Annotated in this window: 47 protein-coding genes, 3 pseudogenes and 2 riboswitches (2 of these 52 cut by a window edge); of the genes and pseudogenes, 20 read left to right on the forward strand and 30 right to left on the reverse strand. The window is 49.9% G+C overall.

All coding sequences use genetic code 11. From position 1 onward, the window contains the following. Positions 1-540, forward strand: partial view of a linear amide C-N hydrolase gene (locus RIF25_RS08800; protein WP_322878175.1) — the 3' portion only. The gene continues 531 nt to the left of window position 1, outside the view; the window shows 540 of its 1,071 coding nt (coding positions 532-1,071); its start codon lies off the left edge, out of view; it ends in the stop codon at positions 538-540. Between the two features lie 24 nt (positions 541-564). On the opposite strand, the gene tatC is transcribed toward RIF25_RS08800, so the two are convergent. Genes tatC through RIF25_RS08815 form a run of 3 tightly spaced genes read right to left on the reverse strand, consistent with a single transcriptional unit; the run spans position 565 to position 2,494 of the window. Then, a complete protein-coding gene (tatC, locus tag RIF25_RS08805) occupies positions 565-1,398 on the reverse strand; it encodes a twin-arginine translocase subunit TatC (RefSeq protein ID WP_322878176.1) in 834 nt (277 codons plus the stop codon). Between the two features lie 32 nt (positions 1,399-1,430). Continuing rightward, positions 1,431-2,024 (reverse strand): hypothetical protein, encoded by a 594-nt coding sequence (locus RIF25_RS08810; protein WP_322878177.1) that lies wholly within the window; start codon positions 2,022-2,024, stop codon positions 1,431-1,433. Next, on the reverse strand, positions 2,021-2,494 hold the full coding sequence (locus RIF25_RS08815; protein ID WP_322878178.1) for an EVE domain-containing protein: 474 nt from the start codon (positions 2,492-2,494) through the stop codon (positions 2,021-2,023). Before RIF25_RS08815 ends, RIF25_RS08810 begins: the two co-directional genes overlap by 4 nt. A 104-nt stretch (positions 2,495-2,598) precedes the next feature. Between RIF25_RS08815 and RIF25_RS08820 the strand changes: the two genes are divergently transcribed. Together RIF25_RS08820 and RIF25_RS08825 are read left to right on the forward strand one after the other, a co-directional pair. After that, positions 2,599-3,522, forward strand: a complete 924-nt coding sequence (locus RIF25_RS08820) for a carbohydrate ABC transporter permease (RefSeq protein ID WP_407682373.1) — start codon at positions 2,599-2,601, stop codon at positions 3,520-3,522. Between the two features lie 471 nt (positions 3,523-3,993). Next, positions 3,994-5,013: an o-succinylbenzoate synthase gene (locus tag RIF25_RS08825; protein WP_322878180.1), complete on the forward strand. Its 1,020-nt coding sequence runs from the start codon at positions 3,994-3,996 to the stop codon at positions 5,011-5,013. A 29-nt stretch (positions 5,014-5,042) separates the two neighbouring features. On the opposite strand, the gene recN is transcribed toward RIF25_RS08825, so the two are convergent. The 5 genes from recN to RIF25_RS08850 all read right to left on the reverse strand — a co-directional run bounded on the left by recN (position 5,043) and on the right by RIF25_RS08850 (position 10,968). Next, positions 5,043-6,821 (reverse strand): DNA repair protein RecN, encoded by a 1,779-nt coding sequence (gene recN / locus RIF25_RS08830; RefSeq protein WP_322878181.1) that lies wholly within the window; start codon positions 6,819-6,821, stop codon positions 5,043-5,045. After that, the gene (locus RIF25_RS08835) at positions 6,799-7,143 is read right to left on the reverse strand and encodes a hypothetical protein (RefSeq protein WP_322878182.1); all 345 of its coding nucleotides are present in this window, start codon (positions 7,141-7,143) and stop codon (positions 6,799-6,801) included. Before RIF25_RS08835 ends, recN begins: the two co-directional genes overlap by 23 nt. 105 nt (positions 7,144-7,248) lie before the next feature. After that, the gene (locus RIF25_RS08840; protein ID WP_322878183.1) at positions 7,249-8,433 is read right to left on the reverse strand and encodes an Era-like GTP-binding protein; all 1,185 of its coding nucleotides are present in this window, start codon (positions 8,431-8,433) and stop codon (positions 7,249-7,251) included. A gap of 12 nt (positions 8,434-8,445) precedes the next feature. Further along, positions 8,446-9,702 (reverse strand): DUF697 domain-containing protein, encoded by a 1,257-nt coding sequence (locus RIF25_RS08845; protein WP_322878184.1) that lies wholly within the window; start codon positions 9,700-9,702, stop codon positions 8,446-8,448. 207 nt (positions 9,703-9,909) lie between these two features. Further along, positions 9,910-10,968 (reverse strand): tetratricopeptide repeat protein, encoded by a 1,059-nt coding sequence (locus RIF25_RS08850; RefSeq protein WP_322878185.1) that lies wholly within the window; start codon positions 10,966-10,968, stop codon positions 9,910-9,912. Between the two features lie 345 nt (positions 10,969-11,313). On the opposite strand from RIF25_RS08850, the gene RIF25_RS08855 reads away from it, so the two are divergent. Both RIF25_RS08855 and RIF25_RS08860 read left to right on the forward strand, forming a co-directional pair. After that, positions 11,314-11,601, forward strand: coding sequence for a hypothetical protein (locus RIF25_RS08855; RefSeq protein WP_322878186.1), 288 nt, complete (start codon positions 11,314-11,316; stop codon positions 11,599-11,601). Between the two features lie 313 nt (positions 11,602-11,914). Beyond that, a complete protein-coding gene (locus RIF25_RS08860; protein WP_322878187.1) occupies positions 11,915-13,846 on the forward strand; it encodes a caspase family protein in 1,932 nt (643 codons plus the stop codon). A gap of 5 nt (positions 13,847-13,851) precedes the next feature. Here RIF25_RS08860 and RIF25_RS08865 read toward each other — a convergent pair whose 3' ends face one another. Both RIF25_RS08865 and RIF25_RS08870 read right to left on the reverse strand, forming a co-directional pair. Continuing rightward, positions 13,852-14,322: a DUF2127 domain-containing protein gene (locus tag RIF25_RS08865; protein ID WP_322878188.1), complete on the reverse strand. Its 471-nt coding sequence runs from the start codon at positions 14,320-14,322 to the stop codon at positions 13,852-13,854. A gap of 176 nt (positions 14,323-14,498) precedes the next feature. Further along, positions 14,499-14,948 (reverse strand): DUF4278 domain-containing protein, encoded by a 450-nt coding sequence (locus RIF25_RS08870; RefSeq protein ID WP_322878189.1) that lies wholly within the window; start codon positions 14,946-14,948, stop codon positions 14,499-14,501. Between the two features lie 65 nt (positions 14,949-15,013). Beyond that, a riboswitch (Glutamine riboswitch) is annotated at positions 15,014-15,148 on the reverse strand. 247 nt (positions 15,149-15,395) lie between these two features. On the opposite strand from RIF25_RS08870, the gene RIF25_RS08875 reads away from it, so the two are divergent. Then, positions 15,396-16,988 carry a bifunctional aminoglycoside phosphotransferase/ATP-binding protein gene (locus RIF25_RS08875; RefSeq protein ID WP_322878190.1) on the forward strand — a complete coding sequence of 531 codons (1,593 nt, stop codon included), beginning with the start codon at positions 15,396-15,398 and terminating at the stop codon, positions 16,986-16,988. Positions 16,989-16,990: 2 nt separating this feature from the next. Here RIF25_RS08875 and psb34 read toward each other — a convergent pair whose 3' ends face one another. From psb34 to RIF25_RS08905, 7 genes and pseudogenes are all read right to left on the reverse strand, one after another. Next, positions 16,991-17,161: a photosystem II assembly protein Psb34 gene (psb34, locus tag RIF25_RS08880; RefSeq protein WP_322878191.1), complete on the reverse strand. Its 171-nt coding sequence runs from the start codon at positions 17,159-17,161 to the stop codon at positions 16,991-16,993. Positions 17,162-17,264: 103 nt separating this feature from the next. Next, positions 17,265-17,759, reverse strand: coding sequence for a hypothetical protein (locus tag RIF25_RS08885; RefSeq protein WP_322878192.1), 495 nt, complete (start codon positions 17,757-17,759; stop codon positions 17,265-17,267). After that, positions 17,756-18,244 carry a DUF6887 family protein gene (locus tag RIF25_RS08890; protein WP_322878193.1) on the reverse strand — a complete coding sequence of 163 codons (489 nt, stop codon included), beginning with the start codon at positions 18,242-18,244 and terminating at the stop codon, positions 17,756-17,758. The genes RIF25_RS08885 and RIF25_RS08890 overlap by 4 nt, the downstream gene beginning before the upstream one ends. Next, a pseudogene (locus RIF25_RS17250) lies at positions 18,241-18,366 on the reverse strand (DUF6888 family protein); the annotation flags it as partial. The gene RIF25_RS08890 and the pseudogene RIF25_RS17250, both read right to left, overlap by 4 nt. A 211-nt stretch (positions 18,367-18,577) precedes the next feature. Continuing rightward, positions 18,578-19,975, reverse strand: coding sequence for an argininosuccinate lyase (gene argH, locus RIF25_RS08895; protein ID WP_322878194.1), 1,398 nt, complete (start codon positions 19,973-19,975; stop codon positions 18,578-18,580). A 55-nt stretch (positions 19,976-20,030) separates the two neighbouring features. Beyond that, positions 20,031-20,597, reverse strand: a complete 567-nt coding sequence (locus RIF25_RS08900; RefSeq protein WP_322878195.1) for a hypothetical protein — start codon at positions 20,595-20,597, stop codon at positions 20,031-20,033. Positions 20,598-20,771: 174 nt separating this feature from the next. Next, positions 20,772-22,115, reverse strand: a complete 1,344-nt coding sequence (locus RIF25_RS08905; protein ID WP_322878196.1) for an ArsB/NhaD family transporter — start codon at positions 22,113-22,115, stop codon at positions 20,772-20,774. 110 nt (positions 22,116-22,225) lie between these two features. Beyond that, positions 22,226-22,352, reverse strand: a riboswitch (cyclic di-AMP (ydaO/yuaA leader). Positions 22,353-22,700: 348 nt separating this feature from the next. Between RIF25_RS08905 and psaK the strand changes: the two genes are divergently transcribed. After that, entirely contained in the window at positions 22,701-22,961 is a 261-nt protein-coding gene (gene psaK / locus RIF25_RS08910) for a photosystem I reaction center subunit PsaK (RefSeq protein ID WP_322878197.1), read from the forward strand. Between the two features lie 128 nt (positions 22,962-23,089). Here the strand turns inward: psaK and RIF25_RS08915 are convergent, their stop codons facing one another. Then, positions 23,090-24,037 (reverse strand): serine hydrolase, encoded by a 948-nt coding sequence (locus tag RIF25_RS08915; RefSeq protein ID WP_322878198.1) that lies wholly within the window; start codon positions 24,035-24,037, stop codon positions 23,090-23,092. Positions 24,038-24,337: 300 nt separating this feature from the next. On the opposite strand from RIF25_RS08915, the gene RIF25_RS08920 reads away from it, so the two are divergent. Next, entirely contained in the window at positions 24,338-25,183 is an 846-nt protein-coding gene (locus RIF25_RS08920) for a Tab2/Atab2 family RNA-binding protein (protein WP_322878199.1), read from the forward strand. Here RIF25_RS08920 and RIF25_RS08925 read toward each other — a convergent pair. Next, the gene (locus RIF25_RS08925) at positions 25,173-27,719 is read right to left on the reverse strand and encodes an O-antigen ligase family protein (protein ID WP_322878200.1); all 2,547 of its coding nucleotides are present in this window, start codon (positions 27,717-27,719) and stop codon (positions 25,173-25,175) included. The two genes, RIF25_RS08920 and RIF25_RS08925, sit on opposite strands and share 11 nt — an antisense overlap. 12 nt (positions 27,720-27,731) lie before the next feature. After that, positions 27,732-28,082 carry a hypothetical protein gene (locus RIF25_RS08930; RefSeq protein ID WP_322878201.1) on the reverse strand — a complete coding sequence of 117 codons (351 nt, stop codon included), beginning with the start codon at positions 28,080-28,082 and terminating at the stop codon, positions 27,732-27,734. Positions 28,083-28,430: 348 nt separating this feature from the next. On the opposite strand from RIF25_RS08930, the gene purQ reads away from it, so the two are divergent. Next, on the forward strand, positions 28,431-29,138 hold the full coding sequence (gene purQ, locus RIF25_RS08935; RefSeq protein WP_322878202.1) for a phosphoribosylformylglycinamidine synthase subunit PurQ: 708 nt from the start codon (positions 28,431-28,433) through the stop codon (positions 29,136-29,138). On the opposite strand, the gene RIF25_RS08940 is transcribed toward purQ, so the two are convergent. Further along, complete coding sequence (locus tag RIF25_RS08940) at positions 29,135-30,532, reverse strand: BCD family MFS transporter (RefSeq protein WP_322878203.1); 1,398 nt, start codon at positions 30,530-30,532, stop codon at positions 29,135-29,137. The genes purQ and RIF25_RS08940 overlap by 4 nt on opposite strands. A 225-nt stretch (positions 30,533-30,757) precedes the next feature. Between RIF25_RS08940 and msrB the strand changes: the two genes are divergently transcribed. Continuing rightward, a complete protein-coding gene (gene msrB / locus RIF25_RS08945; protein ID WP_322878204.1) occupies positions 30,758-31,255 on the forward strand; it encodes a peptide-methionine (R)-S-oxide reductase MsrB in 498 nt (165 codons plus the stop codon). Positions 31,256-31,434: 179 nt separating this feature from the next. Next, entirely contained in the window at positions 31,435-33,009 is a 1,575-nt protein-coding gene (locus tag RIF25_RS08950) for an alpha/beta hydrolase (RefSeq protein WP_322878228.1), read from the forward strand. Between the two features lie 7 nt (positions 33,010-33,016). Here the strand turns inward: RIF25_RS08950 and RIF25_RS08955 are convergent, their stop codons facing one another. Further along, entirely contained in the window at positions 33,017-33,934 is a 918-nt protein-coding gene (locus tag RIF25_RS08955; protein WP_322878205.1) for an alpha/beta fold hydrolase, read from the reverse strand. 92 nt (positions 33,935-34,026) lie between these two features. Next, positions 34,027-34,362, reverse strand: coding sequence for a DUF1815 family protein (locus tag RIF25_RS08960; protein WP_322878206.1), 336 nt, complete (start codon positions 34,360-34,362; stop codon positions 34,027-34,029). 392 nt (positions 34,363-34,754) lie between these two features. Between RIF25_RS08960 and RIF25_RS08965 the strand changes: the two genes are divergently transcribed. Further along, positions 34,755-35,201: an NUDIX hydrolase gene (locus tag RIF25_RS08965; protein WP_322878207.1), complete on the forward strand. Its 447-nt coding sequence runs from the start codon at positions 34,755-34,757 to the stop codon at positions 35,199-35,201. Here the strand turns inward: RIF25_RS08965 and RIF25_RS08970 are convergent. The 4 genes from RIF25_RS08970 to RIF25_RS08985 form a co-directional block, all read right to left on the reverse strand. After that, positions 35,198-36,355 carry a PP2C family protein-serine/threonine phosphatase gene (locus RIF25_RS08970; RefSeq protein ID WP_407682374.1) on the reverse strand — a complete coding sequence of 386 codons (1,158 nt, stop codon included), beginning with the start codon at positions 36,353-36,355 and terminating at the stop codon, positions 35,198-35,200. The two genes, RIF25_RS08965 and RIF25_RS08970, sit on opposite strands and share 4 nt — an antisense overlap. 222 nt (positions 36,356-36,577) lie before the next feature. Next, entirely contained in the window at positions 36,578-37,855 is a 1,278-nt protein-coding gene (gene ahcY / locus RIF25_RS08975; RefSeq protein ID WP_322878209.1) for an adenosylhomocysteinase, read from the reverse strand. 168 nt (positions 37,856-38,023) lie between these two features. Further along, positions 38,024-38,272, reverse strand: a complete 249-nt coding sequence (locus tag RIF25_RS08980; protein ID WP_322878210.1) for a type II toxin-antitoxin system HicB family antitoxin — start codon at positions 38,270-38,272, stop codon at positions 38,024-38,026. A gap of 60 nt (positions 38,273-38,332) precedes the next feature. Then, the gene (locus tag RIF25_RS08985) at positions 38,333-38,692 is read right to left on the reverse strand and encodes a hypothetical protein (RefSeq protein WP_322878211.1); all 360 of its coding nucleotides are present in this window, start codon (positions 38,690-38,692) and stop codon (positions 38,333-38,335) included. Here RIF25_RS08985 and RIF25_RS08990 point away from each other — a divergent pair. The 3 genes from RIF25_RS08990 to RIF25_RS09000 are packed head-to-tail and all read left to right on the forward strand — an operon-like array spanning position 38,691 to position 40,094. Next, positions 38,691-38,912, forward strand: coding sequence for a hypothetical protein (locus RIF25_RS08990; protein WP_322878212.1), 222 nt, complete (start codon positions 38,691-38,693; stop codon positions 38,910-38,912). The two genes, RIF25_RS08985 and RIF25_RS08990, sit on opposite strands and share 2 nt — an antisense overlap. After that, on the forward strand, positions 38,903-39,193 hold the full coding sequence (locus RIF25_RS08995) for a DUF3288 family protein (RefSeq protein ID WP_322878213.1): 291 nt from the start codon (positions 38,903-38,905) through the stop codon (positions 39,191-39,193). Before RIF25_RS08990 ends, RIF25_RS08995 begins: the two co-directional genes overlap by 10 nt. Before the next feature lie 28 nt (positions 39,194-39,221). Further along, positions 39,222-40,094, forward strand: a complete 873-nt coding sequence (locus tag RIF25_RS09000) for a M23 family metallopeptidase (RefSeq protein ID WP_322878214.1) — start codon at positions 39,222-39,224, stop codon at positions 40,092-40,094. A 34-nt stretch (positions 40,095-40,128) separates the two neighbouring features. Here the strand turns inward: RIF25_RS09000 and RIF25_RS17255 are convergent. Next, positions 40,129-40,601 (reverse strand): annotated as a pseudogene (locus RIF25_RS17255) (RNA-guided endonuclease InsQ/TnpB family protein); the annotation flags it as partial. An 88-nt stretch (positions 40,602-40,689) separates the two neighbouring features. On the opposite strand from RIF25_RS17255, the gene RIF25_RS09010 reads away from it, so the two are divergent. Next, a complete protein-coding gene (locus RIF25_RS09010; RefSeq protein WP_322878216.1) occupies positions 40,690-41,685 on the forward strand; it encodes an alpha/beta hydrolase in 996 nt (331 codons plus the stop codon). Positions 41,686-41,764: 79 nt separating this feature from the next. On the opposite strand, the pseudogene RIF25_RS17260 reads toward RIF25_RS09010, so the two are convergent. Both RIF25_RS17260 and gyrA read right to left on the reverse strand, forming a co-directional pair. Further along, a pseudogene (locus tag RIF25_RS17260) lies at positions 41,765-42,076 on the reverse strand (transposase); the annotation flags it as partial. A 142-nt stretch (positions 42,077-42,218) separates the two neighbouring features. Further along, complete coding sequence (gyrA, locus tag RIF25_RS09015; protein ID WP_322878217.1) at positions 42,219-44,795, reverse strand: DNA gyrase subunit A; 2,577 nt, start codon at positions 44,793-44,795, stop codon at positions 42,219-42,221. A 454-nt stretch (positions 44,796-45,249) separates the two neighbouring features. Between gyrA and RIF25_RS09020 the strand changes: the two genes are divergently transcribed. From RIF25_RS09020 to RIF25_RS09035, 4 genes are all read left to right on the forward strand, one after another. Next, entirely contained in the window at positions 45,250-47,226 is a 1,977-nt protein-coding gene (locus RIF25_RS09020; protein ID WP_322878218.1) for a TolC family protein, read from the forward strand. Between the two features lie 398 nt (positions 47,227-47,624). After that, the gene (locus RIF25_RS09025; RefSeq protein WP_322878219.1) at positions 47,625-55,232 is read left to right on the forward strand and encodes a beta strand repeat-containing protein; all 7,608 of its coding nucleotides are present in this window, start codon (positions 47,625-47,627) and stop codon (positions 55,230-55,232) included. 61 nt (positions 55,233-55,293) lie between these two features. Beyond that, the gene (locus RIF25_RS09030) at positions 55,294-56,139 is read left to right on the forward strand and encodes an Rpn family recombination-promoting nuclease/putative transposase (RefSeq protein WP_322878220.1); all 846 of its coding nucleotides are present in this window, start codon (positions 55,294-55,296) and stop codon (positions 56,137-56,139) included. A gap of 120 nt (positions 56,140-56,259) precedes the next feature. Continuing rightward, positions 56,260-57,671, forward strand: the beginning of a protein-coding gene (locus RIF25_RS09035) for a beta strand repeat-containing protein (RefSeq protein ID WP_322878221.1). It continues 3,772 nt past the right edge of the window; the window shows 1,412 of its 5,184 coding nt (coding positions 1-1,412); it begins with the start codon at positions 56,260-56,262; its stop codon lies off the right edge, out of view.

Below are 57,671 nucleotides of genomic sequence, written 5' to 3' on the forward strand. Positions count from 1 at the left end.
GCCATTGAGGATGCCAGCGGGGATTCAGCAATTTTGGAATATATCAACGGCAACCTAGTGATCCACCACGGCCCAGAATATCGGGTCATGACCAATGATCCCCCCTATGACCAGCAGTTAGCATTTCTGAAAACCTGGGACTTTACCAATGCAACTCGGCAAACACCCCTCCCTGGCAATGTGGATCCCCAAGATCGCTTTGTCCGGGCCACCTATTACCAAATGATGCTGCCAGAGCCGAAAACCCAACAGGAAGCCATTGCTGGGATCTTAGCCATTGCCCGAAATGTTTCCGTTCCCTTTGGGGCCCCGAATAATATCCCTGGCTCTCTTTACAACACGGAATATCGCACCGCCATTGACCTGACTAATCGGCGTTACTTTTTTGAGTTGAGTCATAGCCCAAATGTGATTTGGGTTGATCTCGATAAGCTCGATTTAAGAGATGAGGCCCCGGTCTTAATTCTTGACCCGGATAATCTGGAGCTATCGGGAAATGTGACGACAAAGTTTCAACAGGCGGATAAAATTCCCTTCTGAAGCCATTTAATTCTTGGAAAATTTTTAATTGGGGGACTGGGAGAAGCCAGTGGAGCGTTGAAATAAAATCCCCAGGCCAATGCCGGTGAAATATAAAAATACTAAGGCTCCCCCAAACAGCCCTTGGGTAATCGGATCAATGGAAGGGGTCAAAACTGCGCCCAGAATCACGGCTGCCACAATCACAAATCGCCAACCCGATAACATTTGCGGCACGGAAACAATCCCCAAGGCAATGAGGAGTAGCTGTAAAACCGGAATTTGAAAGGCTAACCCCGTAGCAAATAAGAGCAACAAGACAAAATCAAAGTATTTATCAATAGACCAAATTTGCTCCACCACATCTGCCCCGTAACTAATGAAAAAGCGCAAGGCAGCCGGAATCAGTAAGCCATAGGCAAAGGCCAGGCCAGTGACAAAGAGGGCCGCTGAACCAAACACCGCCGGGCCCAATAACCGCTGTTCACGGCGAGTTAAACCGGGTAAAACAAAGCGAATCACCTGATAGATAATCACCGGACTGGCGACTAGAATCCCGCAATAGGCCGCCACCTTACAGGAGACAAAAAAGTATTCTCCAGGCCCCAACTGTAAGAACTTGGCTCCTTGGGCGGGCACTTGCAGGAGTTGAACAATTGGCCGGACTTGGGTAAAGCAGCCAATGATACCAGCCGCAACGGCAATAAACCCATAGAAAATCCGCTGGCGGAGTTCTTCCAGATGGTCAAATAAACCCATTTCCACTTCAAAGGGCCGCTCATCATTGGGATCAGTGGGTTCATCCTCTAAATCTGAATCAGAGGTGAGGGTTAGATTTTGCTCAACAACTGGCGTTTCGGTATCGAGGGTAGAACTCATTGGCCCCTGGGGAATCAGAACTAAAAAATTGCTTAGAAGACACTCACGGGAATCGCCGGATTAACCCAAACCTGACATTGCAAGGGAACGGGCTGCGCGCCACTGACAAAATCCGGTACGGGTTGGCCTTGGAAGTCTCGCATTCCTGGAATTAGGGGGGTTGGCCAGGCCTGGAAATTACAGGTGTAGGCCCCTAGGATGGTGCGTAAGTTGTCCATAACTAATAGGTTATAGCCAAAATCACTGGCTGCGGTACCGATCCGCTTAGATAGGGCATAGCGATTTAAGTAGTCTAACTGCCCCCAGGCCTGGCCAGAGACATAGACTTCAACCCGTCCACCGATCCGATTTGCGGCTGGATAGGCGGCCCAATTACGCACTAGGTTTTGCCCAAACTGCCGGACTGCCCACCACAAACTAGGTACAGTCAAGCCAAATTCAGAAGGTGCATGACTCTCAATCACCCGTCCTTGAGTTTCTGTCCCGAGGACAAAAATGACATTTTCCGGCAAGATAGTCACGGGTGCAGCCAAGCTCCGATGATTTCCAGTAATGACTCCACCGCCTAAACCAAGAGCCAAGACCATCACCGGCCAAGGGGACAGAAATGACCGATTCTCCCTCATGTCTGGCCTCCGGGGCGCAATTGCTGAATAATTTCCCAGGCCTGGGGGGTAACGGGCTGCACCGAGAGCCGACTGCCTTTTTGCAATAACATCATGGACTCCAGGCCTGGCACAGTTCTTAACTCTGGTAATCCAATCGGGGGGATAATGTCGCGCTCGTATTGAATGTCCACCATCAGCCAAATCGGTTTTTCAGGGGTACTTTTGGGGTCGTAGTAGCGACTGCTGGGGTCAAAGGCAAAATGATCGGCATAGGCTTCTCGGACAACTTTGGCAATCCCCATAATTGCGGGCGGGTTGGCATTACTGTGATAGAAAAAGACCTGATCCCCTTGTTTCATCGCATCACGCATTAAATTCCGGGCCTGGTAATTTCGCACCCCTTCCCAACAGGTAATCTGGCCTGGAGCGGCTTTTAGGTCTGCCCAAGAAAACGTATTTGGCTCAGATTTCATTAACCAGTACTGCATAAATTCCAGGGAAAATGAATAGACCAAGGAGCATTAAGCAAAGCTAGGACTATTGTAAAGGGCAGCATGATAAACTGTGTTCAAAGAATTTACTGATCTGATCCATGCCTGTATCTAAGGTGTCTTCGCCTCAACGCTCAGGGCTGTTCCGGCAATACTTCCAGCGGGGAACGCCTTATTTTTTCTTGGTACCAGCCTTACTCCTGATGAGTTTGACGGTGTTTTGGCCAGCGATTCAGGCGTTTTACTTAAGCTTTACCCGCTTTGAATACGATCTCACCCAGGCCCCGGAATGGGTTGGTTTAGCAAATTTTCAACAATTGGCCCAGGATCGGGTCTTTTGGCAAACTTTGGGCAATTCCCTGGTGTATTTGGTGGGGGTTGTGCCGATTCTAGTCTTCATGCCCCTAGTCTTAGCGATTCTAGTCAATCAAAAACTGCCGGGAATGCACTGGTTTCGGACAGCCTATTATACGCCTGTCATTATTTCGATGGTGGTGGCGGGAATTGCCTGGCGCTGGCTCTATGCCCAAGAGGGCCTGTTCAATCAACTCCTACAGGAATTAGGGTGGGTACAAACGGCGATCCCCTGGTTAACTAGTCCGCAACTGGCCCTATTTAGCGTCATGGCAGTAACAATTTGGAAAGGCCTGGGCTATTATATGGTGATTTATTTGGCCGGCTTACAGGGTATTTCCGAGGATCTTTATGAAGCGGCGGCCCTGGACGGCTCCGATGGTTGGCGAAAACATTGGGATATTACCTTGCCCTTAATGCGGCCCTATTTGCTGCTGGTGGGGGTAATTTCAGCCATTTCGGCTACCAAGGTCTTTGAAGAAGTCTATGTGATGACCCAAGGCGGCCCCTTAAATAGCTCGAAAACGATTGTTTATTACCTCTATGAAAAGGCGTTCATGGATTTAGAAGTTAGTTATGCCTGTACAATTGGATTAGTCCTATTTTTAGTAATTTTCATTCTGTCTTTAATTAATTTGAAATTAAGTCAGGGGAGAGCATTAATTTCTTGATTGTTTTCAGATTCTTTCATTATGCCAATTGATAAGCTTCTGACAAAATCTCATAAATAACGGAATGTGTTGATTTATGATCGGGAATTGCTAAACCGATTGGATTAGCTCCTGCATTATATTTTTAAGTCCAAGTTGGAGTATCTAAGCTAATAGATTCGACTCTATTCTTAACATGGTTAAAAAATCTGAGAGAGAATCTTCACTACCGTTATCGCCCCCAGGAATATAAACATAAACGCCAATTGTTCTTGGCCAGATGGGAAGCCAGCATCTACGGCTTTTTTTCAAGGAAATATAACTTTGAGCCGAATAGTCCACACGAGATCGGCCAACATTTTCAATATACAAAAATTACAAGCCTTGAACCCTATCTCGAACTGAATCGAACGCAATTTAAGTAGAACTGTCTGTAAAACTGATAGTTTTCTATCATTTTCGATAAGATCATACAAGGTCATTCAGTCTGCTGTGTACGCTTACCCTCGCTTTTTCCTTTACCAGGAACCCTTTCGTCAGCCCCTAAAAACCCATCATGGGACTTGGCGGATTCGGGAAGGGATTTATGTCCGCTTAGAGTCGGAATCCGGGGAAGTGGGGTTTGGCGAAATTGCCCCCTTGCCAGCTTTTGGATCCGAATCCATCGGGACTGCCTGGACATTTTGTGCCACACTCCCCAACACCATCATCGCAGAAACAATTGCCGCGATTCCTGACACCTTACCCGCCTGTCAATTTGGACTATCCCAGGCCTGGACTCAACTGACGGAATTTCCTCACCTACAGCCCGAAACCTTTCTCTACTGTGGTCTATTGCCAGCCGGCCGGGATCTACTGACTGTCCCCCAGTTAGCCAAACCCTCCTATGGGGCCTGGAAGTGGAAAATTGCCGTGCTGCCCCATGCCAGAGAGTTAGAGATTTTCCAGGCCTGGTTGGGAAGCCTGAACCCTGAAACTCCCGTCAAAATTCGCTTAGATGCCAATGGCGGTCTCAATTTAAGGACGGCTCGGGCCTGGCTTACCCTTTGTGATCGGCTCAATAGTCAATTTCAACAAGAGCAACGCTACATCGCCATTGAATTTCTCGAGCAACCCCTCCCGCCCCAGGATTGGGTTAATCTCCAAGCCTTGTCCAACGACTTTCAAACCCCCATTGCCTTAGATGAAACCGTTGATAGTCTAACCGCCCTGGAAAATGTCATGGGTTTGGGCTGGCGGGGGCCGGTGGTGATTAAGCCCGTGTTAATGGGGGCCTGGTCGCGCTTAAACACGGTTTTGCCGCAATATCGGTCGCAAATTGTCCTGTCTTCAGCCTTAGAAGGGGCCATTGGTCGCTGGGGAATTTTGGCCTTGGCCCAGGAGTTAAACCTGACCCGCTATGCCTTGGGCCTGGGGGTAGATCCCTGGCGGCCAGTCCCGGTTTTGAACACGAAGGCTGAATTGGCAGATTTTTGGAAATTGGCCATTCAGGTGTTTCGCCACACGTCCTAATTCCTGATACTCAGAACTCCCAGAAGCGATCAGGCCGGTGTCGGTTTGCGGGTTCGTTTGGGCTTGGGGGTGGTTTGGTTAGTCCCCAGGGATTGACGAAGCTCTTGGGCCTGCTTCAGGAGTGCCGTTGCAAAATCTAAGGCGGGTTGTTCGTTGACACCTCCAGCAATTTGGGCCAGTTCGGCAGCCCGTTGGTCGGGGTTGAGGATCAAGAGTTGGACAATGGTTTGCTGTTCCGGTTCCAGAACCTTTTTTTGCACCCGTAGGTGGGTATCGGCCAGGGCGGCAACAATTGGTTGATGGGTGACACAGAGAACCTGTTGATGTTGGGACAAGTGATAGAGTTTTTCACCAATGGCCTGGGCCACGCGTCCAGAAACCCCCACATCAATTTCATCAAAGATTAAGGTATTGACCGTTTCTACTGTCGCAAAACAGGCCCGCAAGGCTAATAAAAACCGACTCATTTCCCCACCCGATGCGGTTTCACTCAGGGGTTGCAAAGGTTGACCAGGGTTGGGACTAAACATAAATGTGACCTGATCTGCACCGTGGCTGGTGGGGGGAATGGCTCGAAATTGGACTTCAAACCGCACCCGTTCCATCGCGAGGGGCTGGAGTTGGCTAATGAGTTGTTGGCTGAGATGGTTGGCGGCCTGCTGCCGGAGGTGGTGGAGTTCCTGACAGGCCTGGTCTAGTTGGGTTTCGGCGGCTTGGAGTTGGGCCGTTAGTTGATCTTGGCTCATGCTGGTGGCCTGGAGAAGTTGCCATTCCTGCTCAATTTTGGCCTGGTAGTGGATGGCATCCTGGAGGGTCGGCCCATATTTACGGGTAATTTGCTTGAGATGGCCCATGCGATCCGTGATCTCGGTTAAACGTTGCGGTTCCCCTTCCAGGGCATCGGTATAGTTGCGGAGTTGGCGGCTGGCGGTTTCGATTTGCAGCAGGGCAGATTCCACGAGTTCTTGGATCGGGGCCACCCCAGGATCAAAGGCCTGCATCTCCTGAAGTAAACTGGCGGCTTCCCCCATCAAGTCCACACTGGCCTGGCCCCGCTCCTGCTCACAAAGGCATTGATAGGCCCGAAAACCTTGGGACTGGAGTTGCTCGATATGGTTGAGGCGGCGAAATTCTTCTTCTAAATGTTGTAGTTCATCGGCATCTTCCAGGTTAGCTAGGCGCAGTTCTTGGAGTTGAAACTTATACAGATCAAGCTGTTGGAGGCGTTGCTGCTCTCCCTGTAAATAGGACTCCTGGGCCTGGCAGAGATGTTGATAGGCAGCATAGGCGGTGGCGACTTGTTTGCGGGCAACGAGGAGTTCACGGCCTCCAAAGCTATCTAACCAATCTCGTTGCTGCCCGGCCTGGAGAAGTTGGTTCGCTTGTCCTTGGGCCGTAATTGCCACGAGTAGATCTCGGAGGCTCTGGAGTTGTTGACGATTAACTAAGACCCCATTGACCCGTGAACGACTGCGGAATGCTCCCCCGACTAAAGACAATTCGCGACTGCAAATGATTGTTTCATCCAGAGGATCAATCTCTGCTGCCGTGAGCCAAGTTTGCAGGGCCGGTGTGAGGGAAAAAGTGGCTTCAATTAAGGTACGCGGCGGAATCTGGTTGGGCTGAGTTTCTGGAACTGTCCGAATTACTCGGCTCGACATTTTCCCCCCCAGTACCCCATCAATGGCATCCAGGATAATGGACTTGCCGGCTCCGGTTTCCCCAGTCAGGACATTCAGACCAGGCCCAAAAGTCACATCCAACTGGTCAATCAGAGCAAAGTTTTCAATCCGTAAGCCAATTAACATCGCAACGTGACAAAGGACTCAGGCCTGCTCTGTCAGGATAACTTAGCTGTTCTCTAAAGTAATCCCCTGGGCTTGTAGCTGTGCTCTGAGATGGGCTAGTTCTTGCTCGGCCTGGTGGGCGCGCTGTTCGGCTTCGGGAATAGTAGAAAAACTGATTACTCAGGACAATCCCAGTTTCTCCCAGGTAGAGCCGCAACGTTGTGACAATATCAACAATGGCATCAAAATGAACAGAGGTTTCCGCCAAGGGTTTCCCGTCCTCACTGGGGTAAAAAATATCCGGTTCAGCAGTGGCGGTAATTGCAGAAAGAGTCGTTGTCATAGATCAGACCGTCAAAAATGAGTTCACAGGCCTGGGGGCATAGCTAGTTGCATTCTAAAGTTTTTGCTGGTCTCTCAGGCAGAGCGTTGGGTCATAAAATCCCCATTAGTTCAGGATCGTTTCTAATGCTTTTAGTAGTACCCCAGGCCCCTGACTGCCGCCGCTATAGCCCTGTTGGACATGGGTTCGGATAATCTGCCGCAGCCGCGATAAGCCCCAAGCCCAGGCCATGATTTGAGTCCCAATTCCAGCAATCCACACCGTTAGATTTCCCTCCGCTTCTCCCAACAGCGCAGCCCAGCTATCTTGTCCCAATAAACCAATACCCAATGTGGAAATTAAAATAATTTGCCAGGCCTGGCCACTGGCCGGTGGGGTTAAGGGGAGACCATAAAACCGACAAAACCAGCGCAGCAGACCAAAACTGCTCCCTAGGCCCAAGACCATATCCCCCAGGCCCCACGGGCAGACCACAAGTCCCAACCCCGCCAGCGGCATAAACCAGAGGGATGTCAGAGGGGGCTGAGGTTGCTCTAGGAGGGCAGTGCCTAAATGCTGTTCAATGCTGAGGGTTTGCCTAAGAACCTGTTGGGCCCGAGATTTGGGGGCGGTTGCGGTCAGCCAAGTGGTTAAGGCCGTGGATAAGGGTTGGATATTGGGGGGCAAGAGTTCCCGCCCAGTTTCTGCTACCGGGGCCGCACTGACTAATAAAATTTGCTCTAGGGTGATCAGTTGCCCCAGGCCGGCCTGTTGGAGTTGTAAATCAATATCCACTTTTGACCAGGCCAAGTACAAATCCTGTTTATTGGCAACGAACAAGAGTGAAACTTGCAACTCCTGGAGTTTCTTGAGGGCGTTAATTTCGACTGGATTCAACGGCCCGGCGGTGACAAATAACACTAAATCGGCCTGTTGGGCCACCTCCCAGGCCATAGCTGCCCGTTGTTCCCCTGCTAATTCATCCAGGCCAGGGGTATCGGTTAAATCTATGGCCAAGGTTTGTCCCCCTAATTCCAGTTGCCAGCGAACCGAGTGGGGCCAGAGGGTGATGCCGTGGGTGGGGCCAGTGGGAAATTGGGGTTGACCCAGCAGAGCATTGATCAGGGCCGATTTACCGCGACTGACCTGGCCCAACACCGCAATTTGCCAAACGGGATAGGTGAGCTTTTCTTGCAGGGGGACTAATTCACCCCAAATCTGTTCCTGATCTGGATGATGGTGGCGATGCCAGGCGATTAAATGCTGTAAACAAGCCTGAACCTTGGCTAAACCATCCAATGGTGCTGTCACAGTTCCCTTTCCCTAGACCTGAGGCTGGAAATTACGGAAAAAGGCGGATCGGGGAAGCTGAGCCATGGTTTTTTGCAGGCTGGCCTGGAGTTGTGAGCCTAAATTTACCTTAGATTCTGGCTGGGCAGCGACGGTTTGCCAATAGTCAATTAAGCTCAGTCCTCCCACGCGCAAGAGATAGGCCACACTGGCTCCCTGCAAGCAGCTTCCGGCCAAGTAGGTGAGGCTATTTCCTTTTAACCAGTGGCTGAGGGTTTGGGTTGTCACTTCCACCGCGCCAAATTGCACCATCACGCGTAGGAGGGTTTCGGCTAGGGGGCGGGCCTGGGTTAGGTTGAAATTGCGTTGATAGAGCTTGCCCATCTCCAAGGTTAACTGCACCAATAGCCCCCCCGTCACGACTAAATCTAAAATTGGCACAGGGTTGACAGCGGCTGCACCGGCTCCGAGCCATTGATAGCGGTTAATAATCGGCAGAGCTAACTCTTTCCGGGCCTGGTTTATTTGGTTTTGGGTTTGTTGACAAAGGCGAATCGAGGCTTGTAAGGTATGCTGCCAAATTAGAGTCTGTTTTTCGGTTGCTAGAATTTCACTCAGACGAGATTGTAAAGGCTCCAGGCCTGGATCATGAGCTTTAATTTTGAGCCAATCTCGAGGGGCAACAAACTCAGCTAATTTAGGAGTTAAGGCCTGTTCCAGAATTCCCAATTCCCCTAAGTGGGGCCGCGCTGGTTCCTGCCAAATCACTAAGAATCGTTGCTGCTGGTCTTTAAGGGTTTGTAAGGCCTGATGCTCACTACCCGTTAAGTCCCCAGAAATCACAAATAAGATTAAGTCGCTGTTGGGCATTACCCTTAAATCTTCGGATACCTGAATTTGCCAGTTTCCATTCCCCAGACGCGCTAATTCTGCCCCTAAACTAGCCAAATGGTTGCCGACATTACCCCATAAGAAAAGACTCAGATGTTGCCGTTGGAGATTTTGGCGGATACTGAACAGTTGGGTTTCTAGGTTATGAGTGGTGTTGTATTGGTTGAGGGTGGTGATCAGGGCCTGGGTGGCCTGGAGTTGGGTCTCAATCTGGCCTGGGGTAATGGCCTGAGCTTGAATGGCGGGTAGGGGACTGGCAGAACTGATCAAAAACCCGCGCCCCCACCAGGCCCCGGCAGCGACCAACAGACTCAAGCTCAGCCCCCAGGCCGGATGTGACCATAACCAGGTGAGACTCCAAAAAACAGTAATTAAACCCGCAGCAAACCAAAGAGGCATGGGACAAAACAAGGGACGCGCAAGACATCACCTAAAAGCCTACCAACTCCCTGACCCCTAAAACTGGGATCTGCAAATGTCCGGAACCGAGCCTCAAAAATCAATCCCCAGGCCAAGGAAATGTCTTACCTATTCATCCCAACGAGAAAGAGGTTTTTTAACAGCCCCCGCTTTAATTCTAAAGGGGTAACACCCTATCCAGCGGGCTTAATTCTTCATGGCATTTTTGACCTTTTGGATACCTTCTTTATTCCCTTGGGCCTTATAAAGGGATTCAGAAACCTTTAAGGCCTCCCGCGACTCCCGTTTACGCCCACTAGCCTTCAAAGCCACGCCCAAGTTGTAGAAGGCCTCTGGGTTATTGGGGGTTAAGCGGGTAACAGTTTGATAGGGAAGAACAGCTTCATGGGGTTGTTTGAGCATCATCCAGGTTTCTCCCAGGCCAATATAAGCCAGGGTGGAATTGGGTAACAATTGGGTCGCCCGTTGAAACGCCCGAATTGCCCCTTGATAGTCATTCTGAAGCAGGAAAACTTTGCCCACTGTTAATTGGATATTTCCATCCCCTTGCCCAAGAGAGGCCGCTTGTTCGAGGGCTGCGAGTCCTTGCGTTTTATCCCCGCTTTGGAGGAGTACTTGCCCTAAATTGAGTTGGACATTGGGGTTATCCGGGACAAATTGGCTGGCCTGGCGGAGGGCGGTGAGGGCCTGGTTCATATCCCCTTGGTTGAGATACAAAATTCCCAAGGACTGAAAGGCTTCCCAATTGCGCGGCTCCATGACAATAATTTGCCGATAGGTCTGAATTGCAGTTTGGGTATCCCCCAGTCGAGCCAGAATCACCGCTAACCCTTGATAGGCCTGGACATAACGGGGATTGAGGCGAATGGCTTGGCGGTAGGCAGCGGCAGCTCCATGATTTTCCCCCGTCATCCCCAAGTTAAAACCAAGGGCATAGAAAAAGTCAGGATTTTGTTGGTCTAGGGCAATCGCCTGTTGATAGGCTTGGGCGGCTGGGCCGTATTGCTTTTGTTGTGCATAAATAAACCCAATGGCCGAATAAATCCGGGGATTGCGGGCATCTAGCTGGGCGGCTTGTTGATAGAGTTGCAGGGCTTGGTCAAAGTTACCCGCGCTGACTAGTTCTCGCCCTTGCCGGAGTAGATCAGAAAGTTGCTGACTCTGACCTTGGGCAACCGTTAAATTGGAGCTGAGGGCCAGACAAAGTCCAGCTAAGAGGGCTGAAATCGTGATTCGCAAAGACATCGCAAGTACCAAATCTCATAATCAAATGCAGCATCAACAGGGCACAAGGTCTAATTTTGGTCAATTCTAGCTAACTTGGCAAACCTCTCCCGGCAAACTCCTGATTTCTACTCCCCCAATAGCTTCTGGAAAAGACATCAACTGTCTTGTGTATTCGGGACGTATTCCCCTCCCCTATTCTGGAAATCAGTCATGTCTGAAGTCACGACTCAAACGGAATTAAGCCAGGTCTTAACCATTCTCCAGGCCATGTAAACCACCCTCAACACAGTTCAAACCGATCTCCAAGCCCTCACCCTTAAAGTCAAAGTTAACCAGGCCAAAACCGATCAACGGTTCAAAAGTATGGCAGAAAAGATTGATCTTAGATTTCACGCCATGGAGGAAAGAATTGATCTCAGGTTTCAGGCTCTAGAGAAAAAATCTATCGGCATTCAAAAGGAAGTTTCTGACCTGCTCATTCAACAACGGAGCACCGACACTCGTATTCTCACCGTTCTGTTTACCGCTTTTATTACCGCCGTGGGCCTGTTAACGAAAGTCATTTTTTTGATGTCCAAGGCTAGGGCTTATCATCCTCGGATTACACGGACTGTTCTAGCGCCAGCAAAATCTCAGAGACATTGCCCATGAAGCACTTCCTAACTTGTTTTGATCAGCACACTAAATCGGTAGCACCATACTAGGATGTGTTGACATTTACTAGGCCAACCCTAATTGTTTTCGGAAATAGAGCGTTTTTTTGCTAGGGTTACAGCCTCCCATGATTTTTGCCTCAAGTGGGATTGGGATAGTTTGAACGAAGCCATTATCGGCAAGGGGATATAATCTGGAAGGTCAAGCAAGACGGCCCGACAAATAGGTTATGGAATTAAAGCGGCGGGATTTTCTACAGGCGACTGGGGTCTGGTTGGCAGGAGTAAGCAGCAGTGAATTCATTCTTCAATTGGCAAATTCTCCAGGCCTGGCCACAACAACCCCACCCCGCAGACGAGCTTTACTGATTGGCATTAACCACCATGGGCCTGGGGAGGTTTTACCGCCATTGCAGGGATGTCTCACTGATGTAGAGCTACAAAAGCAGTTATTGCGCTATCGCTTGGCCTGGGGGGCTGGGGATATTCAGGTTTTAACCAATCAAGAGGCAACAGGGGCGGCCATTGAGACGGGGATTCAGGATTTTTTACTATCAGGGGCATCCACTGGGGATCTACTATTCCTTCATTTCAGTGGCTATGGCCGGCAGGTGTCTGATCGGGGGGCGACCTTAATCCCCTACGATGCCCAGGCCGATGGGAGTAGTGATATTTCCTTGAGGTGGTTGAGTCAACTACCCCTACCCCCTGGGGTAACATTTTGGTGTTGTTTTGATGCGGGGTTTCAAACCCATCCAGGCCTTGTGGAACGATCCCGTCCGTCCATCGGCACTGCTCCCCCTCCCCCAGCCCCCTCCCCAAGCATGATTTGGCTGCAACCGACCATCGCCAGAGAAATTCAACTCCAAGGGACCCAGGCCGGGGCCTTTACCCAGAGCATCACGAAACAGCTTTGGAGTCATGCCTCAACCAGCTCCCTTAGTGGATATTGGGCGGCCCAGGACTTAGAACGGCAAACCGGCGAACTAATCCATCTCCACTGGCAGGCCGAGGCGGGGGCGCGCATTCCCGGAACCCTTAACCTGACTGGGGGGCTAACCTTGTCAGTGCCAGGGGCCGATGCGGCGATCATCACCTCTGCTCAGGACAGTCAGACGGCCCAAATTTGGCTAGGCGGAATGGCCAGTCCCCTACTGACCCAGGCCGGTTGGCAAAGCTATTTTCAGCCCGTCATGCCAGAATTCTCCCCAACCACCGCAGCTTTTTGGGTGCAAAATCCAGTCGGACTAACGGCCACAGCCCCAATTGCCGACTTAAGCGGCCTCAGGAGAGGGACATTATTGCAAGAGCGGTTGCGGCTATTGCCCCATCATTTAACCTTGACCATCGGCCTGGCCGAAACCCTGGATAAGGTAACGCGCATTGATGCAGTCAGTGGCTTAGATGGGTTGACGGATTGGGTCAGTGCTACAACGGAGGGGACAGGGGATTATCGTGTCATTGCCCAGTCGGAAGCTGAACATTGTCTTTATGGATTGGCTTGGCCCGGTGGGACTGTTTTACCCCAAACCCTGGGCAATCCGGGAGAAGCGATTAAAGGGGCGATCCGGCGGCTGGGGACTATGTTTCCAGTGTTGCTAGCTAATAAATGGTTGGGCCTCACCTTAAATGGCGAAACCTCCGGCCTGGGTGTGACCGTGGCCTGGCAAAAATTACTACCTCAACCAGAATTATTGCTCCGGGTCCAAACAGAACGGGCATTGGGGGCCGCCCCAGAAACAGCCATCGGGAATTTTTCAGCCCAGGCCTGGGAGCGAGGGGTTACCTTCCAAGTGGGGGAGCAATTTTGTTATCGGCTCACAAATTATAGTCCGGCCCCCGTTTATGCCCTTTGGTTGGCCTGGGATAGTGCTGCGGGCCTGTTGGTTTTACCAACATTGATGGATTCTCCCCAACTCACCTGGCAGCTAACCCTCGCCCCCCAATTAACAACTACTTTACCCGTGCGAGAACTGCACTATACCAGCCCTTGTGTCAATAGCTATCTCCTCCTGAGCCGTACCCCGTTCACCCAGGCCCTCGATTATTTAGCTCATCTACCCACCAGTGGAGACCCCCCTCGTCTCGTTCCCCCCAAGGAAGCTTTGGTTCTAGTCCAGGCCATTCTTCAGGATCTCCATCAAAATAATCCAGAGTCACCCCTCAAGCCAGCTACTACCAGTGCATACACCCTTGATCTCCAGGCCTGGGCTACGTTTTGCTTCACGTTTCGAGTTGTGTAATCGCCTTAGGGGTTTGTTTTTTTCTGATGGCCGAGATGCCACGCTTCCCAGGCAAAGTAAGCAAAAATCACTAAGTTCAGCCCAAAAAGGAGTCCTGTTTCCCACTTGGGATCATGCTGCAATTCCCAAATTTCCACTGGTAGTAATATCCCCACCAGGCCAGCAAAGAGATAATAGCCCCAAATCTTTCCTTCCCAGACCGCCCAGGCCGCCACCGCAATCATCAGGCCATAGACCCCTGTGCCGCGAGAAATTAGTTTCAGTTCATTCACCGGAGTCTGGCTCAGAAAGCTCAACGTGGACTGGACAGCTCGAAACTCTGCTTGGAGAATATGGGACTGAATCCAGAGGGCAAAGGTATCATTAAACCGCCATGTCACCCCGGTCACAAAAGAGGTCAACAGAAGCAACAGAGCAAAAATTCCCTTCTTGACCACTGCAACCTTAACAATCCATGAGCGTGATCGCCCTGCCATATTCTTTATCCTTTCCGCAATTTAGAGAATTAACCACATAGACCCCGAAAAAAGGGCTATCCCAAAAGCAGGATAACCCTAATTCAAGCAATCAAGTTTTTCTTAATCTAAGTCAAGGAAGAGGTGAGACAAGAAACAAAGGCGGAATGACAAGAAGTGCTCAAGGAACTAAACCTCTAGTAGAGGAGTTGCATTTCAGCCCGAATCATCTCTGCTTGGACATCATTACCGGCTGCTTTGGCTTTTTTCAAGCGATTTTGCAAGTAAGTGAACGCAGTGTGGCGATGTTCCGGCTCCACATCTTGGGCATCGGTGACATGAAAGGCATAGTCAGATTGGAAACCGGCCACAGAGGGCAAAACGGCATTGGCATCGTTGGCAACTGCAGCTTCGGCAATATGCTCATTTAACAAAATGGCATCTTTCATCGAACGAGCCGCCGGAGATTGCTGGTATTTGATCCCCCGATAGGTGAGCATTTGCACGGGTTGTGGCACAGGCAGGCCAGCATTCGTTGCAAAGTTGGGCGCAGGATCGGGACGTTCAATAACCTGTGTCCGGGCTAGGATTTCGGCGGAAGTTGAATCAACGGTGTAGCTGACACCACGGTAATTGAGGGTATTCATAGTAGGCTCCTTGAATGGATCATGGGGGACTCGATGATTCTTAGAGCGGAATTGGCTCTACGGTCAGCGCGTTCCTTCGGGGGATTCCCTACTTCCGTCTCTACCGTCAATATCAACCGCTTCTTAAATGTCACCCGTTAATCCGTTTGGATTGTGAATGAGGCAGTTACAGCGGGAGAGCTTGGGGAGAGATGAACGATTACTCATCTACAATCTGTATCATAAGATACTGTTTGATGATTATGAGCGATTTTTTAGAAAACTTTACATTAAGGGTTCATTAAGGAGTTTTCTTTGATAGACCTGGGTTTGGGGGATTTTCAGGGCCTGGGGATCAAAAAATCTGGCCTGGAATCCTTGACATTGACGGGGCTAACTCCCTGGCTTGCTTTTGATAAGATTTCGTGAGCAAAATAGCCACATTGCCCAGGCCGGAGTTTTATCCCCATGACCGCCAGTTTGCCCCCCCTGATTCAAGCCATGGTTCAACCGCAGTTTTATCCCCATCCGGTGCAGACTCCAATTCGGCTGTTGCAAACCCACATTTCCTATGTGCTACTAACGGGGGACTATGCCTATAAGGTGAAGAAACCAGCGGATTTTGGCTTTTTGAATTTTTCGACTCTGGAGCGGCGACATTTTTTTTGCCAGGAAGAACTGCGACTGAATCAACGCCTCTGCCCAGATCTATATCTCCAAGTCTTGGGAATTGAGCAAAATCCTGACGCGTCAGAAACATCGGCAGGGGCTTATGGCTGGTCACGGGGCGAGGGGAGGATTTGCGACTACGCGATTCAAATGCGCCAGTTCGACCAGGCCCAGCTATTTAGTCACCTCTTTGCCGAAAATGCCTTGACTTTAGAATTAATGATCCAATTGGGGAAACAACTGGCCCAGTTCCATGCTCAAGCGGCCACCAGTCCCGATATTACGGCCTTTGGAAGTCCAGCAGCGGTGCAAACCATTGTCGAAAACTCCTATGGCCTGGGGCAAGGATTTATCGGGCGTTCCCAAACTGCGGCCCAATTTGAAGCAACCAAAGCATTTACCGATCAGTTTTTTCAAGAACATGGGGCTTGGCTTCAGGAAAGGCAGATCCTCGGCAAAATCCGCGAATGTCACGGGGATATTCACCTGAATAATATTTGTCTGTTTAAGGGCTTAATTCAAATCTTTGATTGCATTGAGTTTAATCAGGAATTTCGCAACATTGACGTGATCTACGATGCGGCCTTTTTGGTCATGGATCTGCAGTTTCGAGGCCGGCCTGATTTAGCCAATACCTTTTTGAATGCCTATCTAGAGTGGAGTAACGATTACCAGGGTGCGGTGTTGTTACCCTTGTATTTGAGTATGCGGGCCTATATTCGGGGCAATGTGAATTCCCTGGCCTTGAATGACCCTGCCATTCCCGATAGTGATAAAGTCACCATTGCTCAAACTGCCGCCGACTATTATCACCAGGCCTGGGCCTACACCCAACCCCAAACAGGCGCGCTCTATGTCATGGTCGGCATTTCCGGTTCTGGGAAATCAACAGTCGCCCGCCAGATTGCCCAACAAACCCATGGGATTCAGATTCGCTCCGATGCCGTCAGAAAACATTTGGCCGGCCTGGCCTTGGATCAACGGGGAGATGACGCAGGGGCCTGGGGAACGGGGATTTACACTCCAGAATTGACCCAAAAAACCTATGACCGCCTCTTAGAGTTGGGAATTTTCCTAGCAAAACAGGGAGCAACGGTGATTCTTGATGCCAAATATGACCGCCAAGCCCTGCGACAAACCCTGATCTCCCAGGCCAGTGCCAAAGAAATACCCCTAAAATTTATTTACTGCACCGCACCTGTAGAAGTCCTCCATGATCGACTCAATCAACGTCAAGGGGATATTGCCGATGCCACGAGCAAAATTTTAGCCGCCCAAATCGCCGCCTTTGAACCCTTTAGTCTCGCCGAACAGGCCTGGTTACACACCATTAACACGACTCAAGAACTTGGGCCGCAACTGGGGGAATTATTATCCTCAAATCCTGAATAAACCTAGGAGACTGCCGCTGCTACCCCAATCAAACCTAGGACTAAAACAACCCCACCAATACCTAAAAATAAATAGAGCCGCTTCTGTCCCGCAGTGGGAGGTTGGGCCTCATAGATCTTGGGTTCAATGGCAAAATTATTCAGCCGGCCATCATCATCGGTGGTATAGGGCATAAAACAGTCCAGAACAATCAGACAAGTTTGGTCATCTTAGCAACTTCCTTTCATTTCCTTGACAATTGGATAAAGTTCTTAATATTTGTTTAGTTCTTGAAGCTTACCGACTGGGTCTGGACAATCGCCACCGCCAAAAGGCAAAACTAGGATAGGCATTCAAGAGAATTCCCAACACCAGGCCCAGATGGGTTACCAAGGTCAAACCAGCCCAGGCCAACGGGAACCATTGCCAATCTGAATCCGGTAGCGGGGGAAAGATGTAATAGCCCAACCACACCAGGCCGGGGGGTAAAAGAATTAAGGCCACAGCAACCACTGCCAAGGTATAGGTGAAGGGAATATTCTGCTGACTGAGAGACCGCCAGGTTTGTCCATCCCATTGCCACTGAAAGGCCTGGCTACTATCTTCTAAACGGACGGTTTGCCGCTCTAAATTAACCGATAGAATATGCCGACAAAAATTACAGGAAAAAGCCTCCATTAAAACCATCTGGCTAATTTGCCCATGCTGACAAACCGGACAGGTATAAACTTCTTCCAGCCGCAGGTCAGACTTGTCATGCAGAGAAACTTTATTATTACCAAATGAACTCATGTTGAACGTAGGCCAAATACCCATGCAGGGGGATTGTTTTCAGAATAATCACCACGAAAATAACCATTAACCGGCGACTCTTTGGGGCCAACGACAACAGTCCATCTCTTGTTAAGACGAGGGGAATAGACTGTCTGTATATCTGAAGGATCGCTCATAGGAATATCCATATAGGCATCATAACCATTAAAAGTTTCAGGATAAACTCGAAGCAAATAAGTGGTTATATTCAGTTCTTGTCCCGTGGAGGTTACGACTTGAACTACTTCAGATATGTAATCTTGTTCTTGAGGATGATGAGAAGAGTCCATTTTTTTATCGACCTCAATTTGCCATTGAATATCCTCAAGGTTGATATTGATCATACGTCCCTCTTCTTGAGAGCGATCAACATAGGTTTGAAACGCATCCATATTGTCTCTATGATCTAGTACATAACGGCGTAACTCCTGTAGAGACATAGACTTATAATTAGCTGATGTCATGGTTCGTAACCTCCAGTGATTTTTATCTCAAAATCCAAGTCTTCTCCAGCCAGTAAATATAAATTTCCCGTCCGTTGGTCAATTCGCACAAGCTCAATACTTTTGTATTGCCAGCCAGGATACAGCGGATTCGATATTGGACTGGTACAGCTTAAGGTGTTACACCCCTGTTTTGAATTAGATTCAAGGCTTGAATGTACCAAATAGATGCCGAAAGTGCTGTAAATAATGTTGGTCAGCCGATCACAAAGCCTATATAGTCCTTGGGTCTGTTTATTGGTTGGTTCCATAATGTTTAGTGTGACTGATTGCCTAGGTTGAAGTTAACTCAAGTCAAGAAGAACGTATAGCCCCTCTAGCCTCTTGTATGGCCTGCCTGACTTGTTCAAATCCGGTTCCCCCATAGCTATTTCGGGCGGCAACCACTTGACGGGGAGCAATGGCGGCGTAAATATCACCTTCAAATCGCTCATGGAGGACTTGCCATTCCCCTAAGGTTAAATCTTTGAGTAATTTCCCCTGACTGACACAGGTTTTGACCACTTTTCCGACTAAGTTATAGGCTTCTCGGAAGGGGACACCTTTGGCCGCCAAGTAATCTGCCACATCGGTTGCATTGGCAAAATCCGCTTCCACTGCCGCCGCCAAGCGTTCTGTCCGAAACACCAGGCCTTCTTGAAATAAGATTGTTGTTGCTTCTAAACAGGCCTTGACCGTGTTGACCGCATCAAATAAAGCTTCCTTATCTTCTTGCAAGTCTTTGTTATAAGCCAAGGGTAAGCCCTTCATCAGCACTAGCATTCCCTGCAAATGCCCAAATACCCGCCCCGCTTTGCCCCGCACCAACTCCGGTACATCTGGATTTTTTTTCTGGGGCATGATACTAGAGCCGGTGGCGCAACTGTCGGTAAGGGAGACAAAACTAAATTCCTCCGAGGCCCAGAGAATTACTTCTTCCGAGATGCGCGACAAATGCACCATGATCAAGCTGGCGGCACAGAGGAATTCAATGGCAAAGTCCCGGTCGCTGACCCCATCTAAGCTATTGCCGTAAACTCCCCCAAAGCCGAGTAATTCCGCACTGTAATGGCGATCAATTGGAAAGGTTGTCCCAGCCAAGGCTCCACTGCCCAAAGGTGAAATATTGACCCGGGCATAAATCTCATCCAGACGTTGCCAATCCCGTTCTGCCATCGCCACATAGGCCAAAAGATGATGAGCCAAACTTAGAGGCTGGGCCCGTTGCAGGTGAGTATAGCCAGGAATGAGGGTTTCGACATGGGTTTCGGCTAAGTCTAAGAGCACCGTTTGCCATTGCCGGAGTTGGGCCTGGATGTCGCGAATCTGTTGCCGTAAATAAAGCCGGGTATCAGTTCCCACTTGGTCATTGCGAGAACGAGCGGTGTGGAGTTTTTTGCCTAAATCCCCAATTAGTTCCGTCAGGCGGCGTTCGACTGCAAAATGGACATCTTCAGCTTCAATGCCTGGGTTAAACTCCCCGTTGCGATATTCTTGGCGAATTTGCTCCAGGCCTTGGACAATTTTCGTAGCTTCCTCTGATGTGATGATCCCAGTTTTGCCGAGCATTTGGGCATGGGCCTGGGAACCCGTCAAATCATATTCAATCAGGGCAATATCAAAGCCAATACTGGCATTGAACTGGGCAATGGCGGGATGGAGGGCGGATTCAAACCGTTGACTCCAAGGTTGTGGGGCGGGGGATGTGGCCATGCAGCATTAGCTCTCTTTAACTGAATTGTATCTTGCCACGAATTTCCCAGGACTTCTAGCCTAGCCAGTTAACTTCGACTTTATCCATATCCGCTAAATCTTCGGGATCATAGTTTTGAATGTGAGTGTCCATTTGCATCACCGTTCCGCCTTGGACATAGGTGGCTTGATGCTTTTGTTCTAACGTTGTCTTAACTCCAGGTTGGGAGGTTTTACCGGGGGTAATGGTGCGTTTCTCAATCCGAACCGATTGCTTGGCGACTTGGGGGGCTAAATGATTCAGAAAGAAATCTACCGTTTCTTGCTTGAGCCAACCATTGAGCACCGCTACAGCCCCAAATCGATAACCAGTTTGCCATTGTTCCTGCAAAATTTGGTTGACTTGGTCTTCGGTCAGCAGATGGGCCTTGACAAAGAAATAGCCGATGGGTTCGTTGGGTTGGTTAATCAGTAGGGAGTGCCATTCTTTGACAAAAAAATCAATGGTTTCTTGTTTTAGCCAGCCGTGAAGGGCAATAATCTCACCAAACTTCAGGCCCTCATAGACTGACTGCTCCATGACGACGACCTGAATTTGGCCCGGATGGAGTAACCCGGCCTGGTGCAGGAGGACACCAATCACGACTAATCCCCCGATTAGAAATGATTCATTCTACCTTAGGAATTACCTTGGGGAGGGGATGAGCTTGATAAATATAGATTAATCTTCATAATTTGTATGATGAGCATCTATACCAACCTACCAAGGTCAGGCTCATCCGCAACAACGTGGATATATTTACTTGAGGTAAGTTCCCTAAGTCCAAATTAAAAACCGGAGAGTTATGAAGATTCCCAGGGCCAAGACTTGGGCAGAGGCAACAGGAAGGCCATACTGCAAAAAGCGATGAAAGGTGATTTTACGGCCGTTTAACTCGGCAACCCCAGCCGCAACAATATTGGCTGAAGCCCCAACCAGTGTGCCATTACCCCCCAATGTCGCGCCAAACATCATGGCATAGAACAGGGGGAGAACCTCCGGTGGATAGGGGCCAGTAAAGTCTGGGGATAAAACCTCACTGCCCAGCAAGCCAACTTGAATTAAGTATTTCTTGAGTAATGGCATCATGGCCACAACCAACGGAATATTGGGAATGACGCTGGAAATGGCCGCAACGACGACTAAAAGCATCAGTGAACCGAAAAAGATGTTTTTGCCTAAGACGGCCGCTAGTAAGGTTGAAATGTTTGCAATGACCCCTGTCTTTTCCAGTCCCCCAATTAGGACAAAGACACTCATGAAAAAGATTAAAGTACTCCAGTCCACATCTCGCAGAATGTGAGGTACTGTGTCAATCTTACTTTTGTGGGCTAACAATAAGGCTAATCCGGCCCCAAACAAGGCAACTGCCGCGGGTGAAAGTTTGACCGGCAATGAATCCCCAATCACAAAAAAGGTCAGGACAAAAGCAATGATTACCCCACCAATCGCCAACACCCGCGGATGGTTAATTTGGGGATGGGGGAGGTGGGATAAGTCTGCGAGTTCTTTTTGCCAGGTTTTACGAAACAGCCAAGGTAACATGACGATAATCACGCCAACGGCAATGGCCCCTCCCAAGCTCAACCGCATCAGGTATTCGGTAAACGTCATGTTGATCCCTTCACCGACAATAAAGGTGGCTGGATCCCCCACGAGGGTCAATAATCCGGCACTATTGGCGACAAACACCATCAGGATCAACAGGGGGACAAAATCAATCCCTAGCTCGGCAGCGATCGGGGGCAGCAGGGGGGCGAGTAACATGACCGTGGTGGCATTGGGTAACACGGAACAAATGACGGTTGTAATGCCAACTATAGCCAGGAGGAGACGTTTTCCTTTCCCCTTGGCAAAAAATACAATCTGTGTGCCTAAGTATTCAAAGATCTGGGTCGGCTGAAAGGAGCGGACTAAGACCATAACGCCGAAAAATAGTCCCAATGTGCCATGACTGCGGGCAATGTAGTTAATTGCTTCGGGGAGAGTCAGGATATTTAGGCCAATCAGCAGTAATGCTCCTAAAAATGCCGCAACGGTTAGATCAACCCATTCGGCCACGATGGAGACAATGACGGCTACAAAAATCAACGCTGCAACAATACCCTGCCAATCTGCCATAACGCGCCTCGGACGGTGTTTTAGACATTCAGAAGAACACTGTCTTGAATTAATATTGCGGATCAACTCTGAAACCCAGAACCAAAATGAGGTAGTTGGGGCTAGTTGTCATCGCCTTTTCTCATGGCTGACGGGGTTAGCTGACGGGCTAGGACTGAGAGATGTCCACTCCAAGCAGGCCTGGATACGCCCCGATACATTGGTTCCCCCGCTTTTAGTCCTGTGCCGTTTTTATCGCGTCTTTAGGTTCTAGACGGGAATACTCAACTCAGACCTAAAATTAAGCAGACGGTGTTTGGATGATGGTATCACAGAGGCTCCGAAATAGCTTGCCATGAGACTAAATATCATCTCTGGCGGCAAAGGGTTATTGAGAACGGGCGCATTGAGGGGTGACTGACCCAATTTGCTGGGGGGATATCCTTGGCCTGGAATTGCCGCCAGCAGTTTCAATAATTGTTGCAGATCATTTCAGACCGATTAACGGGAAATGTGGCTCTTTACAATCTTGGATAATTCTACGGAAACGTAGTTTTGTGACTTTTAGTAAATATTTGTCAAATTTGATTAAGGAGAACCGAGCCGATGACGCATTTACTCTTGGCAACTATCCCTGATACTACTTGGACTCCCAGCGTTGGGTTAGTCGTGATCATTTGTAATTTGTTGACGATTGCCATTGGACGTTATGTGATTAAGAATCGTGGGCAGGGGCCAAACTTACCGGTGGCATTACCTGCATTCTTTGAAGGGTTTGGCCTGCCGGAACTACTGGGAACCACTAGCCTCGGGCATATTTTGGCTGCGGGGGTTGTCAGTGGTTTACAAAACTCTGGAGTGCTCTAGTTAATGAGTTAATGGCTCACTAACTGTTCCAAACTGTTCCAGGCCTGGGCGGGGAAATCCCCTCAAGATGATCCTCAGTCGGGGCCTGGGAAATCACCATTAACTAGCCATTAACTAGTTTTTAGCTATCAGCGAGATTCATCCAAGGCTGGAACTCGGACACAGATTTGTTCCGCAATAAATGGCAAGACCCCTTCATTGGTGCTGGCCAGTTTGCTATCTAGAAAGACAACTAGGCTAAAGGGGCATTTCCCCGGCAATTCAATATAGGCGGCATCATGTCTGACCCAACTGGTTAACCCCGCCTTTGACCATAGTTTGGCCTCAAAGGGTAATCCCCCACCAAGAAAGCCGCTGACTTGATTTTCGGGATCCGCTGCCAAATCCTCTGGGTTCAGACTCCGAGCCATTAAATTTAACATGGCCTGGGAACGTTCAGAGCTAACGGCCACACCTCCGACAATACTATGGAGTAACCGAATTGTGGCGTTGACCGAAAGACGATTGCGGTTTTCTTTGTTCACCCCAACAAAAGCATTTTCTCGCCCATAGGGGCCATCACACCAGGTTTTTTGATTGACGTTAATCTCCGTCAGTTCAGGCCAGGCCAGGGATTGAAAATAGCGATTGACGATGTTTCGTTGGTATTGCCACGTTCCAAAGGGGCCTGGGGGCAGTTCGGGGCCACTCGTTGTCCCAGAGAGTAAATCCATCACCAGGCCGGTGGCATCATTACTAGAATCAACAATCATGTCCCGTAAGGCCCGATCCAATTCTTGATTGGGGGGGAGCATCCCTGACTCCTGCCATTCTTGGGCGGCCACTAAATAAAACAGTTTCACAATGCTGGCCGGGTAGATCTGGACATCCCCCCGATAGCTATATCCCCGGACTGGATACTGCCAAAATTCCACTGGACTTAAGGCTCCCCCCGTATTGACAATCACCGGACTTGAATAGACGAGCCAGGCCAAGGCAATATCATCCCGTCCTAACCAGCTAAATTTATCCCAAGCAGCGTTTAAGACTTGCTCACCCAAGACGGCTAAGGTAGTATCCACCTGAAAAAATGTCATTGATAGCTCACACTGATAGCTCAGATTGGTACAAACAATTCAAGGGAACTCAGGCTTAATCCAGGCCAAATGCAGTCTTAATCTTTCCCACTCTGCCTCGGTTGGATGCCCCAGAGAATGAGGAATTCTGCCCAGACCCAAAATAGAGAATAAAATTAAAACTGCAAAAATTGTAGAAATAATCTCCGTAATTTCACCCTTGTTTTGTTCTGAAGGATTACTAGAATAGCAGGTGTATCTGGAATTTCTTGGCAAGATTCTCCGCTAACTTTCCCGCCCCTTCAAATCCTCGGATAGGTAATGACTCTTTGGCAAGTAGATTTTTCAGAGCGACCCTTGACCAATCCCCAAGGTCAAACGTTGTGGGAGTTATTGATCGTCGATCCCAGTGGTCAAATCCTGCATCAGGCCCAATGCCCCCAAACTCAGGCCCGCTTTGATTGGCTAATTCGGCAATTGGAAATCTGTATCCAAAAAACTGGCTCATGTCCAGAACGCATCCAGCTATTTCGGCCCCAATCTTTAAGCGTCTTTGAGTTAGCCGCCAATGAGTTAAATCTAATGGTAGAGCCGACTCGCCATACCCCTGCCTTAAAGCGTCTTCTAGCCGCCCAGGCCGAACGTTACCCCACCGCGGCGAATTATACGGGGGAACCCTATCAACCCTTGCACATTACCTCCTTACCTCCTGTGCCTTTGCCCGAGCATCTCTGGGGAGACGGTTGGCAATTTACTGGCCTGATGGCAGGGGAACTAGAAACACATTTAATCACCCAACCGATCCCAATTTTGTCTCTCAGAATGGATATGCTCCCAAGTCAACTGGGCCTGGCAGCTAGTGTTATCATTCCCGGTATCATCATCTACGGTGGCCGCCGTTCCATGGCCTTAGCCCGTTGGTGTCAAGAACAAAATCCGGCTGAGGTGGAGTTTATTGCCGGACAACCCGATGGTTTGATTATGTCGGCGGGATTGCGGGAACGCTGGGTTTTAGCCACATTTGATGATCCTCAAGTCCGGCAATCGGCCCAGGGATTTATGACTCGGCGAGCCGCTGCCCAAGGGTTACATTTCTTGCTCATTCAACCGGACGAATCGGGTGTAACCTATACGGGACTATGGCTGCTGCAACAATCTAGCTCTTGATCTTAGCCACTAGGGTCTGGCGGAGGGGTTCAAGGCTCTCGTCCAAGGGGGGCAGGTAATAGGCTGTTGGCCAAATGGTGCCGAGGATATTACTGGTCACTGCATTCTGGGCATCTAGATAAAAGTCACTCGGTTGAGGCCCGTCAATGTGCCGACTCAGAACCCCAAAACCAGCGCGGGTATATTGCACTCCTTGGCTCGGACTCGTTTGCCGCAACCAGGTATCAAAATCTGGCGACCGCTCTATGGAGGTAATGAGTTGGCTCAGTAGCACTTCTGGGATCACCGTTTGGGTGGCCCGCAACCAGGCCTGGGCTAAAAGGGTTTTCCGATTTGCCGGATCCAGCCAAGCCGTAATCAGGGCCTGGGTCGGGTTCATGGCTTCTAAGCTTGCTACTGGCATCTGCCCCTGCTGAAAATTCAGAAGCGTGACTAGGTCGGGATGAAGTGAATTGGGGGACTCCTTAATCAGTTGGGTCATGGCAGCGGGAATACCTTGCCACCAAATTAACGCGGCATAGGCCTGGCGGGCATATTGTCCCAGGGGAGCCTCGGGCTGAGTCGCTGTCCGCAGTTGCCCATAAAAATCCAAAGCCTTTTCAAGAACTGGCTGATAGAAGGGGGCCATGAAGGGTTCGCGCCAAATGGTACTGGTGATGGTAATCGGCTGGCGGAGAACTTCCAAATAAAAGCTTTGTTCGGCTAATTTAGGTTGACGGGCTGCTAACAAACTTAAACCCAGGCCGTAAAAATTACCCGGCCGGGCTGGCATTAACTGAATTGCCCGGGCAAAGGCCAACTTCGCTGCAACCGGGTCTTGCCGTAACAGTAACCAACCGAGATTATTTTGTCCAAACTCTAAATTGGGAGCTAATTGGTTTCCCCGTTGAAATGCCGCAATGGCCTGGGCCAAGAATTGCTGTTGTAAATCTGAGGCCGGGATCTCTAAACTCTGGCGACCTAAATTCCAACCCAGTTGTAAGGGATAGTAGGGTTCCCAAGGGGCTAATGCTTCGGCCTGCTCCAGCTTGGCTACAAACTCTGGCCACTTTGGCGGTTGACTGAGGAGGGCATTAAAGCCTTGACTGGATAGATTCCAGGCCTGGTGAATCGGCCAAACCCAAATCCAAATTCCAATTATTCCCGCTAGTCCCAACCATCCCCAACTATGCACCCATTTTGATCGCGGTGGTGGGGAGTGACTTAACCCTTGGCGAATTAGTGCAGCTAAACCGGCCAAATGCAATCCCAATAGCCCCGCAATGGCAATGTTATCAACTTGATAATCGGTGAGACTCATAATCCCATAGCTGCCCAAGGCCAGGCCAACTCCCACGGCTAACCCTTGATCCGACTCAATCAGATTCGGCAACCAGGCCCGCCAGCGGATGGCCCAATAAACCAACACCCCGACCAAAACCAGGCCACTGAGAATTCCCCAAACCCCCAACTCAGCCCAAACCTGCACTGGCGTACTGTGGAGTTGATAGGCCATTTCTGCCTCTTTCCCCGCCCAGGCAGGCCGAAACTTTTGGTAAAGCAACGGCACGGATCCCAACCCTGTTCCGGTTCCTGGTTTTGACCAGCCCATTGACCAGCCAATATTGGCCGTAATCCAGCGATAGGCTAACTCAGAGGTTTCATTGCCCTGGATCAGGCCCCAAACCGATTGCCGCAGCCGGGAGGTACTCCAACCAATGGTCAAGACCACCAGTAAGCTCCCCAAGCCCAAACCTAAGGCTAACCGTTGTCGCCGTTCTAGTTTCATCGCTGCCCAGAGTAAGAACCATGCCAAAGTCACCGCCCAGGCCAACAATCCCAGCCAACCCCCGCGGGAATTTGTAAAGTAAAAGTCAATCAAACCAATCCCCAGGCCTGTTACCCACAGCCAACGCCGCCGCCCCACCTCCTGCCAGGCCAACACCCCTAACAGTGGCAGCAAAAGTAATAAATATCCAGCCACATAGTTTTGATGCCCAAAGGGGGCCCAGTTGCGCAGTTCTAAAGCTGTTAAGTCAAGATTGCGCCTAATTCCTAATTCTTGCAGATCAGCCAGTCGGGCATATTCCGGTAAAATTGTTTGGCTGAACCAAAGAAATAAACTCCAGAGACTAAAAGCAATGCCCAAATAGCCCTGCCAGACCAAAAGCCGTTGGCGGCGTTCGGGAGTGCGTAACCAGGCCGTTAAAGCATAGACCGCTGCAATTCCCCCCAAGGCCGCAATGGCATACCAAAGACTTTGGAATCGAAACTCCGCCCCCAAGGTAGAAACTATAATCCCCAGCCCCAAAAGCCCAAAGCTCCAATCCAAGCCATTCCCCAGTGCCGGCCAACGCCGTTGATACAGCAACAACCACACCAACCACAACAATGGCAGGATCACCGTAAATTGCCAGAGAAACACCCACGGCCAGGCCACCATCAAACTATGGCTATCGGGGAGGAGGGTAAAAAGAACATAGCCCCCCCCTAAAAGTAAGCCGATTAACTTGCCTTCTTGGCGACTAGCCGCATCAAACCGAGGCAGAGATGTCATAGGTCAATGGTACTAATAGCCCACTGTGTAGGGATAGAACCCATCACCCCAGGTCCCAATGGCATCGTCTGTGGGTACACCCAATTGATCTCCATCCACCCAATTGAAATAATCTGGACTACCGACATAATCGTCATTGACCAGGCCCGCATCTTGGCTTTGGCGAATCAGTTCTGAAGCAGCTTGGCGTTGGCTATTGGGGACACCTTGCTGAATAATTTGGTCGGCCCCGGTTAAGTTGGGTTCTGGTTGGGGTAAGGGCAGCGATTGGGGTTGATTTATTAGGGGTTGGCCATCTTGAATGACTGGAACCGGACGATTTTGGGCGATAAACCCCTGTGACGGTTGGGCAGATGTTTCCACAGGGACTATTACCCCTAGCCAAACCAGTCCGCAGACGGTAGTAATCTCTTTCCAATCCATCAGCCTCAACCCCAAAACTTCCTCCAGAATAGCCCATTCCAGAGAGTTCCCAGCTCCCTAAATTAAATTACCCTCAGTGCGGGGCCTGGATCACATCTTCCTAGGCGGATATAACCTATCTGGGTAGTTGCAGATGCCGGATTCATTCCGTTTTCTCCCCTGTCCCCTGGCTAGATGAGCCGTTAAATATCCCCCAGGCCCGCCTGTGGTGGTTGATCTCGCTCGGGGATCAGCGAAGATAAAACGTAATGGAACATTAGCCAGCATTTGAGCTAGGAGGCTTGGGCGATGAAGGTTGGGATTATTGTTTTCCCTGGCTCTAACTGTGATCGGGATGTGGCCTACGTCACGGGGGAAATCCTCGGTTGGCCGACTCGAATGATTTGGCATCAGGATACCCACCTGGGGGATGTGGATTTAGTGGTTTTGCCCGGCGGGTTTAGCTATGGGGATTATCTGCGCTGTGGGGCCATTGCCCGGTTTTCGCCCATTATGCCTGCAATCAAAGACCACGCTGCCGCGGGAAAACTGCTCTTAGGAATTTGTAACGGCTTTCAAATCTTGACCGAGGTGGGCTTATTGCCGGGGGCCCTAGGGCGGAACCGGGATTTGCATTTTATTTGCGACCAGGCCCAGTTGCGGGTTGAAAATAGCCAAACCCCCTGGACAAATGCCTATACCCCCGGTCAAGTCATTCAATTACCCATTGCCCACGGCGAAGGCTCCTACTATGCCACACCGGAAACCTTAGAAGCCTTGGAAGCCAATCAGCAAGTTCTCTTTCGCTACTGTCAACCGGACGGAGCTTGGGTCGAAGGGCAAAATCCCAATGGTTCGCTGCATAATATCGCCGGAATTTGTAACCGAGCCGGAAACGTTTTAGGGATGATGCCTCACCCGGAGCGGGCTGCAGATCCTCTTTTGAGGGGACTGGATGGTTTAATCCTATTCCAATCCCTCGTCAATCAAGACTCTTGCATGCCTATTTCGGTCTAATCCAACTCCTGGGCCAAGATTTTGGTGATGGCGGCCGCTGACTGCTGCTGGAACTGCTTGACATCCACCTGTCCCAAGAGCCAAATCGCCAGGCCCATCCCCAGAATCGGTAAACAAAAGACTGTGGCATAAGCGAGTAAGGGTTCACCAAAAAGCCGCCGGCCCACATCCAACGCTGTCCCGCCCAACACCGTCGCTGATCCCCGCGCAATCGCTTGGGCCAGGCCCCAGGCCCCGATAAAGGTTCCGGCTGTTTCGGCTGCGGTTAAATCTAACATTAGGCTCAAGGCCCCAGTGGTCGTAATTCCGGCCGCAATCCCAAATATGACTAGTTCTCCCAACAGCAGGGTTGAATTTCCCGTGAACCCGGCCAATAGGAGCAGCACAAAACTCACAGCCACGGCTCCACAGCCCAAACGCGTTGTCATCATTTTTCCGAGGCGCGGCACAATTAAAAAGCCGGTTAAGCTCAGGCCCAATAATGTGCCCATCCCCCAATAGGCATTCAGCCGCGTCGTTTCACTAATGGTCATCCCAAAAACTTCACCGCCAAAGGGTTCTAAGACCGGCTCCTGGATAAATAAACTGATTGTCATCAAAAGCAAAAAGCCGAAGAAAATGCCCGTTTGCCGATTAGCCAAAAGAATTCGCAAGGCCCGCCCCAAGGTAATCTTTTCTGAGCTTGTCCGGGCCTGGGTGCGCTGACCATAACGGGAAAACTTAGCTTCAATGCCCCAAGTTCCGACCACAGCTAAACCAACGACGAGGAGCAAGACAATTAGGAATAGACGGTTAATCGCGGCCTGTAACTCCGCGATGGGGGTATCCAGTTCAATTTGTTTGAGTAACCCCGCACTGAGAATCGCCCCAATCACGATCCCCACTGTCAGCATTGACCACACCACTCCGACCAGTTGACTGCGGTTATCTTCATCAGAGACATCCACCAACAGAGCCGCAAAGGGAGTGGAACTGGCGCTGACAAAGGCTCCATAACAGGCAAAGAGAAATCCTAAACCCACCATCCAGAGCGTTGTTGTCCCCGTCCAATTTGTCCCATCCCAGGCCCCGGCCAGTTGCCAAATCACCTGTACCGTCAAAAAAGCCACCAGACTAAAGGCCACCGCCCCCAGCCAAACATAGCCCGTGCGATGAAACCCTTTAATCGGGTAGGCATCGGACAACTGCCCAAACCAAACCCGGACTGGGGCCACAAACTGATGCATGGCAATGGTTAAAACTACCAAGGTGGCTGGGAGGGTTAACTCTTGGATCATGACCCGATTCAAAACCCCCAAGGTCAAAATGGACATCATCCCCAGGCCCATCTGAAACAAACCGAGGCGAAACATCTCCCACAGGGGTAATTTAGGCAGGGTGGTATTTTCCGTCATGGTCTGTCAGTCACACCTCAACTCAGCAATCCATCCGTTGATAAAATTTATATCGAGATAACCTTGGTTCCTTCTTTAGCTAGGATGACACATTGGCAGAGGCCGCCAAGCAGATGAACCTCCGGGGTTTGGGAGCAAGTTCTCAGGCATTTCTCAGGCCGGGGGTTTACCTTGAGAAGATAGTTGATTGTAGCTGAGAATTTTAGGCGTGCAAGGGTAAATCCGATGAATAAACGGACATTTCTCAAGTTGGGGATCGGCTCACTGGGGCTGGTTGGCATTGCCGAACTTTTGGGGATCAAATTATTTCCAGGGGATGCTCTGGCCAACAGCACTTTTGAAGTAACAAAGTCAGAATCAGAATGGCGAAAAATCCTTAGCCCAGGCCAGTACTATGTGTTGCGGATGAAAGGGACTGAACTGCCCAATAGTAGCCCCTTAGACAAGGAATATCGGGCTGGAACTTTTTTCTGTGCTGGCTGTCAATTACCCTTGTTTAGCTCCCAGGCCAAATATGACAGTGGCACCGGCTGGCCCAGTTTTACGAAACCGATTTCGGGGGCGATCGCTACCTCTGTGGATAACTCCTTTTTTATGACCCGAACCGAAGTCCATTGTCGCCGCTGTGGTGGGCATTTAGGCCATGTTTTTTTAGATAATCGTTCAGCTTCGGGATCACGGTATTGTATGAATGGCCTGGCCTTGAAGTTTGTTGCCCGTTAGAAGCAGAGATTAACCAGACCAGGGGATTGATCGAGAGTTAGCCCAGGCCTGGATGTTATGCTATGGCTGAGTTTTGCTTTGGGTTGAGGATCTTAATTATGGGGCGGTCAATGGGGCAAGTTTTGGGACGTTGGACTAGCAGAGGTCTATCGGCACTGGGAATGTTGGCGAGTGTGCTGATGGCCCCGGGCCTGGCCGCTGAATCCATCACTATTGCCTTTCCACCCCTGGGTAATTTTGTTTTGACCGTGAAGGATATTGAAACCTTTGCTAAAGAAGGCTCCCCTAGCCCCGCCCTCGAACGTTTTGTCCGCCTCGTCCCCCAGGAAAACCAGGAACAACTGCGGGAAGCTCTCCAAGAAAGTATGCAGCTATCCCCCAAAACAGTCGAAGAAGCTGTTAACTCTCCTTTGGGAATTGCCCTGTTTAATCGGATTGGGCAAGTTTTACGCACCGCTGACAACCAAAACGGCTCCGTGGCCCTCAAACAAGCCTTTGTCACTGCGGCTAAGAATCCGGCCGGGATCAGTATCCTGAATGTGATTCGGGCTTTTCCGAGTCCAACGATTCAAGTTGAGGGACAATTGGGGTTTAGAACTCTCCAAGGCTTTGTCCGGGTAACGGAAAATCAAAATCGGGTGGTGGCCGCCCTGGCAAAAACGGCCAATGCTAGCCGATCCCTCCCCATCCCCAGCAATCTGCCCAACCCGGCCCAAAATGGCTCCTTTACCTGGGATAAAAAAAGTATTACCTTTGTCAACCCTAATCGAGGCAATCAACCCATTCCCGCCGAACTCTATCTTCCCAAGGGGCTGACCCAACCCACTCCCTTAATTGTCATCTCCCATGGCCTGGCTTCCGACCGATTTACCTTTACCTACTTAGCGGAACACTTTGCTTCCCAAGGCTTTCCAGTGGCGGCCATTACCCATCCTGGCTCCGACTCCCAGCGGTTTAAGTTCTTTCTATCGGGGACTGAAATTGACTATCGCATCATTCCATCTGACCTCGTTAATCGCCCTCTGGACATCAAATACTTTTTAGATACCTTGTCCAAAACTGCCACCCCGGATTGGCAAATTAACGTGAATCAAGTCGGAGTTTTAGGCCATTCTATGGGCGGTTATACGGCATTAGCGGTAGCTGGGGCGGGGATTGATCGGACTTCCATCCAAAAAGAATGTAATCGCATCCGAGATGATCTCAATTCCTTCAACATTTCTGCCCTGCTCCAATGCCGGATACTCGGTGTACCCAGTGTCTCCGAACAGTTACGGGATGAACGGGTCAAGGCGGTGGTGGCGATCAATCCCATTGGCAGTGTGATTTTTGGCCAGGCCGGCATCTCCCAAATAAAAATTCCCACACTCATTGTTGCGGGCAGTGAGGATATTTTTGCCCCCCCCTTAGATGAACAATTCATCCCCTTTACCTGGCTGACAACACCGGATAAGTATCTGGCGGTTATAAACTTAGGGACCCATTTTTCCGTCTTACAACCTGGCGAAACGGGGGTTTTCCCAGTCCCCAATGATTTGATTGGCCCCGATCCCACGAAGGCCAAGCCCATGGTGAAAGGGATTACCTCGGCCTTTTTCCAAACCTACATCACCCCCAATCCAGAGTTTCAGGGGTTTTTGGGGCAAAAATTTGCGGGCGGGTTGGCGACTAATCCCTTCTCTCTCTACATGATTCGGGAACTCACCCAAGCGCAAATTAACGCTGCCATTGCTGGGGGACCAGCCCGACCTTAGGTTGTGCCTAACTGTTTGGGTTGGGTAACAGCAGGACATCTCCCCGGAGGAAGTTAATCAGTTCACGATTGACCAAGTCCGGGACTTCCTGCATCGCCCAATGCCCACAATCATTGAGTAAGCGTAATCGCCAAGGGCCCGTTAACAGGTGCTCTAAACTTTCCGTCAACGAACGACTTAAAACGGGATCATCGGCCCCCCAAAGCACAAGGGTCGGGATGTTAATCTGCTGGACTTGGTTGCGAAATTGGGGCCACCAGGCCTGGGGTAAGAGTAAATGGCGATAACTGGCTAGGGCGGCGGAAATAGCTCCGGCTTTTTCAAGGGCGGATTGATAGATTTGCAGGGTGTCATTGGAAAAGGCCGCTTTGCGAATGGAGTAGCGTTGAAACCAATCTTGGACAAAGCCCTTTAAGTTGCTTCCGAGCCAATATTCCGCCAGGCCAGGCACTTGACAAGCCAAAAGAGGCCAACGCCGCCAGAGATGATCCAACTGGCCCCAAATTTCTCGAAATAAGCCATCGGGAGGCGGGGCATTGAGGACGACTAGTTTACCGAGGGCCTGGGGGAAATTTTGGGCTAAATACCAGGCAATCACACCGCCGCAATCATGACCAACAATGTGGGCCCGTTCATAGCCCAGGGCGGTAATTAAGCTTAATATGTCCTGGCTGAGGGTCTTGAGATCATAGCCCTGCTGAGTTTTTTCGGAATCATTATAGCCCCGTAAATCTGGGACGACCACCTTAAAATGACGGGCCAGGGCTGGTAATTGAAATCGCCAGGAATACCAAAATTCTGGAAATCCGTGCAGGAGAATGACTAAATCCCCTTCGCCTTGGGTGACGTAATGTAAACGAACTTGATTGGCTTGATTGACGTTAATGTACTGATGCTGCCAGGCCTGGGTATCCAATGTCACCATAGTGCTTTGAGCGATTAGACAAAAACTCGCCCTAATTCCTGTATCCAGGGTAACACTTGTTACTGATCTGACTCAGACAACTGCGGCAAAACCTAATACACCAAAGAAATAGCCGGAGATGGAGTTTGGGGTTGTTTAAGTAAATTGGCCAGTTCTTGGAGTTGACTGATGGCTTCGGCTCCCTCGAGTTTCATCAATTCCCGGTCATCCCGCATTTCTGTCCAGGTGATCCCGTAATCGGAAACTAAAAACCGAATCAAATGTCCATCCATCAAACTAACCATGAAGGAGGCACTATTTAACTCTCCGCCACAGGTGTAACAGGAAGCTAAGAGACCCCGCTGTTCAAGGGCAATGGCCAAGGCCTGGAGATCAAACACCAACTCCCGGATAAAACGGCGATGTTGGTCAGCAAGTCGAGTGAACACAATAGCGCTCCTGAGTATTTCTACCGTACTGAATCATAGCAAATATTAAAACAAAATTAAGAATTTTCAGGTTTTTTGGTAGCCCGATATACTGATTAGAGTCAATTTCAGGCTTTCAAGCTGGGGATCAAGAAAAATAGATTCATAGTGTATCGGTTAATAAAAATATAATTAGTGATTCAGCTAGTTAAAAAAGATTTAAAACTGTCACTGCCTAAGGAAGCAGGTTTTGGGCAAGACGGGCGCAAAAAAACTAAAGTTCCGTCTTCTCAAAGATGACTTCTATTGTACCTTAGGGCATTATGGTTTCAGGATTTTGTCATAAAAGTCACCCATTGACAATTCTGATACCGTCTTTGATGATTTCTGATCGTTTACCGCTTTAACGTGCCATGCCCTCTTTAACCCCTGTGGCCATTGCAATCCTTTCCCAAGGCAGTCAATTCTTAATGCAGTTACGGGATGATCTGCCAGGTATTCTCTATCCCGGCCATTGGGGGCTGTTTGGGGGGCATTTAGAAGCGGGTGAATCCCCGGAAGCGGCCCTGCGGCGAGAACTCTTCGAGGAAATCAGCTATTGCCCTCCCGCTGTAGAGTTTTTTGGAATGTACAACGATGAGAAGATTTGTCGCTATGTATTTTGGGGGCAGTTGGCAGTGGGCCTGGAGGAACTGGACCTAAGGGAAGGCTGGGATTTGGCCTTAGTCCCAGAAGTGGCGATTCGGCAAGGCTATTTCTACTCCCCCAAACCCAACGCTGAAAAACCCCTAGGCACTGTTCACCAAAAAATTATCCTCGACTTCATAGATGCAAGCCATCTTCAAGCAAGGCTGGGCTAAAACTGCACTTGGATGAGGGAGATATCATCCACTCCCATGGCTCCTGGTGCACTGATCCCCTGGATTTCCGCAAGAATGCTGTCTAAGTTGGACTGTTTGGGATAATGACTAGCAAGGAGGCTGCCAAATTCCCCTAACGTCCAGGCCGAGCCGCTGACGGTATTAAATTCATAGATGCCATCACTAAAGATATAGAGCATACTCCCAGTGGAGACTGGACAGGTGGCAGTCTGATAGGTGACATCATCAAACATCCCAATTGGCAGGCTCGGGGTTTTTAGGGGCGTGACTTGGACTCTAGCGGCGGCATTGGCATCAATTAACAAGGCTGGGGGATGGCCCGCACTGGCATAGGTGAGTTGTTGAGATTGTTGGTTATAGACCCCATACCAGATCGTGAAATATTTATCGTTCTGGTCGTTCATTTGAAACCCATCATTAAGGAGGGAGAGGATCCGGCCGGGGTAATAAAAATCCTGCGGTGCAGACTCTTTTTGGGAACGGAGGAGATTGAGCAGGGAGACTGAGGGTAACGCCGCCCCCAGGCCATGGCCAGAGACATCGAGCAAAAACATGACCAGATGCTGTTCATCTAGCCAAAAAAAGTCGCAGCAATCGCCACCCAGTTGACTGGAGGGAATAAAGCGCAAATCAATTTTGATTGGCACAGACACCGGTTTGGGCAAGAGTGACCGGACATAAATTGCCGCTTCATTGAGTTCGGTTTCGAGGAGATGTTTTTGCTCTTTCAGTTCTTGGTTGGCCTGATAGAGCCGCAAGCCTGCTTGTACCCTGGCCCGCAGTTCATCCCGCTCAATCGGTTTGGATAAAAATTCATCGGCCCCCGCATCCAGGCCCCGAATCCGGTCGGCAATGTCGTCTTTGGCTGTGAGTAACACAAAAAAGATTGAAGCCAAGTCTGGATCTGCTTTAATCCGCCGACACACCTCTAATCCATCCAGGCCTGGCATCATCCAGTCACAAATAATTAGGGCGGGCTGAATCTCCCTGGCCGTGCTGATCCCGGCTTCACCATGATTTGTAGTGGTGACTTCATACCCCTGGTTGCGCAGATTCTTAGCCAGGATCAAGCGGGTTGTCGGATCATCATCAATAACCAGAATGTGATATGCCACGCCGAAAACCAGTCCCATTCACCACTAGGTTCACCCTCAGACATCGCCAAGCATTGTCTTACCGAGACGGGGGGTCTAAACAGGTAAAACCCTCATCCCCTGGCCATTTCCCCACATCTGATGCCACCTTGGCTGAGGCACAAATTGAGGCGGGCCACAACCGTGTGGATCAGGCAACATCAGCCCAGCTTGCCTTTCAGAATACTTGAACTTTAGCGCAATCGGAAAAATTCTGGAGAATTAGGTTCCCGATGTCCAGGAGTTCATGTACTCCATTTGGGCCGGGGTCAGGGTATCAATAGCGATCCCCATGGCCTGGAGCTTAAGGCGAGCAATTTCTTGATCCACTTCTTTCGGAATGGAGTGAATGCCGGGTTCTAGTTTGCCTTGATGAGTGACCAAGTATTCAGCCGCCAGGGCCTGGTTGGCAAAGCTCATATCCATCACGGCACTGGGATGACCCTCTGCTGCCGCCAGATTCACCAAGCGTCCTTCCCCAATCACAATGATCGATTTCCCACTGCTCAGCCGGTATTCTTCGGTGAAATTCCTCACTACCTTGACTTCATCAGTCACAGATTTGAGGGCCTTCAGATCAATTTCAATATCAAAGTGACCGGAATTGCAGACAATCGCGCCATCCTTCATCACCGCAAAATGTTCGGCCCGGATCACGTGTTTGTTGCCTGTCACCGTAATGAAAATATCCCCCACGGTCGCAGCTTCAGCCATCGGCAGTACCCGGAACCCATCCATGGCCGCTTCAATCGCCCGCACGGGATCAATTTCCGTCACCACCACGTTTGCGCCCATGCCCCGGGCCCGCATCGCCGTACCTTTGCCGCACCAGCCATAGCCAGCCACCACAATCGTTTTACCAGCCAACAGAATGTTAGTCGCCCGAATAATCCCATCCAGGGTAGATTGGCCGGTGCCGTAGCGATTGTCAAAGAAATGTTTGGTATCGGCATCATTGACATTCATGGCCGGAAAGGTTAAGACCCCATCCCTATACATGGCCTGGAGGCGAACAATGCCGGTGGTGGTTTCTTCCGTTGTGCCGATGAGGTCTTTAATTTGGTCTTGCCGCTCTTGGATTAGGGTCGCAACCACATCACAGCCATCATCAATAATGATTTGCGGGCGATGATCTAAGGCGATCTGAACATGGCGAGAATAGGTGGCGGTATCTTCACCCTTAAAGGCAAAAACCGGAATCCCATAATCTACCACTAAGCTGGCGGCGACATCATCTTGGGTGGAAAGGGGGTTACTGGCAATTAAGACGGCATCGGCTCCGGCACTTTTGAGAGCAATGGCCAGGTGGGCAGTTTCGGTGGTGACATGGCAGCAGGCGACAAGGCGAATTCCGGCGAGGGGTTTTTCTTGGCTGAATCGCTCCCGGACTTGCTTCAGCACTGGCATTTCCCGGCCGGCCCATTCAATTCGCTGTTTACCGAGGGGAGCCAGGCCAATGTCTTTAATGTCGTATTCAAGTTTGACGGAAGTGGCAACCATGCAAAAGTTTCCTAGTGGCTCATATCTGCTTGCTTATCATAACTGGATTATCAGGGCCTGGGCTAGGAAGTTATTTGGGATGACGTTTGCCGGAAAATGGGCCAGCGAATCCTAACCGCCTCAGATAAGTAATCAAATCTTTGCGTTTAATGGCTCTAATTTCGGGCATTAGCTTGCTTCAGGGGTTAAGTCTAAATTTAGCTCTATCCCGTCAACCACAGGCAATAAATGTCCCATTTTCAAGCCCAAGAGTACCCAATCATCCAGGCCTGAAAGCAGTTCATCACGGCATTGTTCGAGAGTCCTGGCATTGCTCCACAGCCCATCAAACCCAGGAATGCAGCCAAAGTAAGAATTATCCTCTAGCACTTGATATTTGGCAATTTTCATCGCCGCCATCAGGTAATCGTTTAACATAATGAACTTCAAGCCTACTGGCCAATTTTAGCGAGATGTCCGGGGCCTGGGCTAGATTCGTTATTTTTGGAGTTTGCGTCTTGTCCAACTGAGAATTGTCCCATCGGGGGTGACGGAGAGGTGAACCGTACTGATTTCGAGGATTTCCCCCCGGCGATTTTGAAACCGAAAGGCACAGAGATCAACCCCAGAAATTTCACAGCCATAGAGTTCGGAATAGCCCTGTTGATTGATTAGATAGCGTTCTAGGGGGGTTAGGGTGGGGGATTCTAATAAACTGGCATTGGGCAACAAAATCCAGCCCCGGCTCAGTAATTCTTGCCGCACTTGGGGATACATGACTCCGGTTTTGATCCTGGGTATGGATTGCCCCCAGGCCTGGCCCATTGAGAGCCAATTGATTCCGAAGAGGATACCCATGAACCCCAGTTTGGCTAGTCCCAAGCGTCTCATCATGGCGATCCCTGTTTTTTCTGAGAAGTTAACGCTGGAATCGGGGATGTTTATGCACAGACTGAGGCCAGACTTACCTGGGGGTGGGGTTCAGCACCTAGAATTTAAGAGCATGGATCTGGCTACGGTTGGAGTCCCGCAATTTTTGCCCCTGAAGTCTTTGTTTCTCTATTCCTTATGTCCGTAACGTCCCAGAAAATCCAACAACACCCCCAGGCCAGCCAAGATCGGGCCATCAGTCAACGGCTGTTAACGGAAGAGCCAACGGATTTGAATTTGGTGGAACTGGCCCGGCTGCGAATTCGCTATCAAGGATTTCCCGGAGCAGCGGATATTAAAGCCGATTTGGATCAAGCTCTGGCCCGCTGGCAACTCTCTGAACTAGAACTCTTTGCCCGGACGCGTCAACTCCATCAACAGGGGGGACTTTATAAACCTCGCAGCAGTAAAAAAGACGATTGGACATAATAGTTCTCCATAATTTGGCACAATCCTAATGAATCGCTTCTTGTCACAGTCTCGTTATCCCCTGATCCCAGGCCTGGTCGTCACTGCCACAATTTTTTCACCTGTCGGGGCCTGGGGGTTAGAGGCGCAAGTTAGTCCCAGTCAAGCGGTTTTAGGAGATACCCTGTCGGTCACTATTACAGTGGTAAGTCCAGCGGGGCAAGCTCCGATGCTCCAATTCGGGAACAAAACTTATCCGGCTTTTCCCTTGGCTGATAGTCGCTGGCGAGCCTTAATTCCAACAACTCCTTTGGATAGTCCTGGCCGGAAAACCTTGACGATTTCTGATGGGGAAACAACTCGTAATCTTCTCGTTTGGGTCGGGAATCGCAGTTTTCCAGTCCAACGCATTTGGCTACCTCCGGGGAAAGATAACGAGGGGACAGCTTTAGAATTTGATCAGGTGGATGCGTTCAAAGCCCTCGTGACTCCAGAAAAGCTGTGGCAAGGTCGGTTTGTGCGTCCCAATGCTGGCCCAATCACCACCGGCTATGGGGTAAGGCGATACTACAACGGGGTGTTTGCCGAGGACTATTTTCATCGTGGTTTGGATTATGCAGGCCCAACCGGCTCTCCAGTGGTAGCTGCTGCCCGCGGACGAGTTGCATTGGTGGGCCGAGAAAAAGATGGGTTTCTCATTCATGGGAATGTCATTGGCCTGGATCATGGGCAAGGCGTTTTAACAATTTATCTTCATCTCAGCCAAATTCGCGTGAACGTAGGGGATTTGGTCAATCCTGGACAGGTAATCGGCGCAGTTGGCAGTTCTGGAGCTTCGACCGGGCCACATTTGCATTGGGGCTTGTATGTGGCTGGCCAGTCCGTGGATCCCCGTTCATGGCTAACACAGGGGTGGGATTGACACTCCCCGTCCTGAAGGTGCGAGGATTCTTGGCTCAATGAGTCAACTTATCTGAACCAGTTGCCTGACTCAAACAGAGGTTGTTCTCTCCCCAAGCGTTAATTCCGGTATGCCCTACCGTACTCAAGCCTTTTTTCAAGATGTTGATGGCAGCGTTTTCATCTCGGTCTTGAATATGCCCACATTTGGGACAAACGTGCGTCCGAGTTGACAATGACTTTTTCACCCCATCGCCCCGCAGTTCGAGCATTCCTGACTGGTGTACTGAGGCGGTACAGCAACCGTGACCACGCCAAACACCTGACCAAAATACTCAACCCATCGGCGAAACTCGCCCCATGCCGCATCACTGATGGATTTAGCGAGATGACGATTCTTGACCATGTTCCGCACTTGCAAGTGTTCCATCGCCACGAAGTCGTTAGACATCACCACGCATCTCGTAGCCTTAACTGCAAAATCTTTACGCTGGCGTTGAACTTTCAAGTGTTTTCGTCCCAAACGATTGTTATGCGGCTTAAGTTATCGTTTGGGACGTGATTGGAAAGCTATGAGACAATTTCAAAGATGTTCCAAACTTTGGGGATAGGCTGAAATGCTATGGCTTGTTGCGCTCCTTGGATTATCGATTGGAGTAGTCGGTTTAGCAGTTTATCAGGTACTTGCTACAAACCGCGATCGCCGTACATTTCAACCGCCTGGAGCGTTGATTGAGATCGAGGGCAAGCGTCTGCATTATCGAGTCATGGGTGAAGGTCATCCGATAATTGTTGTTGATAGTGGACAGGGAGGCACTCATCTCGATTGGCAACTTGTGCAGCCTGAAGTTGCCAAATTTACGAGAATCGTGACCTACGATCGAGCGGGCTACGGTTGGAGTGACTCAGGTACAGAACCGCGCACGGCTAAACAAATCGTGAAGGAGTTACGGCAACTCTTGAAAGAAGCTGGAATTGCACCACCCTATATCTTAGTAGGCATGTCTTTGAGCGGTTTATTCACTCGTTTCTTTGCTTATCAGTACCCCGAAGAAGTAGCCGGAATGGTTTTAGTGGATGTGACGCATGAAAGAATAAATGAGCGAATGCCAATTGCAATGGTTAAATTGAACGAGCGATTCGACTGGTTGGCGATTCATGTGTTGCCGATGATGGCACGAATCGGCTTATTTCGTTTGCTTGTCCTATTTGATCGTTTACCGTTGGCATCCGATCTATTTAAGAAACTACCGATCGCCATAAAGTCTGCTGCTCAATCCATCTACGCTCAAACTCAATTTTGGCAAACCTTGGGGCAAGAATCGGCAGCATTTTCAGTTAGCATCCAGCAGGTTGAGCAAGCACGTAGCAAAAAACTATTTCCTGAAATTCCGTTAATGGTACTTTCCTCTGGAAAGCCAGACTTCGGTGGAACACAGGAGTTGCTTCAAATAATGCAGGAATTACATGCAGATCTAGCGAATGAGTCGCCCCAAGGCGTTCAAATTATTGCCCAGAAAAGTGGACATGCAATCCAATTGGACGATCCAGAATTAGTCATTGATATAATTCGCCAAGTTGTTGAAAAAGCGCGTTGTAGTAGCACCGCATAACAAGCCGCTTGCACACCGACCGTATAAATATGGTTGATGGTGTTCCATACATCACTAGCGGCGGGTGAAGCGGGGCGATGGCTTTCCGTCTGTTTTTTGAACCTTTGACTTTCTTGCTGACTCGGCGTTGCGCCCGTTTGAGCCGCTTTTCCGACTTCCGCAAGTACCTCGGATTCTCAACCGTGTTCCCATCAGAATCGGTATAGAAATAGGCTAAACCCACATCAATACCCACCGTTTTCTTGGTCGGTTCTCGGTCAATCACACGCTTTACATTAACTAGAAACTGTGCATAGTAGCCATCTGACCTCCGTACTACTCGAACTCGGTTGATTTGCTCAAGCTGATAGAAATTCAAGTCACGGGTTCCCATCAACTTAAACCTACCCGCACAAACTAGCGTAAAGCCGCCCTGTAGCTTGCGTGTGAAGCAGGACGGGGCTTTTAACCCAAGAAATTCCGGTAACAGTCCCGGAGGCAATGGAGGCGATACGCCTGGGAGATTAGGATCAGAAATGACTATCTCTGTGCGGTTAATTACCCTCTCCTGTTCCTTCGGCTTCGATACTCCCGGGGGGAACAATGGCCGCAGTGACAATCACATCATCCTCATCTAATCGTTGCAGGCGAACTCCGGTGGCTAAGCGTGATTGAGAAGAAATAACATTCACGGCCTGGCGGATAATGATCCCGCGACTAGTGACAATCATCAGTTCATCATCCAGGTTCACGACCCGCAAAGCCGCCAAGTGATCCGCCGTAGTTTTGGATTTGAACTTAGTGGCCATCAGCCCCAGGCCCGCCCGATTTTGCAAGCGGAACTGATTCACCGGAACCCGTTTACCAAAGCCATTCGTGGTCACGACTAAGACCCAAGGGCCGGGATAGCTGGTGACGGCTTCCGTGTCTTCGGTTTCGGGGGCTTCAGACTCGGCCTGATCCGCAAAGGTAGCCACAACTTCCGCCGGAATAATATCCATCCCCACCAGTTCATCCCCAGCCCGCAAAGCCATGGATTTCACCCCACGGGTGGCGCGACCTAAGGGTCGCAGTTGTGCGTGACTGGCCCGGAAATGAATTGCCATCCCCGCCCGAGAACCAATGATAATGCTATCTGAGACCTTAGCCCGCCGGACCCAACGCAACTGATCCCCTTCTTCCAGGGAGATTGCAATTAAGCCATTGGAGCGAATGTTACTAAAGGCAGCTAGGGCCGTTTTTTTGATGTAGCCCTTAGTAGTCAGCATCACCAAGTATTCATCTTCAGTAAATTCTTGGACGGCAATCACGGAGGTAATTTTTTCTTCCCGGGGAATCGGCAACATTTGGACAATCGGTGTGCCACGGGCATTCCGGGAACCAATCGGGATTTGATAGGCTGGCAGCCCATAGACTACCCCCCGATCACTGAAAAATAGAATCTGGTCATGGTCATTGCAGCCAAAGAAATGCTCAACCCCGTCATCCTCTTTAATTTGGGCTCCTTTGCGGCCGCGGCCATCTCGGCTTTGGGCCTCGAAGGTATCCACAGGCATCCGCTTGATATAGCCCTGCTGGGTGACTAAAATGACTGATTTTTCATTGGCAATTAGGTCTTTGGTCAGGAGTTCGCCATCGTCTTGAATAATGATTGAGCGGCGGGGAGAAGCGTATTTGGTCTTGATTTGGGCAATTTCGATGGCAATGATGTCCAGAACTCGTTCCCGGCGTTGGAGAATGTCCTGTAAATCCGCAATCTGGGCCTGGAGGTCTTCGTGTTCCCGTTCAATTTTTTCCGCTTCCAGGGCTGTCAGTCGCCGCAGTTGCATCTGGAGAATCGCATCGGCCTGGGGTTCACTGAGTCCATAGACTTGCATCAGTTCTTGTCGGGCTAGGGCTGTATCCCCAGAGTTCCGAATTAAGTGAATCACCGCATCCAAGTTTTCCAAGGCAATCAATAACCCTTGGAGCAAATGATCCCGTTCTTCGGCTTTGCGGAGGTTGTAACGGGTGCGGCGGGCAATGGCTTCTTCCCGAAACTCTAAAAAGACTTCTAAAAATCGCTTGAGTGTCAGGAGTTGGGGTTCGCCGTTGACCAGAGCCAGCATATTGGCCCCAAAGTTCATTTGCAGCGGCGTTTGCTTAAACAGGTTATTCAGAACAACTCTAGGGTAAGCATCTCGCTTCAGTTCAATCACCATCCGCAAGCCATCCCGGTCGCTTTCATCGCGAATATCGGAAATGCCCTCCAGTTTTTTGTCGTTGACCAGTTCGGCAATTTTCTCCATCAAGGCGGCTTTGTTGGTCTGGTAGGGCAATTCGGTGATGATGATCGCTTCCCGTGACGGCCGGCCTGGGTTTTCTAAGGTTTCAATGTTTGCTACGGCCCGCATTGTTACAGAGCCGCGCCCGGTCAGATAGGCATCTCGAATCCCAGCTCGGCCTAAAATTTGCGCGCCGGTGGGAAAGTCGGGGCCGGGAATATATTGCATCAACTCCTGGTCGGTAATCTCCGGATTGGCAATTAAGGCGGTGACCCCATCAATGATTTCGCCGAGGTTATGGGGCGGAATATTGGTGGCCATCCCGACCGCAATCCCAGAGGAGCCATTGAGCAATAACTGGGGAATCCGGGCTGGCATGACGAGAGGTTCTTGTTGGGAGCCATCAAAGTTATCGCCAAAGTCAACGGTTTCCTGTTCGATGTCTTGGAGGAGCGCGTCACTGGTTAGGGCCTGGAGCCGACATTCCGTATATCGCATTGCGGCGGGGGGATCGTTGTCAATGGAGCCAAAATTCCCATGACCATTGATGAGGGGATGTCGCATTGAAAAGTCTTGGGCCATCCGCACGAGGGCATCGTAAACCGCCGTATCGCCGTGGGGGTGATATTTACCGAGAACTTCCCCCACCACCCGGGCGCATTTCCGAAACGGCCGATCCGCACTTAAGCCCAATTCATGCATGGCATACAAGATACGCCGATGAACAGGCTTAAGACCATCACGAGCATCCGGTAACGCCCGCCCAACAATTACGCTCATGGCATATTCAAGGTAGGAACGAGAAATTTCTTCCCGTAGCTCCGTTGGAATAATCCGCTCAGGTGTGGCATCCGAGGCAAATGTCATAGGGCAAACCGAATTAAATGCACAATAAAAACCTTAGAATCCGTTAATTTTTGGGAGCACTAGGCAGTTTCGCCGACCAAGTTTAACGAACTCGTCAGGTATCTATTTTAACACTTTCGTGAACATTTTTTCTCTCCCAGGCCTGGGATTGGCGGTAAGCTCTGAACTTAATAAACTCAAATTTACATATCTGATTCTGAGCAAATCTTAAGCCATTGATCGTTGTGGATAATATATTTCAAGTCTCAGAGTTTTATAGTCTTAAGTGAGTTAAGATGGCAGACCATTGTTGGTCTAAGTATCCTCCCTCATCCCCGAACTCGAGGTGGACATGATAAAGTTTGGCAGGAGTAGTCTGTGAATGATAGCGTGGTTGGCTCTTGGACTGAAGGGATTTTCAGTGACTTGCCAGGCCTGGCTATCATGGTTCTCAGGGTGAGGGTGAACAAAAAGGATGCGTTATAAAACCGTATCAACCAGAAATAAGTGTTTCCTGGCTGGGATGGCGATTGGGTTTAGCCCGCTGATCTCGCTGATGTCCCCAACAGAAATTGTCGCCGCAAATCCAATGCCTGGGGACAATTTATTCTCTGAAGGTTATGAAATTATCTCGACTGAGCCAGCAACCGCCACCGGGTCAGCCTCCATCCCCACCGACTCCCCTATTTCCACAGGTGAAGATACCCCCATTGCCCAGGCCCCCCCAACCCCAGCACCAACTGAGTTACCCCTAACAACCGCTGAACCGTCAATTTCCACTCCCGCCTTGATTCCCCTGAATCCAAATCCTGATTCCCTAGATTTGCCAATTAAGGCCAGCCAAGTTAGCCTCGATTTAACCAAACCAATCACAATCGCCCAGGCCATTGAAGTTGCAACTCGCAATAACTTAGCCTTGAAAACCGCTGAACTCCAACTGCGCCAAGCTCGGGCCGCGCTTAAGGAAACCGAAGCCAGTTTATATCCCAGTCTTGGCTGGCAAACCACGATGGGGCGGGGCGTGTCTCCTACGGGTCAGTTGATTAGTTTTCCCCTCAATGGCCAACAACAGCAGCAACTCCAGCAGCAACAACTCCAACAGGCCCAACAGCAACTGGCCGGCCAACAGCAGACCGCTAGCCAAATTCTGCAAAACCAGTTAAATCGTCTCCAGCAGCGGTTTCAGGGGCCACAAATTACCACCTTTAACGATCAACAAAACCTAGAGTTACAGCAGTTAATTCAGCAATTACAAACTAGTGCCACTATTTCAGCCCTGCCGCCTGTTTTTCAACCCACAACCCTCTCCCCACTGATCCTTAATGCTCGCAGTTTTAACGCGATTCCCGGCTTTGCTAGCTTTGCCACCCCTAACTCATCCGGCGGCACAATTGTTGGCAACACCTTTAATAGCACAGCCTCCCTTAGCTATAGTCTCTGGACTTCTGGGAGTCGGGATGGGGCGATTCAAGCGGCCCGCGAACAGGTGCGTTTGGCGGAACTAGAAGTCCGGCGGCAACTGGATCAACTCACCTTAGATGTGGTTAACGATTACCTCAATGCCCAGCAGGCCAATGTCCAGCAACAAATTGGCCAGGCCGCGGTTACCAATGCCGAAATTAGTTTACGCGATGCGGTGGCCTTTGAACGGGCAGGACTAGGAACAATGCTAGATGTTCTCCAAGCCCAAGTGAATGTAGCCAATGCCCAACAAAACCTCAACCAGGCCCAAAACCTGCAAGTGACTAGTCGGCGGCAACTCGCCCAACGCTTGAATATTGCTGAAAATGGGAATCTGACTCTTGCCGATCCAGTCCGAGTTGGCCCCGAATGGCCCTTATCCCTGGAGGACACCATCACCTTGGCCTTCAAAAACCGAGTTGAACTCCAACAACGGATTGCCCAACGAAATATTGCCCTCCAAAATCGCCGCGTTGCGCTGGCCGCCATTCAACCCCAAGTTAGTACCTTTGCCAACTTCAATGTTTTTGATCAACTCACGGACAGTGTTTCGCCCCAATATGGCTATGCGGTTGGATTGCAGTTCAGCATGGCTCTTTTTGATGGGGGTAATGCCAAAGCCAGTGCCGGCCGCCAAGAAAGTTTAGCCGCCAGTGCCTCGCAGCAGTTTGCCAGTACGCGGGATGAAATTCGGTTTCAAATTGAGCGGGGGTATAACACGCTTGTGGCGAGTAAAGAAAATATTGGCACTGCCCGAACAGCCCTGACCAGTGCGACAGAAGGACTTCGGTTAGCTCGTTTACGGTTCCAGGCCGGGGTGGGGACTCAACAGGAAGTCACTAATGCTGAAACCACCCTGACCCAGGCCCAAGGCAATTTGTTAACAGCAATCCTGAATTACAATCGGGCATTAGCTCTGCTGGAACGCTCAGTCGGATATGCTAACGAAACCCATGACGCTCAGTTAAGTAGAACTAATTCAACAAATTAAACACACTCGATCAAAAATAGAACTGGCTTATAAGTTGTTATTGTTATCCCCGGAATAGGTTTCTTTTGATATTTTCTATTTTAGATTCAATATCTATACCGTTATTCAGAGCAGACTCTAATTTTAAGTAAATAGAAATCTTCCTTCTGATTTGCCCTGATCTGTTCCTAAACGGGTAACGGTATAGCCAATTCAAGAGTAAGAACGACATTCACCAATCTAAAAACCCCAGAGGAATGACCTTTTGCCTACTAAACTGACCAAAATCTAAGCTGATGAGGCTAAAACAGTTAAATTCTATTCTTAACTATTTTTTACAGCACTTAAGGGTTTATTGCGCATTACTTCAGACTACACTTAAAGAGATTATTTTGTAGCCCGTCCTCCCCAAAGTCTCTATGGCCATTATTTTTACCAACCCCACCAATGCCCCCACCGCCGGCCCCGACACCATTGTGGGTAATAACGCTAACGATACTATCAATGGCCTGGATGGAGAAGATGAACTTTATGGCGAGAGTTTTGTTGGCAGCAATAATGGCTTGGCGGGCAGTGATAACTTATATGGCGACTCTTACACAGGGTCTATCAGTGGCACTGCCTTCAATGACACGCTTTATGGAGAATTATACAACAATAGTTTTTTAAGTAACGACACGGGTGGCAACGATACTCTCTACGGGGAATATTTAAACAGCAATATTACCGGCGGGTCGGTCACGGGCGGTAATGACACTCTCTACGGGGAATACTACCTCGATAGAATCATAGGCGGCACAGTTATAGGCGGGTCTGATCGACTCTCCGGCGAATATTACAACGGCAATATTACTGGCGGCACCGTCACGGGCGGCAATGATATTCTCTACGGGGAACGATACAACAGCCTTATTGTCGATAATGCAGGCGGCACCGTCACGGGCGGCAATGATACTCTCTACGGGGAATATTACAACGGCAGCATTACAGGCGGGACGGTTACGGGCGGCAACGATACTCTCTACGGGGAGCGATACCAGAGCGATATTATCGGCGGCACTGTCACGGGCGGCAATGATGTTCTCTACGGGGAACATTACAACGGCAGTATTTCCGGCGGCACTGTCGCGGGCGGCAATGATGTTCTCTACGGGGAATTTCACAACAGCAGTATTTCTGGCGGCACGTTCACGGGCGGCAATGATGCCCTCTACGGGGAGTACTACAACAGCAGTATTGTCGGAGGCTCAGTCAGCGGTGGCAATGATATTCTCTACGGGGAATATTTCAACGCTACATTTAGAACATTCACGGGGTTTACAAGTGGCAACGATACTCTTTACGGAGAATATTACAATCAAGTCCTGAGTGGTACGGCTTCCATTTTGGGTGGTGATGATACTCTCTACGGCGAGTATTACAACGGCAGCAATACTGTTGGTGGCTCAGTCACGGGGGGTAATGATGAACTCTCCGGGGAATATTACAACAGCAGCATTTCCGGCGGGACGGTCAGGGGCGGTAATGATGAACTCTCCGGGGAATATTATAACAGCCCTTTTGTCGGTATTACAGGCGGGACGGTTACGGGGGGCAATGATACTCTTTCCGGGGAACGATACCAAGGCAATATTATCGGCGGCATCGTCATGGGAGGCAATGATGCCCTCTACGGGGAATATTACAACGGCAGTATTTCCGGTGGCCTAGTCAGGGGCGGCAATGATGTTCTCTTAGGGGAATTTTACGGCGGCGGCTTGACAGGTGATACCGTCACAGGTGGGAATGACACCCTCTATGGGGAATATTACAACAGCAACATTACTCGCGGCACAGTCACGGGCGGCAATGATGTTCTCTTTGGTGAACTTTACGGGAACGGCATTACCGGCGGCACAGTCACGGGCGGCAATGATGTTCTCTTTGGTGAATTTTACGGGAACGGCATTGCCGGCGGCACAGTCACGGGCGGTAATGATATTCTCGTGGGTGAATATTATAACAGCAGTATTGTCGGCGGCTCAATCACGGGCGGTAATGATATTCTCGTGGGTGAATATTATAACAGCAGTATTGTCGGCGGCTCAATCACGGGCGGCAATGATGTTCTCTATGGGGAGTACTATGGCGAAAACTTAACTGGGGGCAGTGTTACGGCCGGCAATGACCTTCTCTACGGGGAGTACTACAACCTATTTATCAACGGTGGAACGATTGTTGGCGGCAATGACACACTCTACGGGGAATATTTCAATGGCAGGGTAGGCGTTAATCCGGCGGGTGGCAATGACCAACTCTACGGAGAATTTTACAACCAGGCCCTGAGTGGGACAGCTTCCATTTTGGGTGGCAACGATGCACTTTACGGCGAGTATTACAACAGCAGCATTGCTGGCGGCATCGACACGGGTGGGACAGATACGCTTTATGGAGAGTTTTACAACGCTGTCATCCTAGGTGGAACGGTCATCGGTGGCGATGATGAACTCTATGGCGAATATTACAACGGCAGTATTACTGGCGGCACAGTCAGCGGTGGCGATGATAAACTCTCCGGGGAATATTACAACAGCAGTATTACTGGCGGGACGGTTGCCAGTGGTAACGATACTCTTTCCGGGGAACGATACCAAGGCGGTATTATCAGCGGCACAGTCAGCGGTGGCGATGATAAACTCTCCGGGGAATATTACAACAGCAGTATTACTGGCGGCACAGTCACAGGCGGCAATGATGTTCTCTTAGGGGAATTTCACCTCGGCGGCTTGATAGGTGGCACCGTCACAGGTGGCAATGATGCCCTCTATGGGGAATTTTACGGGAACGGCATTACCGGTGGCACCGTCACGGGCGGCAATGATGCTCTCTTTGGTGAACTTTACGGGAACGGCATTACCGGCGGCATCGTCACAGGCGGCAACGATAGTCTTTACGGGGAGTTTTACAGCAGCAGTATTTTCAGTGGCACCGTCACAGGCGGCAATGATGAACTCTACGGGGAATATTACAACAGCAGTATCACTAGCGGCACCGTCACAGGTGGCAATGATGAACTCTACGGGGAATATTTCAATGGCACGGTAGGCGTTAATCCGGCGGGTGGCAATGACCAACTCTACGGAGAATTTTACAACCAGGCCCTGAGTGGGACAGCTTCCATTTTGGGTGGCAACGATGCACTTTACGGCGAGTATTACAACAGCAGCATTGCTGGCGGCATCGACACGGGTGGGACAGATACGCTTTATGGAGAGTTTTACAACGCTGTCATCCTAGGTGGAACGGTCATCGGTGGCGATGATGAACTCTATGGCGAATATTACAACGGCAGCATTGCAGGGGGCACAATTGTAGGAGGTCATGATAGGCTCTACGGGGAGTTTTACGGTAACAACATCACAAGTGGTGAGATTATCAGCGGTAGCGACAATCTCTCCGGGGAGCATTATGCCAGCAGTATTACGGGCGGTACGGTTACAGGCGGTAATGATGCTCTCTATGGGGAGTCTTACAACAACATCACTGGAGGTATGGTTACAGGCGGTAATGATCAACTCTCGGGAGAATTTTACAATGAGAGTATTATCGATGGTACGGTCACAGGCGGCGATGATGATGTGTATGGGGAGCATTACCTCAACAGTATTACCGGAGGAATTGTTAGCGGGGGTGATGATGTTCTTTTAGGGGAGTATTACAGCAACAGTATCAATGGTGGTCTTGTCACCAGCGGTAACGATCGACTCTTTGGGGAATATTACAACAGTATTACGGGTGGTAGTGTCACAGGCGGCGATGATGCTCTCATTGGAGACTTTTATACTGGTAATATTTCCAATGGCATCGTCATAGGGGGTAATGATACTGCTGATGGCGAGTATTACCTCAACATCTCTGGTGGAACCGTCACCAGTGGCAATGATTTTATTTATGGGGAATATTACAGTGCAATTGGCGGTGGCTCAGTTGTAGGGGGTAACGACACCTTAGCTGGGGAGCAATATGGGTCAATCACGGGCGGTGTGGTTACGGCGGGTGATGACCATCTTTATGGTGAATACTATATTGGCTCCATTGACAGTGCAGCTTCGGTCAGCAGTGGTTCTGACCTGATTCACGGAGAACTCTACCAGGGCGATATTGGTGATAGTTCAGTCCAGGCCGGGAACGATACAATTTACGGCGAATACTACAACAGCAACATCAGCACTGGCACGATTACCGGCGGGAATGACACCCTTTATGGCGAAGAATATATCAGTGTAATTGCCCTAGGGACTATTGTTGCTGGCAACGACATTATTTATGGCGAATACTTCAATGGCAGTATTTCTGGCGGGGTGGTCACTGGGGGTGATGATGAAATTTACGGTGAAGCCTTTGCTGCCCTGATTTCCGCAGGTGAGATTATTGCTGGGAGTGACCAGCTTTACGGAGAGTATTTTGATAAAAACATTTCTGGAGGAACCATTACAGGCGGCGATGACACCCTCTACGGCAGTCGCTATCTGAACGGGATTTCCGGCGGCACAATTCAGGGCGGGAACGATACCCTTTATGGCGAGTACTTTAACAGTAGTATTACTGGCGGTGAGGTCACGGGGGGTGATGATGTTCTCCAAGGCGAGGCCCATTTTGCCGTCATTTCTGGTGGCACGATTACGGGCGGGGACAACTCAATTTTTGGTGAGTTTTACGCCGGCCCCATTTCCAATGCAATAGTCTATGGGGGCAATAATGATCTCCTGGGTGAGTCTTACTTTGACCTGCTCTCTGGGGGAAGCATTACCGGGGGCGATGATCTCCTGGTTGGCAACCTGATCAATGGCCCCGTAACCAATGCCACTGTAGTCGGTGGGTCTAACTATGTGGTCGGAGAGAGCTATGCCGGTAATATCGTTGATGGAGAAATTAGTGGCGGCAACGATACTTTAGTCGGCCAGGCTCTTAACAATTCCATTACCAACAGCAGTATTGAGTTAGGGAGTAACACTCTCTATGGCGAATACTACCAAGGGGAGATTAGCGGGGGTACGGTTCAGGGTGGGCAAGACCTGCTTTACGGAGAGTCCCATAGTGGGATTATCAATAGCGATGTTATTGCTGGTTGTGATGACATTTTTGGCGAATACTATGAAGCTGACATTACGGGTGGAGTTGTAATAGGTGGCAATGATCTAGCTTTTGGGGAATATATTGCCACGGTTACAGGCGGCACAGTGACGGGTGGTGATAACTACATCGCCGGGGAATATTACCAAGGAACAATTCCAACTGCTAGTGTCCAAGGCGGTAACGATACGCTCTATGGGCAATACGTGGAAACCGTTGCAGACAGCCAACTCTACAGCGGTAGTAATGGCCTTTTTGGGGAAGATTACGAAGGCATTATCACCAACGCTACGGTTCAGGGGGGAGACGATGTTCTTTATGGGCAATACATTGGCAACGTATCCGGCAATGCATTCTTAGTTAATGGTGGCCTGGGCCTGTTTGGCGAATTTTATTACGAGGAGATTATCTCATCTGAGATTTATGGTGGCAATGACACCCTCTACGGGGCCTATTACAGCAGGATTTCCGGTGGGGCCGTTGTCACGACATCTAATGATCTATTGGGCGAAGGCTTTGACTTTAACATTACCAATGCCACAATCCAGGCCGGGGATGATGTCATCTATGGGGCTTACTACGGCGAAATTTCCGGTGGTGAGGTCGCCAATGGGTTTAATTTCATCTACGGCGAAAACTATTTGGGTGACATTACCGACTCATCCATCCAACAAGGCAATGACACGATTTACGGGGCCTACTACGGCACGATTTCGGGGGGGACAGTTACTGGCGGCACGAATTATATTTCTGGGGATGAAGAACAGTGTGGCTGTGGTTCCGTCACTAATTCCACCATTACGGGCGGGGATGATGTTCTCTACGGTGATTATTACGGTGACATTTTAGGCGGTGACATTACTGCTGGGGATGATGGCCTTTATGGCGGTGGCGGGAACGATACCCTGGCAGGTGAATATTACGCTGGCTCCATTGCTTCCAGTGCGACTATCGTGGCGGGGGATGATGTTTTAGACGGTGGGGCTGGCATCGATACGGTTGACTACACAACGGTGCTATCGGGGGTGATTGCAGATTTAGAGGCAGGCATGGCTGAGGGTGGGTCTGGAGATGATGAACTCTACGACATTGAAAACCTTTTAGGCTCGGCGTTTGATGATTCTTTTGGTGGGAATGGAGATGCCAATAGCCTGATTGGGAATGGGGGAAATGATACGCTGCTAGGGCTAGACGGCAATGATTACCTAAATGGTGGTGTTGATGCCGATACGATGGTGGGTGGCATTGGTAATGATACCTATGTCGTGGATAATTCGGGCGATAACGTTACGGAAAACTCCAGTGAAGGAATTGATTTAGTCCTCTCTTCCATTACCTACAGCCTGACCCTTGACGTTGAAAACCTGACCCTAACCGGAACATCAAACCTCAATGGCACAGGAAACACCCTCAATAACACCATTACAGGAAATTCAGGGAACAATACCCTCAATGGCTCCACCGGGGCTGACCGGATGATTGGCGGGTTAGGGGATGATAGTTATCTGGTGGATAATGTCGGCGATGTGGTGGTTGAAGGGGTAGGAGAAGGACTGGATATCGTCTTTACAACCGTTACCTATAGCCTGAGTGCCAATATTGAAAATATGACCCAGGCCGGCAGCAGCAATATTGATGGCACAGGGAACGACCTTAACAATACGATTCTGGGAAATACCGGGAGTAATGTTCTCTCGGGCTTAGATGGCGATGATAGCCTGAGTGGGCGAGGGGGTAACGATACCTTATTGGGGGCCATTGGGAATGATTATCTAGACGGTGGCCCCGGTGCAGATGTTATGGAAGGAGGAGTGGGTAACGATACCTATGTCGTAGATAACCTTGGGGATGTAGTCAGTGAAAATGCTGATGCAGGGATTGACTTAGTTCTCGCTTCCCTTAGTTATAGTTTGACGGCTCATGTGGAGAACCTAACGTTGACGGGGGGGAGCAGTTTCAGCGGAACCGGAAATACTCTCAGCAACACAATTATGGGGAATAGTGGGAATAATTCCCTCAATGGCTGGACAGGAGCCGACTTTATGGCTGGGGGTCTGGGCAATGATACCTATGTGGTGGATAACGTTGGGGATGTCGTGGTTGAAAACCCATCGGCGGGGATTGACCGTGTGTTTGCCTCCCTGAGCTACAGTTTGGGAGCTAATGTTGAGAACCTCACTTTAACCGGAACCGATAATCTCAATGGCATGGGTAATGACCTCAACAACACCCTTGCAGGAAATTCAGGGAACAATACCCTTAATGGCTTGACGGGGGCTGACCGGATGATTGGCGGGTTAGGGGATGATAGTTATCTGGTGGATAATGTCGGCGATGTGGTGGTTGAAGGGGTAGGAGAAGGACTGGATATCGTCTTTACAACCGTTACCTATAGCCTGAGTGCCAATATTGAAAATATGACCCAGGCCGGCAGCAGCAATATTGATGGCACAGGGAACGACCTTAACAATACGATTCTGGGAAACTCTGGAAATAATATTTTATCTGGTTTAAATGGAGATGATAGTCTGAATGGGCGGGTAGGGAACGATACCTTAGTCGGCGGCTTCGGTCTGGATGTCTTGACTGGGGGGCCTGGGAATGATGCGTTTCGATTTAATGCGCCAAATCAAGGATTGGATACCCTGACTGACTTTAGTAAAGTGTTGGGGAACGTTGACCAGATCCAGGTCTTGGCGACTGGGTTTGGGGGTGGCTTGACGACGGGGGTTTTACTGGCGAGTCAGTTTCATTTAGGGACTGCGGCTACAACCCCCACCCAGCGATTTATCTATAACCAACCCAATGGATTTCTGTTCTTTGATGTGGATGGGTCGGGAAGCACAAGTCAGGTGCATTTTGCCACGTTGAGTAACAAGCCCAATTTAACGTTTACGGATATTGTTGTCGTTTAAGGTTAGGATTGGACTCATTTAATGTGATTGCTTGTTGGCCTGGTTCTGGGTTCTTTTTTCCATGACCCAAGATAATCTATGCAAATCCCTAGTGGAAAGCAACCCCAGGCCCTTGGTCACATGGCTCTTAGGTCAATCGGTTAGTGATACTGACATTAACATCCTCAAAACTGAGCTATCCATAGAACCGATCCGGGCCGATTTTGTCAGTTTTTTAGATGTAGGTAGTCAAATTCTACACCTAGAATTTCAAACCCAACCCGACCCAGAAATGCCCTTACGAATGTTGGATTATTACACGAGGCTTTATCGTCAGTATCGCCGTCCAGTTAAGCAAATCGTCTTATTTCTCAAACCCACCACTTCAATCCAGGTGCAAGTCAATCATTTTGAAACCGAAAACACAATCCATCGCTATCAAGTTGTCCGACTATGGGAAGTAGAAGCGACAGACCTTTTACCTTTTCCCAGCCTCTGGCCCCTAGCAATTTTAGCAAAAACTGAAAACCCAGAAAATTTGTTAACGGAGGTAGCCCAACGCTTAGAGACTTTAGAAAACCGCTCAGAACGTATTACCCTGACAACTTACACGTACTTGCTGGGTGGGCTAAAGTTTAGAGAAGAGGTATTAGAGCAGTTGTTACGGGAGGAAATCATGCAGGAATCTGTAACCTATCGGCGGTTAGTCCAAACCAGTGAAGAGCGCGGGCGACAAGAAGGACGACAAGAAGGGGAAGTTTTGCTAACCCTACATCTCCTCCAACACAAATTTGGCCCTCTGTCCGATGACCTCAGTCAACAAATCCGTAGCTTATCTATTCCCCAACTGGAAAACCTGGCCGAGAGCCTTCTCGATTTTCAAACCCCCGCTGACTTGATCACCTGGCTCAATAAAATTCTCTCTTAAAAAATCATCAAAGCAGAATTAAGTTTTATTTTAGTTGTTATCTCTAGCTGCACCAGCCTAGATAGTAGGTCACACTGGACTTAAGAAGAATTAGCTGTCCCTCCGCTTCCCGGTATCTCTATGGCCATCATCTTTACTAACCCCACCAATGCCCCCACTGCTGGCCCCGACACCATTGTGGGCGATAACGCAAATGACATAATCAATGGACTGGACGGGGCAGACTTGCTTCTGGGCGAATCCTTCACAGGCTCAGTCAGTGGTGCAGCAGGTAACGATGTTCTTTATGGCGATTCTTTCTCAGGCTCTGTCAGTGGCATGGCCTGGAGTGACAGCCTCTTTGGAGAGCGTTACTTCAGCGGGATCACGGGCGGTATAGTTTCTGGTGGGGATGATACTCTCTATGGCGAATATTACTTGAGTGGGATTGCTGGCGGCATAGTTTCTGGGGCAGATGATTATCTCTACGGTGAAATTTACGATGGCAACATTACAGGTAGTACAGTCTCCGGAGGCAATGATTATCTATATGGCGAGTACTACAACAGCAGCATTACGGGAGGCACGGTTACTGGAGGGAGTGACGTTCTCTTAGGGGAGCGCTATGGTGGCGAAATTACAGGTGGCACGGTCTCAGTCTCTGGGGGACATGACATACTCTATGGGGAGTATTACTTCGGTGAGATTGCGGGTGGCGTAGTCGCTGGAGCCAGTGATGGTCTCTACGGCGAGATTTACATCAGCAGTATCACGGGTGGGACAGTTACTGGGGGTGACGATGCTCTCTATGGGGAGTACTACAACAGCAGTATCACCGGGAGCACAGTTACAGCAGCGGGTGATTTTCTTTACGGTGAGTACTACAACAGTCGCATCATAGGAGGGACGGTTTTAGGGGGGCATGATACTCTCTATGGCGAGTACTACAACAGCAGCATTACGGGAGGCACGGTTACAGCAGCGGGTGATTATCTCTACGGTGAAATTTACGATAGCAGCATCACAACCAGCACCGTTACCGGGGGCAATGATGTCCTCTATGGGGAGTATTACAACAGCATTACCGGTGGCACAGTTTCTGGGGGGAGTGATATTCTCTTCGGGGAGCGTTATGCTAGCGAAATTACGAGCAGCACCGTCTCCGTTGTTGGTGGCAATGATTCTCTCTGCGGAGAATATTACTTCGGTGAGATTGCGGGTGGCGTAGTCGCTGGAGCCAGTGATGGTCTCTACGGCGAGATTTACATCAGCAGTATCACGGGTGGGACAGTTACTGGGGGTGACGATGCTCTCTATGGGGAGTACTACAACAGCAGTATCACCGGGAGCACAGTTACAGCAGCGGGTGATTTTCTTTACGGTGAGTACTACAACAGTCGCATCATAGGAGGGACGGTTTTAGGGGGGCATGATACTCTCTATGGCGAGTACTACAACAGCAGCATTACGGGAGGCACGGTTACAGCAGCGGGTGATTATCTCTACGGTGAAATTTACGATAGCAGCATCACAACCAGCACCGTTACCGGGGG

The organism is Pseudocalidococcus azoricus BACA0444 (assembly GCF_031729055.1).
Classification (GTDB): Bacteria; Cyanobacteriota; Cyanobacteriia; order Thermosynechococcales; family Thermosynechococcaceae; genus Pseudocalidococcus; species Pseudocalidococcus azoricus.

Bases quoted from the DNA above. Each gene is read 5' to 3' on its own strand.
- tatC (WP_322878176.1), bottom strand. From the start codon at position 1,398: ATGAGTTCTACCCTCGATACCGAAACGCCAGTTGTTGAGCAAAATCTA.
- RIF25_RS08810 (WP_322878177.1), bottom strand. From the start codon at position 2,024: ATGAGGGAGAATCGGTCATTTCTGTCCCCTTGGCCGGTGATGGTCTTG.
- RIF25_RS08815 (WP_322878178.1), bottom strand. From the start codon at position 2,494: ATGCAGTACTGGTTAATGAAATCTGAGCCAAATACGTTTTCTTGGGCA.
- RIF25_RS08820 (WP_407682373.1), top strand. From the start codon at position 2,599: ATGCCTGTATCTAAGGTGTCTTCGCCTCAACGCTCAGGGCTGTTCCGG.
- recN (WP_322878181.1), bottom strand. From the start codon at position 6,821: ATGTTAATTGGCTTACGGATTGAAAACTTTGCTCTGATTGACCAGTTG.
- RIF25_RS08835 (WP_322878182.1), bottom strand. From the start codon at position 7,143: ATGACAACGACTCTTTCTGCAATTACCGCCACTGCTGAACCGGATATT.
- RIF25_RS08845 (WP_322878184.1), bottom strand. From the start codon at position 9,702: ATGCCTCTTTGGTTTGCTGCGGGTTTAATTACTGTTTTTTGGAGTCTC.
- RIF25_RS08850 (WP_322878185.1), bottom strand. From the start codon at position 10,968: ATGTCTTTGCGAATCACGATTTCAGCCCTCTTAGCTGGACTTTGTCTG.
- RIF25_RS08855 (WP_322878186.1), top strand. From the start codon at position 11,314: ATGGCAGAAAAGATTGATCTTAGATTTCACGCCATGGAGGAAAGAATT.
- RIF25_RS08865 (WP_322878188.1), bottom strand. From the start codon at position 14,322: ATGGCAGGGCGATCACGCTCATGGATTGTTAAGGTTGCAGTGGTCAAG.
- RIF25_RS08870 (WP_322878189.1), bottom strand. From the start codon at position 14,948: ATGAATACCCTCAATTACCGTGGTGTCAGCTACACCGTTGATTCAACT.
- RIF25_RS08875 (WP_322878190.1), top strand. From the start codon at position 15,396: ATGACCGCCAGTTTGCCCCCCCTGATTCAAGCCATGGTTCAACCGCAG.
- psb34 (WP_322878191.1), bottom strand. From the start codon at position 17,161: ATGCCCTATACCACCGATGATGATGGCCGGCTGAATAATTTTGCCATT.
- RIF25_RS08885 (WP_322878192.1), bottom strand. From the start codon at position 17,759: ATGAGTTCATTTGGTAATAATAAAGTTTCTCTGCATGACAAGTCTGAC.
- RIF25_RS08890 (WP_322878193.1), bottom strand. From the start codon at position 18,244: ATGACATCAGCTAATTATAAGTCTATGTCTCTACAGGAGTTACGCCGT.
- argH (WP_322878194.1), bottom strand. From the start codon at position 19,975: ATGGCCACATCCCCCGCCCCACAACCTTGGAGTCAACGGTTTGAATCC.
- RIF25_RS08905 (WP_322878196.1), bottom strand. From the start codon at position 22,115: ATGGCAGATTGGCAGGGTATTGTTGCAGCGTTGATTTTTGTAGCCGTC.
- psaK (WP_322878197.1), top strand. From the start codon at position 22,701: ATGACGCATTTACTCTTGGCAACTATCCCTGATACTACTTGGACTCCC.
- RIF25_RS08915 (WP_322878198.1), bottom strand. From the start codon at position 24,037: ATGACATTTTTTCAGGTGGATACTACCTTAGCCGTCTTGGGTGAGCAA.
- RIF25_RS08920 (WP_322878199.1), top strand. From the start codon at position 24,338: ATGACTCTTTGGCAAGTAGATTTTTCAGAGCGACCCTTGACCAATCCC.
- RIF25_RS08925 (WP_322878200.1), bottom strand. From the start codon at position 27,719: ATGACATCTCTGCCTCGGTTTGATGCGGCTAGTCGCCAAGAAGGCAAG.
- purQ (WP_322878202.1), top strand. From the start codon at position 28,431: ATGAAGGTTGGGATTATTGTTTTCCCTGGCTCTAACTGTGATCGGGAT.
- RIF25_RS08940 (WP_322878203.1), bottom strand. From the start codon at position 30,532: ATGACGGAAAATACCACCCTGCCTAAATTACCCCTGTGGGAGATGTTT.
- msrB (WP_322878204.1), top strand. From the start codon at position 30,758: ATGAATAAACGGACATTTCTCAAGTTGGGGATCGGCTCACTGGGGCTG.
- RIF25_RS08950 (WP_322878228.1), top strand. From the start codon at position 31,435: ATGGCCCCGGGCCTGGCCGCTGAATCCATCACTATTGCCTTTCCACCC.
- RIF25_RS08955 (WP_322878205.1), bottom strand. From the start codon at position 33,934: ATGGTGACATTGGATACCCAGGCCTGGCAGCATCAGTACATTAACGTC.
- RIF25_RS08965 (WP_322878207.1), top strand. From the start codon at position 34,755: ATGCCCTCTTTAACCCCTGTGGCCATTGCAATCCTTTCCCAAGGCAGT.
- RIF25_RS08970 (WP_407682374.1), bottom strand. From the start codon at position 36,355: ATGGGACTGGTTTTCGGCGTGGCATATCACATTCTGGTTATTGATGAT.
- ahcY (WP_322878209.1), bottom strand. From the start codon at position 37,855: ATGGTTGCCACTTCCGTCAAACTTGAATACGACATTAAAGACATTGGC.
- RIF25_RS08980 (WP_322878210.1), bottom strand. From the start codon at position 38,272: ATGTTAAACGATTACCTGATGGCGGCGATGAAAATTGCCAAATATCAA.
- RIF25_RS08990 (WP_322878212.1), top strand. From the start codon at position 38,691: ATGAACCCCAGTTTGGCTAGTCCCAAGCGTCTCATCATGGCGATCCCT.
- RIF25_RS08985 (WP_322878211.1), bottom strand. From the start codon at position 38,692: ATGGGTATCCTCTTCGGAATCAATTGGCTCTCAATGGGCCAGGCCTGG.
- RIF25_RS08995 (WP_322878213.1), top strand. From the start codon at position 38,903: ATGTCCGTAACGTCCCAGAAAATCCAACAACACCCCCAGGCCAGCCAA.
- RIF25_RS09000 (WP_322878214.1), top strand. From the start codon at position 39,222: ATGAATCGCTTCTTGTCACAGTCTCGTTATCCCCTGATCCCAGGCCTG.
- RIF25_RS09010 (WP_322878216.1), top strand. From the start codon at position 40,690: ATGCTATGGCTTGTTGCGCTCCTTGGATTATCGATTGGAGTAGTCGGT.
- gyrA (WP_322878217.1), bottom strand. From the start codon at position 44,795: ATGACATTTGCCTCGGATGCCACACCTGAGCGGATTATTCCAACGGAG.
- RIF25_RS09020 (WP_322878218.1), top strand. From the start codon at position 45,250: ATGCGTTATAAAACCGTATCAACCAGAAATAAGTGTTTCCTGGCTGGG.
- RIF25_RS09025 (WP_322878219.1), top strand. From the start codon at position 47,625: ATGGCCATTATTTTTACCAACCCCACCAATGCCCCCACCGCCGGCCCC.
- RIF25_RS09030 (WP_322878220.1), top strand. From the start codon at position 55,294: ATGACCCAAGATAATCTATGCAAATCCCTAGTGGAAAGCAACCCCAGG.